This is a genomic window from Ancylobacter polymorphus (assembly GCF_030813495.1).
Classification (GTDB): Bacteria; Pseudomonadota; Alphaproteobacteria; order Rhizobiales; family Xanthobacteraceae; genus Ancylobacter; species Ancylobacter polymorphus.
Genome location: NZ_JAUSUI010000009.1, coordinates 56,144 through 113,021, shown reverse-complemented (window position 1 = coordinate 113,021; position 56,878 = coordinate 56,144). Strand labels below are relative to the sequence as shown.

The 56,878-nt window shown below is 65.8% G+C and carries 50 protein-coding genes, 1 tRNA gene and 1 pseudogene (1 of these 52 only partly in view); 26 read left to right on the top strand and 26 right to left on the bottom strand.

Going from position 1 to position 56,878, the window contains the following annotated elements; all coding sequences use genetic code 11:
* Positions 1-37 precede the first annotated feature (37 nt).
* Positions 38-889 carry a DMT family transporter gene (locus J2S75_RS18930; RefSeq protein ID WP_307022195.1) on the top strand — a complete coding sequence of 284 codons (852 nt, stop codon included), beginning with the start codon at positions 38-40 and terminating at the stop codon, positions 887-889.
* Between the two features lie 25 nt (positions 890-914).
* On the opposite strand, the gene J2S75_RS18925 is transcribed toward J2S75_RS18930, so the two are convergent.
* The gene (locus J2S75_RS18925; RefSeq protein ID WP_370874175.1) at positions 915-1,415 is read right to left on the bottom strand and encodes an SH3 domain-containing protein; all 501 of its coding nucleotides are present in this window, start codon (positions 1,413-1,415) and stop codon (positions 915-917) included.
* 297 nt (positions 1,416-1,712) lie between these two features.
* Here J2S75_RS18925 and J2S75_RS18920 point away from each other — a divergent pair, with 297 nt between their 5' ends.
* On the top strand, positions 1,713-2,714 hold the full coding sequence (locus tag J2S75_RS18920; protein WP_307022191.1) for a 2-hydroxyacid dehydrogenase: 1,002 nt from the start codon (positions 1,713-1,715) through the stop codon (positions 2,712-2,714).
* A 215-nt stretch (positions 2,715-2,929) separates the two neighbouring features.
* Here the strand turns inward: J2S75_RS18920 and J2S75_RS18915 are convergent, their stop codons facing one another.
* Positions 2,930-3,733 carry a HesA/MoeB/ThiF family protein gene (locus tag J2S75_RS18915; RefSeq protein ID WP_307022341.1) on the bottom strand — a complete coding sequence of 268 codons (804 nt, stop codon included), beginning with the start codon at positions 3,731-3,733 and terminating at the stop codon, positions 2,930-2,932.
* A 138-nt stretch (positions 3,734-3,871) separates the two neighbouring features.
* Between J2S75_RS18915 and J2S75_RS18910 the strand changes: the two genes are divergently transcribed.
* Positions 3,872-5,104, top strand: coding sequence for a glycine hydroxymethyltransferase (locus J2S75_RS18910; RefSeq protein WP_307022190.1), 1,233 nt, complete (start codon positions 3,872-3,874; stop codon positions 5,102-5,104).
* Positions 5,105-5,222: 118 nt separating this feature from the next.
* A tRNA-Arg gene (locus tag J2S75_RS18905) sits at positions 5,223-5,299 on the top strand.
* On the opposite strand, the pseudogene J2S75_RS18895 reads toward J2S75_RS18905, so the two are convergent.
* The 4 genes and pseudogenes from J2S75_RS18895 to J2S75_RS18880 all read right to left on the bottom strand — a co-directional run.
* Positions 5,270-6,928 (bottom strand): annotated as a pseudogene (locus tag J2S75_RS18895) (recombinase family protein); the annotation flags it as partial. The gene J2S75_RS18905 and the pseudogene J2S75_RS18895 sit on opposite strands and share 30 nt — an antisense overlap.
* Entirely contained in the window at positions 6,925-7,323 is a 399-nt protein-coding gene (locus J2S75_RS18890) for an HVO_A0114 family putative DNA-binding protein (protein ID WP_116652207.1), read from the bottom strand. The gene J2S75_RS18890 and the pseudogene J2S75_RS18895, both read right to left, overlap by 4 nt.
* Positions 7,320-7,673 (bottom strand): toxin-antitoxin system TumE family protein, encoded by a 354-nt coding sequence (locus J2S75_RS18885; RefSeq protein WP_307022184.1) that lies wholly within the window; start codon positions 7,671-7,673, stop codon positions 7,320-7,322. The genes J2S75_RS18890 and J2S75_RS18885 overlap by 4 nt, the downstream gene beginning before the upstream one ends.
* On the bottom strand, positions 7,670-7,987 hold the full coding sequence (locus J2S75_RS18880) for a hypothetical protein (RefSeq protein ID WP_307022182.1): 318 nt from the start codon (positions 7,985-7,987) through the stop codon (positions 7,670-7,672). Before J2S75_RS18880 ends, J2S75_RS18885 begins: the two co-directional genes overlap by 4 nt.
* Before the next feature lie 461 nt (positions 7,988-8,448).
* Here J2S75_RS18880 and J2S75_RS18875 point away from each other — a divergent pair, with 461 nt between their 5' ends.
* Complete coding sequence (locus tag J2S75_RS18875; RefSeq protein ID WP_307022180.1) at positions 8,449-8,736, top strand: DNA -binding domain-containing protein; 288 nt, start codon at positions 8,449-8,451, stop codon at positions 8,734-8,736.
* Between the two features lie 13 nt (positions 8,737-8,749).
* Here the strand turns inward: J2S75_RS18875 and J2S75_RS18870 are convergent, their stop codons facing one another.
* From J2S75_RS18870 to J2S75_RS18860, 3 genes are all read right to left on the bottom strand, one after another.
* Positions 8,750-9,118 carry a DUF2285 domain-containing protein gene (locus J2S75_RS18870; RefSeq protein ID WP_442320038.1) on the bottom strand — a complete coding sequence of 123 codons (369 nt, stop codon included), beginning with the start codon at positions 9,116-9,118 and terminating at the stop codon, positions 8,750-8,752.
* A 199-nt stretch (positions 9,119-9,317) separates the two neighbouring features.
* Positions 9,318-9,533: a transcriptional regulator domain-containing protein gene (locus J2S75_RS18865; protein WP_307022176.1), complete on the bottom strand. Its 216-nt coding sequence runs from the start codon at positions 9,531-9,533 to the stop codon at positions 9,318-9,320.
* A gap of 181 nt (positions 9,534-9,714) precedes the next feature.
* Positions 9,715-10,242: an antirestriction protein ArdA gene (locus tag J2S75_RS18860; protein ID WP_307022175.1), complete on the bottom strand. Its 528-nt coding sequence runs from the start codon at positions 10,240-10,242 to the stop codon at positions 9,715-9,717.
* Between the two features lie 403 nt (positions 10,243-10,645).
* On the opposite strand from J2S75_RS18860, the gene J2S75_RS18855 reads away from it, so the two are divergent.
* From J2S75_RS18855 to J2S75_RS18820, 8 genes are all read left to right on the top strand, one after another.
* On the top strand, positions 10,646-10,825 hold the full coding sequence (locus tag J2S75_RS18855; protein ID WP_307022173.1) for a type II toxin-antitoxin system Phd/YefM family antitoxin: 180 nt from the start codon (positions 10,646-10,648) through the stop codon (positions 10,823-10,825).
* Between the two features lie 8 nt (positions 10,826-10,833).
* On the top strand, positions 10,834-12,456 hold the full coding sequence (locus J2S75_RS18850) for a DNA cytosine methyltransferase (RefSeq protein WP_307022172.1): 1,623 nt from the start codon (positions 10,834-10,836) through the stop codon (positions 12,454-12,456).
* The gene (locus J2S75_RS18845) at positions 12,456-12,875 is read left to right on the top strand and encodes a very short patch repair endonuclease (protein ID WP_307022170.1); all 420 of its coding nucleotides are present in this window, start codon (positions 12,456-12,458) and stop codon (positions 12,873-12,875) included. Before J2S75_RS18850 ends, J2S75_RS18845 begins: the two co-directional genes overlap by 1 nt.
* Positions 12,875-14,350, top strand: a complete 1,476-nt coding sequence (locus J2S75_RS18840; RefSeq protein WP_307022168.1) for an ATP-binding protein — start codon at positions 12,875-12,877, stop codon at positions 14,348-14,350. Before J2S75_RS18845 ends, J2S75_RS18840 begins: the two co-directional genes overlap by 1 nt.
* The gene (locus J2S75_RS18835) at positions 14,347-17,028 is read left to right on the top strand and encodes a Z1 domain-containing protein (protein ID WP_307022167.1); all 2,682 of its coding nucleotides are present in this window, start codon (positions 14,347-14,349) and stop codon (positions 17,026-17,028) included. The genes J2S75_RS18840 and J2S75_RS18835 overlap by 4 nt, the downstream gene beginning before the upstream one ends.
* Positions 17,021-17,992, top strand: coding sequence for a PD-(D/E)XK motif protein (locus tag J2S75_RS18830; RefSeq protein ID WP_307022166.1), 972 nt, complete (start codon positions 17,021-17,023; stop codon positions 17,990-17,992). The genes J2S75_RS18835 and J2S75_RS18830 overlap by 8 nt, the downstream gene beginning before the upstream one ends.
* Entirely contained in the window at positions 17,993-20,059 is a 2,067-nt protein-coding gene (locus J2S75_RS18825; RefSeq protein ID WP_307022165.1) for an AIPR family protein, read from the top strand.
* A 159-nt stretch (positions 20,060-20,218) separates the two neighbouring features.
* Positions 20,219-20,890: a hypothetical protein gene (locus J2S75_RS18820; RefSeq protein ID WP_307022164.1), complete on the top strand. Its 672-nt coding sequence runs from the start codon at positions 20,219-20,221 to the stop codon at positions 20,888-20,890.
* A gap of 165 nt (positions 20,891-21,055) precedes the next feature.
* Here J2S75_RS18820 and J2S75_RS18815 read toward each other — a convergent pair whose 3' ends face one another.
* From J2S75_RS18815 to J2S75_RS18770, 10 genes are all read right to left on the bottom strand, one after another.
* The gene (locus J2S75_RS18815) at positions 21,056-21,469 is read right to left on the bottom strand and encodes a hypothetical protein (RefSeq protein WP_307022163.1); all 414 of its coding nucleotides are present in this window, start codon (positions 21,467-21,469) and stop codon (positions 21,056-21,058) included.
* Positions 21,451-24,138 carry a nitrate reductase gene (locus J2S75_RS18810; RefSeq protein ID WP_307022162.1) on the bottom strand — a complete coding sequence of 896 codons (2,688 nt, stop codon included), beginning with the start codon at positions 24,136-24,138 and terminating at the stop codon, positions 21,451-21,453. Before J2S75_RS18810 ends, J2S75_RS18815 begins: the two co-directional genes overlap by 19 nt.
* An 11-nt stretch (positions 24,139-24,149) precedes the next feature.
* On the bottom strand, positions 24,150-25,796 hold the full coding sequence (locus J2S75_RS18805) for a sulfite reductase subunit alpha (protein ID WP_307022161.1): 1,647 nt from the start codon (positions 25,794-25,796) through the stop codon (positions 24,150-24,152).
* Positions 25,796-27,589: a NirA family protein gene (locus J2S75_RS18800; RefSeq protein ID WP_307022160.1), complete on the bottom strand. Its 1,794-nt coding sequence runs from the start codon at positions 27,587-27,589 to the stop codon at positions 25,796-25,798. Before J2S75_RS18800 ends, J2S75_RS18805 begins: the two co-directional genes overlap by 1 nt.
* 21 nt (positions 27,590-27,610) lie before the next feature.
* Positions 27,611-28,831, bottom strand: coding sequence for an NAD(P)/FAD-dependent oxidoreductase (locus J2S75_RS18795; protein ID WP_307022159.1), 1,221 nt, complete (start codon positions 28,829-28,831; stop codon positions 27,611-27,613).
* An 8-nt stretch (positions 28,832-28,839) separates the two neighbouring features.
* The gene (locus J2S75_RS18790) at positions 28,840-29,637 is read right to left on the bottom strand and encodes an ABC transporter ATP-binding protein (protein WP_244378717.1); all 798 of its coding nucleotides are present in this window, start codon (positions 29,635-29,637) and stop codon (positions 28,840-28,842) included.
* A gap of 12 nt (positions 29,638-29,649) precedes the next feature.
* Positions 29,650-30,591: a nitrate ABC transporter permease gene (gene ntrB, locus J2S75_RS18785; RefSeq protein ID WP_307022158.1), complete on the bottom strand. Its 942-nt coding sequence runs from the start codon at positions 30,589-30,591 to the stop codon at positions 29,650-29,652.
* 22 nt (positions 30,592-30,613) lie between these two features.
* On the bottom strand, positions 30,614-31,933 hold the full coding sequence (locus J2S75_RS18780) for a CmpA/NrtA family ABC transporter substrate-binding protein (RefSeq protein ID WP_307022157.1): 1,320 nt from the start codon (positions 31,931-31,933) through the stop codon (positions 30,614-30,616).
* Between the two features lie 247 nt (positions 31,934-32,180).
* Positions 32,181-33,323 (bottom strand): CmpA/NrtA family ABC transporter substrate-binding protein, encoded by a 1,143-nt coding sequence (locus J2S75_RS18775; RefSeq protein WP_307022156.1) that lies wholly within the window; start codon positions 33,321-33,323, stop codon positions 32,181-32,183.
* On the bottom strand, positions 33,320-33,901 hold the full coding sequence (locus J2S75_RS18770) for an ANTAR domain-containing response regulator (protein WP_244450767.1): 582 nt from the start codon (positions 33,899-33,901) through the stop codon (positions 33,320-33,322). The genes J2S75_RS18775 and J2S75_RS18770 overlap by 4 nt, the downstream gene beginning before the upstream one ends.
* A 239-nt stretch (positions 33,902-34,140) precedes the next feature.
* On the opposite strand from J2S75_RS18770, the gene J2S75_RS18765 reads away from it, so the two are divergent.
* Entirely contained in the window at positions 34,141-35,379 is a 1,239-nt protein-coding gene (locus J2S75_RS18765) for an aminotransferase class III-fold pyridoxal phosphate-dependent enzyme (RefSeq protein ID WP_307022155.1), read from the top strand.
* 12 nt (positions 35,380-35,391) lie between these two features.
* On the opposite strand, the gene J2S75_RS18760 is transcribed toward J2S75_RS18765, so the two are convergent.
* Entirely contained in the window at positions 35,392-36,138 is a 747-nt protein-coding gene (locus tag J2S75_RS18760) for a hypothetical protein (RefSeq protein ID WP_307022154.1), read from the bottom strand.
* A 596-nt stretch (positions 36,139-36,734) separates the two neighbouring features.
* Between J2S75_RS18760 and J2S75_RS18755 the strand changes: the two genes are divergently transcribed.
* A complete protein-coding gene (locus J2S75_RS18755) occupies positions 36,735-38,966 on the top strand; it encodes a TonB-dependent hemoglobin/transferrin/lactoferrin family receptor (protein ID WP_307022153.1) in 2,232 nt (743 codons plus the stop codon).
* 38 nt (positions 38,967-39,004) lie between these two features.
* Complete coding sequence (locus J2S75_RS18750; protein ID WP_307022152.1) at positions 39,005-39,589, top strand: biliverdin-producing heme oxygenase; 585 nt, start codon at positions 39,005-39,007, stop codon at positions 39,587-39,589.
* Positions 39,590-39,685: 96 nt separating this feature from the next.
* On the opposite strand, the gene J2S75_RS18745 is transcribed toward J2S75_RS18750, so the two are convergent.
* From J2S75_RS18745 to J2S75_RS18735, 3 genes are read right to left on the bottom strand one after another with little or no spacing between them, the layout of a single operon-like run.
* Complete coding sequence (locus J2S75_RS18745) at positions 39,686-40,450, bottom strand: heme ABC transporter ATP-binding protein (protein ID WP_307022151.1); 765 nt, start codon at positions 40,448-40,450, stop codon at positions 39,686-39,688.
* Positions 40,451-40,454: 4 nt separating this feature from the next.
* Entirely contained in the window at positions 40,455-41,537 is a 1,083-nt protein-coding gene (locus J2S75_RS18740; RefSeq protein ID WP_307022150.1) for a FecCD family ABC transporter permease, read from the bottom strand.
* Between the two features lie 2 nt (positions 41,538-41,539).
* A complete protein-coding gene (locus tag J2S75_RS18735) occupies positions 41,540-42,502 on the bottom strand; it encodes a heme/hemin ABC transporter substrate-binding protein (protein ID WP_307022149.1) in 963 nt (320 codons plus the stop codon).
* A 292-nt stretch (positions 42,503-42,794) separates the two neighbouring features.
* Between J2S75_RS18735 and J2S75_RS18730 the strand changes: the two genes are divergently transcribed.
* The 6 genes from J2S75_RS18730 to J2S75_RS18705 all read left to right on the top strand — a co-directional run bounded on the left by J2S75_RS18730 (position 42,795) and on the right by J2S75_RS18705 (position 50,121).
* Complete coding sequence (locus J2S75_RS18730) at positions 42,795-45,017, top strand: polysaccharide biosynthesis tyrosine autokinase (RefSeq protein WP_307022148.1); 2,223 nt, start codon at positions 42,795-42,797, stop codon at positions 45,015-45,017.
* Positions 45,007-45,672, top strand: coding sequence for a hypothetical protein (locus J2S75_RS18725; RefSeq protein WP_307022147.1), 666 nt, complete (start codon positions 45,007-45,009; stop codon positions 45,670-45,672). The genes J2S75_RS18730 and J2S75_RS18725 overlap by 11 nt, the downstream gene beginning before the upstream one ends.
* 182 nt (positions 45,673-45,854) lie before the next feature.
* Entirely contained in the window at positions 45,855-46,466 is a 612-nt protein-coding gene (locus J2S75_RS18720; RefSeq protein WP_307022146.1) for a hypothetical protein, read from the top strand.
* On the top strand, positions 46,463-47,764 hold the full coding sequence (locus J2S75_RS18715) for a YfaZ family outer membrane protein (protein WP_307022145.1): 1,302 nt from the start codon (positions 46,463-46,465) through the stop codon (positions 47,762-47,764). The genes J2S75_RS18720 and J2S75_RS18715 overlap by 4 nt, the downstream gene beginning before the upstream one ends.
* 87 nt (positions 47,765-47,851) lie before the next feature.
* Positions 47,852-48,628 (top strand): metallophosphoesterase family protein, encoded by a 777-nt coding sequence (locus J2S75_RS18710; RefSeq protein WP_307022144.1) that lies wholly within the window; start codon positions 47,852-47,854, stop codon positions 48,626-48,628.
* Positions 48,625-50,121, top strand: coding sequence for an O-antigen ligase family protein (locus J2S75_RS18705; RefSeq protein WP_307022143.1), 1,497 nt, complete (start codon positions 48,625-48,627; stop codon positions 50,119-50,121). The genes J2S75_RS18710 and J2S75_RS18705 overlap by 4 nt, the downstream gene beginning before the upstream one ends.
* Positions 50,122-50,136: 15 nt before the next feature.
* Here J2S75_RS18705 and J2S75_RS18700 read toward each other — a convergent pair whose 3' ends face one another.
* From J2S75_RS18700 to J2S75_RS18690, 3 genes are read right to left on the bottom strand one after another with little or no spacing between them, the layout of a single operon-like run.
* Positions 50,137-50,727: a polysaccharide biosynthesis/export family protein gene (locus tag J2S75_RS18700; RefSeq protein WP_307022141.1), complete on the bottom strand. Its 591-nt coding sequence runs from the start codon at positions 50,725-50,727 to the stop codon at positions 50,137-50,139.
* Between the two features lie 37 nt (positions 50,728-50,764).
* Complete coding sequence (locus J2S75_RS18695) at positions 50,765-51,853, bottom strand: glycosyltransferase (RefSeq protein WP_307022139.1); 1,089 nt, start codon at positions 51,851-51,853, stop codon at positions 50,765-50,767.
* A gap of 42 nt (positions 51,854-51,895) precedes the next feature.
* Positions 51,896-52,864, bottom strand: coding sequence for an NAD-dependent epimerase/dehydratase family protein (locus tag J2S75_RS18690; RefSeq protein ID WP_307022137.1), 969 nt, complete (start codon positions 52,862-52,864; stop codon positions 51,896-51,898).
* Positions 52,865-53,247: 383 nt separating this feature from the next.
* Here J2S75_RS18690 and J2S75_RS18685 point away from each other — a divergent pair, with 383 nt between their 5' ends.
* From J2S75_RS18685 to J2S75_RS18670, 4 genes are all read left to right on the top strand, one after another.
* The gene (locus J2S75_RS18685; RefSeq protein ID WP_307022135.1) at positions 53,248-54,672 is read left to right on the top strand and encodes an exopolysaccharide biosynthesis polyprenyl glycosylphosphotransferase; all 1,425 of its coding nucleotides are present in this window, start codon (positions 53,248-53,250) and stop codon (positions 54,670-54,672) included.
* A 71-nt stretch (positions 54,673-54,743) separates the two neighbouring features.
* Complete coding sequence (locus J2S75_RS18680; RefSeq protein ID WP_307022133.1) at positions 54,744-55,832, top strand: glycosyltransferase; 1,089 nt, start codon at positions 54,744-54,746, stop codon at positions 55,830-55,832.
* A 58-nt stretch (positions 55,833-55,890) separates the two neighbouring features.
* Positions 55,891-56,784 carry a glycosyltransferase family 2 protein gene (locus J2S75_RS18675; protein WP_307022131.1) on the top strand — a complete coding sequence of 298 codons (894 nt, stop codon included), beginning with the start codon at positions 55,891-55,893 and terminating at the stop codon, positions 56,782-56,784.
* A 2-nt stretch (positions 56,785-56,786) separates the two neighbouring features.
* Positions 56,787-56,878, top strand: the beginning of a protein-coding gene (locus tag J2S75_RS18670) for a glycosyltransferase family 4 protein (RefSeq protein WP_307022129.1). 988 nt of this gene lie beyond the right edge of the window; the window shows 92 of its 1,080 coding nt (coding positions 1-92); it begins with the start codon at positions 56,787-56,789; the stop codon falls past the right edge of the window.

Below are 56,878 nucleotides of genomic sequence, written 5' to 3'. Positions count from 1 at the left end.
CGCTTAGGAGGAGAGCTGTCGAGAAAAGGAGCCTGATGTGGCGCGTGGATGGTGGAGCGGACTGATCGGCGTGGTCATCTTCAGCGGCTCGCTGCCGGCGACGCGCATCGCCGTCAGCGGCTTCACGCCGCTGTTCCTCACTTCCGCGCGCGCGGTCATCGCCGCATTGCTGGGCGCCGGCTTGCTGCTCCTGCTGCCGCAGAAGCGGCCCGCACGCGCCGATATCGGGCCGCTGACGGTGGTGGCGGCCGGGGTAGTGATCGGGTTTCCCCTGCTCACCGCCCTGGCACTGGAACACATCACCGCCGCGCGCTCCATCGTCTTCATCGGGCTGCTGCCGCTGGCGACGGCGCTGTTCGGCGTGCTCCGCGGCGGCGAGCGGCCGAAGCCGGCCTTCTGGCTGTTCTCCGTCGTCGGGGCGGCCACCGTCGCGGGCTTCGCGCTGGGCAATGGAGTGCCGAGCTCGGTTGTTGGCGACCTGCTCATGGTTGGCGCGGTGCTGCTGTGCGGGCTCGGCTATGCCGAAGGCGCCAAACTATCGCGCCGTCTCGGCGGCTGGCAGGTGATTTCCTGGGCGCTGCTTCTGGCGCTGCCGCTGATGCTGGCGGTGGCGGTAGCAACGCGGCCGGGCACGCTGGCGCCGGTGAGCGTGGCCGCCTGGGCGGGCCTCGCCTATGTCTCGGTGTTCAGCATGCTGGTCGGATTCGTCTTCTGGTATCGCGGGCTCGCGCTGGGCGGCATCGCGGCGGTGGGCCAGCTGCAGCTGCTTCAGCCCTTCTTCGGGCTGGCTTTGGCGGCACTCTTGGTGGGCGAGCAGGTCTCGGCAACCATGATCGCGGCGACGCTGCTCGTCGTGCTCTGCGTGGCGGGCGCGCGTCGTTTCGCCTGAGGCAGCAATGCCTAACGCCTTACCCCTACTCCAATTTCTCGCCGGGATAGACGCCCCAGAGGCGCTCCTGCTCGATGAAACCGTCGAAGCCATTGTCGAAGAAGCGGCACCATTTGCCGTCGCAATGCTCGACCTTGCCGAGCACGCCGGCTTCCAGCCGGGCGCGGACGGGCGACTTGGCGGTAGGTTCGGCATAGAGGGAGACTTCCTCGCCGGACTTCCACGGATTGACCAGCGCGGTGCGCCGGCCCGACAGCATGGAATGATACACCCAGCCCTCGGCGCCGTCGGCGTCGCGGATGCGCCGCCAGGTCTCGAATTCGGCTGTGATTTCAACGGGTAGTCCGGCGCGCGTGAACACCCAGGCGACGCCATGGTCGCGGGTGGGGCCGGAGCGCACATTCACCTTGTCGGCCTTGAGGCTGACGAAACGCGGCACGGGCAGGCCGCTGGTGCGCCCCACCGGCCCCGCCGCGTCGGCCGGCGCGGCGTCCTTCACCCCCTCCTGCGCCGCCTCCTGCGCCATGACCGGTGAGTGCAGTGAGGTGGACAGTGAGGCCAGACCGGCCAGCACGGCAATCGTCATCGGCAGCTTCGTTCGGCCTCGAAGCTTGTTGTCACGCATCGTCTCAATCATCCTTCGCCATCGGGCGGCGCTGTCGCGCAGCGCGATCGTGGAAACACGCCTGCACCGCCAATCGGTGCATTTTTGTGTTTCCCGGACCTGTCTGCTAAGGAACGGCTCGCCCGGTTTTGGCGCAAGTGTGGGGCCCGTAGCGTTAACGGGAGCTTGATCGCCACGGTGATTTGTACGGGGAGCAACATGGCCCGCAGGAAGCCGCTGGTCGTCGTGACACGAAAGCTGCCCGACAAGATCGAAACCCGCATGCGCGAATTGTTCGATGCGCGGCTCAATGTCGACGACGTGCCGATGAGCCAGGCCGCGCTCGCGGAGGCCGTCGCCACCGCCGATGTGCTGGTGCCGGCCATTTGCGACCGCATCGACGCCCGCGTCATCGAGGCGGCGGGGCCGAACCTCAAGCTGATCGCCAATTTCGGCAATGGCGTCGATCATATCGATGTCACCGCCGCCACCGAGCGCGGCATCACCATCACCAACACGCCCGGCGTCCTCACCGAGGACACCGCCGACATGACCATGGCGCTGATTCTCGCCGTGCCGCGCCGGCTCACCGAGGGGGCGGCGCTGATCACCAGCGATGACGGCGCCTGGCCCGGCTGGTCGCCGACCTGGATGCTGGGCCACCGCATCTGGGGCAAGCGGCTCGGCATCATCGGCATGGGGCGCATCGGCCAGGCGGTGGCGCGCCGCGCCCGCGCCTTCGGCCTGCAGATCCACTACCACAACCGCCGCCCCCTCCCCGCGCAGATCGAGGAAGATCTGGAAGCGACCTATTGGGACAGCCTCGACCAGATGCTGGCGCGGATGGACATTCTCTCCATCAATTGCCCGCACACGCCGGCCACCTTCCACCTGCTCTCCGCCCGCCGGCTGAAGCTGGTGCGGCGCGACGCCTATATCGTCAATACCGCGCGCGGCGAGGTGATCGACGAGCATGCGCTGATCCGCATGATCGAGCAGGGCGAGATCGCCGGAGCCGGGCTCGACGTGTTCGAGCGCGAGCCGGCGGTGAGCCCGAAGCTGCTCAAGCTCGCCCGCGCCGGCAAGGTGGTGCTGCTGCCGCATATGGGCTCGGCCACGGTGGAGGCCCGCGTCGACACCGGCGAGAAGGTGATCGTCAACATCAAGGCGTTCATGGACGGCCACCGCCCGCCCGACCGGGTGCTGCCGGCGATGCTGTAGGGCGGGACTGAGGGCGGGCGCCTGCGCGCGTCGAGGACGCCGCGCGCACCTGAGCATGCCGCGACCCCTTCGTCCGGCACGTTGTCATCCCGGACGACTGAAGGCCGATCCGGGATCGCGCCGCATGATCGCGCGCAACGATAACCCCGATCCCGGCTCTCGCTACGCTCGGCCGGGATGACGGCCCCTTGAGGCCATGCGGAGCCCGCCGCCCGTCAGCCCGCGTGCCCCGACAAATCGCGGATCGTCGGGTTCTCCCCGGTCAGCGGGTTGTCCGGGTCCCAGCCATAGCTCAGCGTCTCGAAGCGCATGGTGAGCGTGTCGATCATCAGCAGCCGCCCAACCAGCCCCTCGCCGAAGCCGACCACGGCGCGCACCGCCTCCAGTGCCACCAGCGTGCCGGCCACCCCGGCCACCGCGCCGAGAATGCCGGCCTCGGCGCAGCTGGGCACCAGCCCCGCCGGCGGCGGCTCCGGGAACAGGCAGCGATAGGTCGGGTTCGGCGTGCCGTCTGCCGCCTTCTCATGCGGGCGCAGCGTCGTCACCGTGGCGTCGAAACGGCCCAGCGCAGCGGAGACCAGCGGCACGCCGGCCAGCGCGCAGGCATCCGAGACGAGATAGCGGGTGGCGAAATTGTCCGAACCGTCGATCACCACATCGGCCGCGCCCACCAGCCCCAGCGCATTTTCCGCGGTGAGCCGGGCCGTGATCCCCTCGAACCCCACATGCGGGTTGAGCGCGGCGATGAACGCGCCCGCGCTGTCGGTCTTGCGCCGGCCGATGGCCTGGGTCGTGTGGATGACCTGACGCTGCAGATTGGACAGCGACACCTCGTCATCGTCGATGACGGTGAGATGGCCGACCCCGGCAGCGGCGAGATACATCAGCGCCGGCGCGCCGAGCCCGCCCGCGCCCACGACCAGCATTCGCGCCTTTTTCAGCATCTGCTGGCCCGGCCCGCCGATTTCAGCGAGCACGAGATGGCGGGCATAGCGCTCCACCTCCTCGGGGGAGAACAGCGGCGCGCGCGGCGGCGGGGCAGAGGCGGCGGGTGTGTCTGTCATGGCCGAGCTATATAACAACCCGCCGCCCGCCCGCCACACTCTGCGTGGCGAGGCCGCATTGGCCGCGCGGCGATTAGCGGCTATCTCCGTTCCATGACCCCGGACCATGACGCACTCTTCGCCGCCGCCGCCCGCCATGCCGAGACGCTGACCCGCGCGCGGCTGGTGCTCTATGCCGGCGCCAACCTGCCCTCCCCGGACGTGCTGGCGGCCTTTGCACCGGGCCTCGGCGCCATGCCCTCCATGGGGCCGAGCTTCGACAAGGAGCAGCCCGGCACCGAGATCGTCTCGCAATTCGAGGTGGCGGTGCGGCAGGAGGCCTGCGCCCTGTTCAACGCCGCCTGGGCCGAGCCGCGCCTGCCGAGCGCGACGCTGTGCAATCTCGCGGTGTTCCACGCCTTCGCCCGCCCGGGCGACCTGATGCTGGCGCCTGACAAGGCGCAGGGCGGGCATCTGAGCCAGCGGCGCGGCGGCACGCCGGAGCTTGCCGGGCTCGCCTGCGAGGAACTTCCCTTCGATGCCGCCGGCCTGTGCCTCGATGCGACAGGCGCGGCGGGGAGGGTGGAAGCGCGGCGCCCGCGCCTCGTCATGCTCGGGCGCAGTGTCATGCTACGCGCGGACGACATCGCGCCCGTGGTCGCGGCGGCGCGGGCGGTGGGCGCCACCACCGTGTTCGACGCCTCGCATGTCGCCGGGCTGATCGCCGGCGGCACCTATCCCAACCCGCTGGAGGCCGGCGTCGATGTGCTTGTCACCTCGACCTACAAGACCCTTCCCGGCCTGCCGCACGGGCTGATCCTCGGCCGCGATCCGGCGCAGGGCGAGGCGCTGGCGCGGCTGCTGGATGCGCGCTTTCTCGCCAATTATAACGCCGCCCTGCTGCCGCCGCTGCTGCGCCTGCTCACCGCCATGCGCACCGGGGCGGCCGATTATGCCCGCCGCATCGTCGCCAATACGGCGGCCCTCGCGCAGGCCTGCCGCGCGCGCGGCCTGCCGGTGCTCGCGCCGGAGGCGGGCCATACGCACCAGATGCTGATCCCCATCGCGCCCTCGGCCGAACCGCGCGGGCTGGTGGCGGCACTGGCGGAGAGCGGCATCATCATCGGCCTGTGCCCCGACATCACCCGGCCGGAACGCAGCGCGCTGCGGGTCGGCACACAGTTCATGGCGACGCTGGGGCTCGGCGCGTCCGACATGGCTTTGGTCGCCGACCTCCTCGCCGCCGCGCTGCGGGCGGACACGGAGGGTGTGGAGCTCAATCCCGGCGGCGCGGCGGCCCTGCCCGCGCAAATCCGGGCGCTGCTCGCCGGCGCCCGCCCGGCATAGACGGGGCTCCCGGCGTGAGGTTGCGCCCCCTCTCCCCATGAAACCTCCCGCGCCCCCGTTGCCGGGGGCCGGCGCTTCGATTATGAAGACGCGGCACAGGCGCATTCCTCGCGCCCAGGCACCCGTAGCTCAGCTGGATAGAGCGCTGCCCTCCGAAGGCAGAGGTCGCACGTTCGAATCGTGCCGGGTGCGCCATTTCAGTACAGAACTGCGAACGCCGATTGCCGCCGATTCCACGCTGGAAGCGGCGACGAGCGTTTGCAGCAGTTCCGATTTCGATCCCATGATGCGAACCTCGTCATCGGCGACCTCGACGCGCTGGGCGAAGGCGCGCAGGTGATCCCGCCGATAGCCGCCCCCTTCCATCCTCAAGCCGCTGCGCGCCGCATCGGACAGCGCGTCGATCATGTCGGTGGTGATTGCCTGATTGCCGCGGCTGTCGAGCGTCATCTGAATCCGTTCGGCATCGGCGGTGGCCTGATCCCGGATCGCCTTCAGACCGGCGATGCGATCCTTGAGGCCCACATCGTCGAGCGCGGCCACTCCTGATTCGATCGCGTCGTAGAGCCGGCCGAGCCGCTGGTCGGTTTCAGTGATGCGACGGCGCAGGTCCGCCAGATGCTCGCGGCGGCGCTCGCTGCGTTCCTGCCGGCGGTCGAGGAGGTTGGAAAGGATTGCCTCCAGCCGCTTCGGCTGAAGCAGGCGGTCTTCGAGGTGGCTCGCGACCAGATGGTCGAGCTTGTCCATTGGGATCGTTCGGCCCTTGCAGCCGGTCTCGCCCTGCCGCGCCTTGGTGGAGCAGGTGTAGTAGCGGTATGTCGCGCCCGTGCTGCCCCGGCCGGTGCGTAGCGTCATCGCGCCCCCGCACTTGGCGCAGAAGCAAATGCCGGTCAGGAGCGTGGGGCCGCTGGAGACACGCGCGGGCGTCACCATGGGATTGCGGGATTTGAGGCGGGCTTGCACCGCATCGTAAATCTCGCGCTCGATCAGGGGCGGCACCGCCATGATGGCGACCTCGCTCTCCGGCTTCTTCTCCCGGTCCTTGTGCGAGCGCGTGTTGAACCTGTGCTCGCCGATATAGGTGGTGCGGGTCAGAATGGCGTGGATTTGCGCCAGCCCCCACCGGCCGCCGTCGCGGGTAAAGAAACGACGCTCGTTGAGATAGGTGGCAATGGCCTTGACGCCCATCGCGCCGCGCGTGCCGTCGCCTTCAAGGAACAGGCGATAGATCAGCCGCACGGTGTCGGCGTGTAGCTGGTCGATCTCCAGCTTCTTCTTGATCTTCGATCCGCGCTGTTCAGCCGCGACGATGCGATAGCCGATGGGCGGCCGAGCGCCGTTCCAGAAGCCTTGCCGGGCGTTCTCGTTCATGGCGCGCAGGACGTGCTTGGCGTTCTCCTTCGACTGGTATTCGTCGAACAGCGCCATGATCTGCCGCATCATCTGGTGCATGGGATCGTCGCCCATCTCCTGCGTGATGGAGACGAGCTTGACGCCGTTCTTGGCCAGCTTCCTGACGTAGAACTCCATCTCGAAGTGGTCGCGGAAGAAACGCGAGAAGCTATGCACCACGACAATATCGAACGGTGCGGGCTTTGACGTGCCGGCCTCGATCATGCGCTGGAACTCCGGGCGCTTGTCGTTGGTGGCGGTTGCGCCGGGCTCGACATAGGTTTCAACGAGCTGGTAGCCGCGTTGCTCGCAATAGGCTTCGCCCTGCCGCTTCTGGTCGGGAATGGAAATGTCATGCTCGGCCTGCCGGGCAGTTGAGACGCGCAGGTAAAGCGCGGCGCGGGCGGTAACGGTTGGGCTGTGCATGTTCATGGCCGGTCTCCCATAGCCTTCTTCGCCTTGGGGCGGTCGATCAGGGGCAGCGCCAGCTCCACGCGGTCATGGACCACCTTGGGCGCGAGCTTGCGGCCGTGGCCCGGCTCAAGCCGCACAAGGCCGTAGCTCTCCATCGTTTTGAGGGTGCGTGACAGATTGGAACCGGCCCGGCCGGTGATTTCCGCCAGTTCTTCCAGCGATGCCGGGGCTTTCTCGGCGATGACGCGAAGCAACTCGCGGTTCCCTGCCGACAGCACCTTGGCGAAGGATTCGGTCGAGGTGAACCACACCTTCGGATCGCCGGGCGCGGGCTTTTCCTCGCCCTTGGCAATCCGCATGGTGCGGGCCTTCATTTCTTCATAGTCGGCAATCCCGACTTTCAATGTGGTCATAGGGCACCTCGCTCCTTCAACACCGCGTCCACCGCCTGCCAGAAGTCGGCCAACAGCGTGGCCGTATCCTCGTAGGCGTAAGGCTTCACGGTCTGGAGGCGATGCCTATGGTCCATCGGCTCGCCCCTCCTGCCTCGGCCGACCGGATGGGCGTTATCGAAGCCGACCAGCCGTTCGCCCGAAGGCCCGTGAAGCGTGAGCGAATAATCGAGGCCGTGCGGCTTTTCCGGCGAGGCCGGAACGCGGGTGACGACAAACTTCACCCAATAGCCGCCTTCGGGATCGACAAAGAGCATCTGTCCGTCGAGGTCCAGAAGCGTGTCGAGGCTCGGATCACGATCCGCGTTCACATCTTTTTCCTATCAGTGTGTGATAGGAAATGCAAGCTGTCATCCGGCTTTCTCGGGTTCAAGAGTTCGTCGAACACATCGCCGAACCAACGCTCGAACACGTCAATCTCGGCCTCGGTGACAGGAACATCATCGGGCAAATCGTCGGTTACGCGCATCCTCTGGCCGTCCGGGCCGAGAAGGGGCGCGTCGGCAGCTTGTGCCCGGCCGTCCGGCGTGGGATCGTCGGCGTAATCGAACAGATCGTCGGGAAGTGGTTCGGGGATCGACTGTCGCGGTCGCCCCTTGCGGGCGCGGCGGCGCTCTGTGCACATGGAACCCTCCTTGGTTCTGGTGGATTCCGGGGCGCTTTAGGCCCCGGAACTAGGCGAACCATGGCGAGGGATCGGCGGCGGGTAGCGTGCCGCATTTGCGCCTATGCGCTGGCGGCACCCCTATGAGACCGAAAAGATGAGAGTTTTCAGCGGCTCGGCGTCTGCTACACCGAATAGGGAGAGACTTTTCCGCCCGTTTCGGATAAGCGTGGGCTAGGAGCAGTGACGCGCTGTTCCGGGGGCGTAGTAACCCCTGACTAGCGGTTGGTGCCGGCCGTGACGGCACCACACTCCTTGACCCTATGGTCGGGGAGCCTGTGGCGTATGCAACAGGTTCTTCGAACTAAAGGCCATGGGGCCGTCTAGTCACGGTTACTAACTCCCCGATCACCAGGAGTCAGAGAGGATATTTGCGGGGGCGCACCGCAGACCATCCCTCTCCAAAGGTAGAGGGAGTGAAGATGAAAACACCTGTCGAACTCGATCCCGACGTGGATGACGAAGCGCCGACCGGCGATGCGATTACGCCCTATGACGAACGGCATTTCGTGACGTACATGCGGTTGCTGGACGCCAAGGCAGAGAACGCGGAATGGCAGGAAGTCGCGCAAATCGTGCTGCATCGCGATCCGGTCGCTGATGAACTGCGCACCCGCCGTTGCTGGCAAAGCCATCTCGAACGCGCGCAATGGCTATCGCGCGAAGGCTATCGGCGCATATTGGAACAGGCGGCGGCCAATAGACCCTGACGGATTGATGCCGTCAGCGCGTATCCGGCTTGATCGGATAATGCAGCAACAAGCGATAGCCGCCGCGCATCATCTTGACGCCATGCGCGACGAGGCGGCGCACCTTGTTCTTGCTCGGGTCGATCTCCCAATCCTCTTTGCTGCCGTGGAAGCCGAGCAGGACTTCGGCGATGCCGCGATAGCTCTCGCCGCGCAGCCGGGCGTCGAGCGCCCGCAGCGACAGGATATGCCATTGCCGGAGTTGGGCGGGCAGCGCCCGGAAGTCCGCGCCTGGCGGGCGTCCGGTCAGTGCGCGCCAGAGACGCCGCGCGGCGTGGGCGCGAAGCTCCAGATAGGAATCCATCGGCAGAGATGCGGCATAGAAGGCGGCGGCGTCCGGCACGGCGTCGCGCAGCCAGAATTGATGCACGACGCCATCGGCCTGTCAGATGCCGTGCCAGCCATCTTCGGCCTGACGCAGTTCAAGGCCGTCGATATGCGCGAGCACGATCATCGGTACTGCCTGGCCGCTTGGATGTTCCACGGGCGACAGCATGATGGCTCGCGGCTGCAATAGCGGCGACCAGACCGGAGGTTCCCGTTCAGGCGGTGCGTCGGGGTCGCTTGGGAAATCGTAACCCCCAGCGCCGAATGAAGTGTTCGAGTCGGTCAGCGCCGGGGCCTCCGTCCGCGCTGGCGGACTGGAAATCGTCCCGGTAGTCGTCGTTGCGACGAAGATATTCCCAAGCAAAACCGGCGGCGGAAATGGTTTTTGTGTACGCGTAGGCCGCCGGCGAGCGCCAGTCGATACTCAGCATGGCCTCACCTCCCTATCCGGGGCGGTGCAGGACAAAGCCCGGACGGAGATGGTCGCGGATGTGAAAGCGTCATTGTAGTCGCTCTATTTAGATAACTTGAGCGTGTAATGCGATCACTGCTATGCTTAATCCGTCTTCACCTTGTCTTGCCTACCAAGGCAGGCAAGACAACGGCGGTCTTTTAGCGGTGTGAAAAGACATGCACCTCGTCATGCGCGGTTTCGACGGTGAAGAAGTCCCCTCCCATCTCGGCATCACGTGCCATCACTTGCCAGTCGATATAGTAGCGCAGGGCGTCGGGGATCGTGACCGTCTCGGTGGTCAGCTCTTCCATGTAGTCGGCAAGGCTGGTGAACTGTCCATGATAGCAGTCGCGCAAGGCGGTTTCGGCTTGTTCGGTGTCCCCGCTGAACTCCTTCAGCAAGCCCGCGCCTAAAGCGCCATGCTCGGCGATGAACGCGCCGATCCGCGCCACCCTCTCGATGCCGGCATATTCCTCGATCGCGACGCCCTCGAATCCCTCGTAGTCATGGATGGCATATTCCTCCGCGCTGACGATCGGCGAGCGCGCGAGCATGGCCGCGATCTCGCTTCTGATCTCATCTGCATCCTGATCCGCGTCAATCCAGGCACCATGCAGGTAGCCGTTATTATACGCGGCAAGGCAGGCGACGTAGATGCGGGGATTACTTTCGGCTGCGTTGGTCATGTCTCTGTTCCTCGGAGCTTGGGGTTCAGAGCAGCGAAGCGCCGCTCCTGAACCCTTGCCCGTCGGCGAGACCGGGGGGTGTAAGGCGCAAGGGCGGGCGGGACGGAGGGGGATCACCCGGCCTGCACGGAACGGCGGAACGACGTGGAGGAAGGCCGGGGATACCGTTCCGACCGAGCGTCAGCGATCCCTTGCGCCGCGCCAGGGGGCAGCGCCCCCAAGCAACCCTTTGGCGGCACGGAAGTGGCATGATCGATAGATGCCCCGGCACTTCTCCTGTTGCACCAACCGCAACCGCTTCGGTCGTGGGGGGGCATCAGACAAATTGATGCGGCAGCATTGCCTATAGTTGTAAAAGCCTCCAAAGTAGCTAAAATGGCTCATTCATGATGGGGTGGAACGAATGCAGACCATGTCTGCGAAGGACGCCAAGAACAGTTTTGGACTTTTGCTCGACCGCGCTAGAGCGGGGCCAGTCCAGGTTGAAAAGCATGGGAGGCCAGTTGTCGTTGTTGTCAGCGTTGAAGAATTTCAACGGTTGCTGCTTGCGTCTGAAGCGAATGCCAAGCGATCTGGGGGATGATTGTCGGCATGCTCGCAGTTAATCCAATGGTTGAGGAACTACCCGTACGCGCTGCCCCCGGGGTAATGTGGCCTGGACAGGCGTGGCGAAACGCAGCATTCCCCGTTGTTGATGTATTTGCCGGCCCCGGCGGCCTCGGCGAAGGCTTTGCTCTGAGTTCAGATGAAAGAGGCAGGCCCTGCTTCAATAGTGTTGCGTCGATAGAGAGAGACATATTCTCACATAAGACGCTTCTTCTTCGTCATTTCATCCGCCAGTTTCCTGACGGAGAAGCGCCGGATGACTATTATACGTTCCTCAAGGGTGGCATAACGCTAGAGGAGTTGTATCGGCTGCACCCCCAGGCTCATGCCCATGCAGTTGCATCGGCCTTCTGCATCTCCCTTGGGCCGGAATCCCATGCGGAAGTGAAAAAGATCATCCGCGATCGTGTTGGCGATAGCAGGCGATGGGCGCTCGTTGGAGGACCGCCGTGCCAAGCCTATTCGTTGGTGGGCCGTTCGCGGATGATGGGTCGTACCGATTTCGCGCAGGATGAGCGGCACACCCTTTATCTGGAGTACCTCCGCATCATCGTAGATCATCGTCCGCCGGTGTTCGTAATGGAGAACGTAAAGGGATTGCTTTCCGCGACCATCGACGGCAAGTCGGCAATAACCCGGATCGTTCGCGACCTTTCACATCCCGGAACTGCCATTCCCGGAGCGCCGGATGATCTTTCCTACAGGCTGTATTCGCTCACTGAGCCGGATATGGCGGAAGGGGATGTGGACCCGCGCCTTTTCGTGGTTCGCGCAGAAGAATATGGAATCCCACAGGCACGTCACCGGATGTTTATAGTCGGCATCCGCAGTGACCTGAAGGTTCGTCCCAGATCACTGAAAAAGATGGTCGCCCCCACGGTTCAGGAAACGATAGGATCACTGCCTTCGATACGCAGTGGACTTTCGAAAGCGAAAGACAGCCCTGCTGCATGGCTCAGTGAGCTTCGGGCCATCTCAAGCATGAATGTCCGCCGTCAGCTTAATGGCGCGGTCTATGCTGGCGATGTCGCAAAAGCGCTCGATTTCCATAATTTGATTGAGGTCAGTTCGCCCCGCGCCGTATCGTCATCCCAATACAATATGCGCAAGCCTCCACATGATGTGCTGCGGAGCCTCTATGACAGCAGGCTGTCTGTGTTGACTTCGCACGAGGCACGAAGCCACATGGGATCTGACTTACGCCGCTATCTTTATGCCGCGACCTTTGCAGAAAAAACAGGTCGCAGCCCGAAGCTGGCCGATTTCCCGACAAATCTGCTTCCCGACCATAAAAATGTCGAGGAAGGTCGGACAGGCAAGATGTTTTCGGACAGATTTCGGGTGCAACTCGCAGGCCAAGTTTCAACGACAATTACATCGCATATCTCCAAGGACGGGCATTACTTCATCCATTACGATCCCGCTCAGTGCCGGAGCCTGACGGTTCGTGAAGCGGCGCGGCTCCAGACATTCCCAGACAACTATTTCTTCGCAGGCCCGCGCACTGAGCAGTATCATCAGGTCGGCAACGCTGTGCCGCCGCAACTCGCCCGACAGATCGCTGATATAGTCGCCGAGGTCCTTCATGCTGTGCCGGACGACAACTGATGGCGGACACAATTTCGGCGGAGCGGCGGAGCTGGAACATGTCGCGGATCAGAGGACGCGACACCGCCCCTGAAAAGCGACTCCGGTCGCTGCTCCATCGTGCGGGTTTCCGGTTTCGGCTTTATTCAAAAGACCTTCCGGGTAAGCCTGATATCGTTTTGCCGAAATACCGCACCGTCGTCTTTGTTCATGGCTGCTTCTGGCATCGACATGAGGGGTGCCGCAGTGCGACCACACCCTCCACCAGAATTGAGTTCTGGCAGGCAAAGTTTGATGGGAATGTGGAAAGAGATAATCGGAACAAGGTCGAACTTGAGGCGGCAGGCTGGACGGTCATCATCGTCTGGGAATGCGATCTGAAAGCCGATGCTAACCGGATCGTACGGCAGCTATCCACCGAAATTCGCGGGGCTTCCTGATGGCACGCCCCGAACGCCTGCCCCCGAGTGCGGCATGCCTCTCCGCATCATTGCGTGATTTGGGCTATTCGCTTGAAGCCGCGGTTGCAGACCTCATCGACAACAGTATTTCCGCTGATGCGTCGAAAATCAGTATCTTTTGCGAGTCGGCAGCTTTACAGCCCGCCCTCGTCATCCTTGATGACGGGCATGGAATGGATGCAGTCGAGCTTCTTGCAGCCATGCGGCACGGTGCCGCAAACCCGCGCACACAGAGATCACCAAAAGATTTGGGTCGGTTCGGTCTCGGCCTCAAAACCGCCTCTTTCTCACAATGCCGCTCCCTCACCGTCGTGAGCACGAAGGATGGCAGCCTGTCAGGGGCTGAATGGAATCTCGACGTTATCGACCAGGCGGATGACTGGATTCTCAGCATTCTCGACGAAGAGGATATCGCGGCTCTACCCTATGTGGACCACCTTGGCGCACACGGCACCGCCGTCATCTGGCGGGAAATGGATCGGCTGCTGGAAGATGAAACCTGCAACCGCCGGGATGAGATCGTAAATGAGAAGCTGGACGTGCTGGAAAAGCATCTGGCGCTCGTCTTCCACCGTTTTCTTGCCGGTGAAATCCGAGGTCGGGGCCGCATCGCGATCACGGTGAACGGGCATCCGGTCGAAGCCTTTGACCCATTCTGCCGCAAAAACACTCATACCAGGCATCTGCCGGAAGAGATTGTGCGGATCGGATCGGCAGCGGTGCATCTGCAACCGTACATCCTTCCGCACCATTCAAACCTCACGGCCCGCGAATACGATTTCTATCAGAACCGCAGCGATTTCATCTCCAATCAGGGAGCCTACATCTACCGCAACGGCAGGCTGATGGCGTGGGGTGACTGGTTCAGGCTGATACCGAAGGGGGAAGCGACCAAGCTGGCCCGTGTTCAGATCGACTTTCCAAACAGCCTCGATGAGGCGTGGACTATCGACATCAAGAAGTCGCGATCCCGTCCGCCGCTGCCGGTACGGGAACGACTCCGGCAGATTATCGCTCAGGTTTCAGGGGCAAGCACAACCGTTCACCGAGGGCGCGGGCAGAAACTCTTCCATGAAATCTCCGCGCCGCTATGGGAGCGATATGCCGACAAGACCGGCATCCGGTATGCCCTGAACAGGACGCATCCGCTGGCACAGCGCCTGCACGAGAAACTGGACGGCGAAGGTGTGCGCCACCTCGACCTTCTGCTGGAGGCCGTTGCGGCATCACTGCCCGTCGAGATGATCTACTCGGATTATTCGACGCACCCTCGCGATGTGAACCAGAGGCCGCCAGTCGATGATATGAAAGACCGCCTTGATGACCTCAAACGCGCCCTGTGGGGTGACGGGCCAGGGGATGCGGATGCATTCAGGGATATTGTCAGATCGACACGACTCTTTGACGATTACGTGGAGATCGTGGAGAATTACATTAAGGGGGGATTCGCTTGAGCGCACAGGGCGATAAGGAGAAGGTTGTTCTTGCTGCACTGATCGGCGCGTTCGACGATCTGGACGGCCTGCCGTGTCGCGACGAGATCGCAGCGAAAGCGGCTCTCCTCGCGCCGCTGCTCGGCTACTCCGGCGATCTTCAGAGCATCATCACTGAAGCCGAGACGGCAATACCGTCGCGCATGAACGCGGGCGTTTCACTGATCGATGTCGATGCCGCGCACGACGAGGACTGGATTCACAAGCGTGAGATCGGCACCACTTATGCGGATGCTTATGGTGCCTACCTTCGCGGTCAGGGCTGGAAGCCCACCGTTGTGAACACCCTCCTCAACGCTGACGGTTCAAAAATTCTCGGCCTGCTCCAGGACCCGACCAGCGAAGGCGAATGGAAACGCCGTGGTCTGGTCATCGGCCATGTCCAGTCCGGCAAGACTGCCAACTACATGGGCGTGATCGCGAAGGCTGCCGATGCCGGATACAAGTTCATCATCGTCATTGCGGGCATTCACAACAATCTGCGCAAGCAGACTCAGCAGCGTGTCGATGAAGGATTTGTCGGCCGGTCCAGCGATCCGGAAAATCGCGTCAACATCGGTGTCGGGCTGGACAGAAACTACCCGAACCCTGTCACGCTCACGAACATAAACTCAGATTTCAACAAGCAGACTGCGAATGTCAGTGGCGCACAACTGAACGATTTCAAGAATCCTGTCATTCTTGTGATCAAAAAGAATGTGAAGACGCTTGAAGCTCTGCACATCTGGTTGCGGGAGCTGAATGCGAAAGGGCGCGACCGCATTGCCGATGTCCCTATGCTGGTCATCGACGACGAAGCTGACAACGCATCAATCAACACGAACAAGCCTGATATCAATCCGACCGCAACCAACGCGTGGATAAGGAAGATTCTGCGGCTGTTCACCAAGAATTGTTACGTCGGATATACGGCCACACCGTTCGCCAACATATTCATCGACCCCGACGCTTTCGACAAAGATGCCTACGAGGAGCTGTTTCCGAGCGACTTCATTCACTCGCTGGACGCGCCGACCACATATTTCGGGCCGGACAAGGTTTTTCTGAACGACGAGAGCAGCAGTGCTATCCTCCGGCAAATCGAGGACTGCGAGGAATACCTCCCATTCATTCATAAGAACGGTTTTCCGGTCGCGGAACTCCCACCCAGCCTCTATCGTGCGCTGGATCAGTTCATTGTCGCGCGAGCCATCCGCAACCTCAGAGGTCAGGAGCGGAAACACTGCTCCATGCTGATCAATGTGTCCCGCTTCGTATCCGTTCAAAAAGAGGTGCGGAGCTTCATCGGTTTGCGCCTCGACCGGATGCGGGAGGCCGTAAAGGCCAACTACATGATGCCGGAAGCCGCATCATCGAAAAACGAACACATGGCCCGTCTGCGTGCCGCGTTCGACGTCGAGTTCACCGCCAACGAATTTGGCGGGCGACACTACACTTGGGACGAAGTGAAAGCCGCTCTCTGGGGCGTATTCGAGAACATGCGGACCTACGTCGTCAACAGCAAGAGCGACGAGGTTCTCGATTTCGCGAAGTACGACAAGGATGGCATCGGTCTGACCGCAATCGCTATTGGCGGTCTCAGCCTATCACGCGGCCTTACGATTGAAGGTCTGACAGTCAGTTACATGTACCGTAACACCAAGATGTACGACACGCTGATGCAGATGGGCCGCTGGTTCGGCTATCGACCGGGTTACGAGGATGTATGCCGCGTCTGGCTGCCGAATGACTCAATCAACTGGTATAAGCATATCGCACTGGCATCCGAGGAGCTGCGTCAGCAGATCACGCGGATGCGTCAGGCCGAAATGAGTCCGAGGGATTTCGGCCTCTACGTGAAGTCCCACCCGGACAGCCTGATGGTAACCGCCGCGAACAAGATGCGCAGTGGTGAAAAGGTTGTTCTCAACCAGAACCTCACTGGCACACTTCAGGAGAGTTGGCTGCTTCCTCTTGATACCAAAATCAACTTGGAGAACGAGGAGCTGATCGCGGAATACTGGCGCGACGGGTTTGGCGGCACAGTGCAACCGACAGAAAAGGGGTGGTTCATTCCTGACGTTGATGTCGGGAAAGTCGATGAGTTCCTGCTGCGGTTCAAGGCACATAAATCGGCGCGGAAGCGGAAAGCGGACGCAGTTGAGTACCTTCTCAAAATCGCGCCTAAATTCGCCAAGGCCGATGTGCTGCTTATCTCTAAAGGGCCTGGCGACCCGGCGGCATATCGCCTAGGCGCACAGGACCGAACGGCTGCAAAGGATGCCACGTCCGATAAATGGCAGATTTCAGGATACCGTGTCGCCAGTCGAGGCGACGAGAAGCTTGGCCTTACAGAAGATCAAATTTCAGATGCCGAAATTCTGGCGTCCGAGGACACGAAGTCCAGAAAGAAAAAGCCCTCTGACGTTCATTACCGCATGATCCGAAATAAACCGCTGCTGATGATTCATGTTCTGGAGCCGACCGATAATCCTGACTTGGCTGGATACAGAGTTCCCGCATGGGGGCTGAGCTTCCCAGACGGTCTGTACGGAACCGACTATGAGATCGAAGTGATCGCCAACAAGGTCTGGATGGAGGAGATGTACGGCTCGATGGATGACGATCCGGATGCCGACGAGGACTATGACGATGAGTAGGTCGGTGCCATGGGACGCTATTACGATACCGTCGGCTGATCTCAGTGTTCTCCGCGTCGCGGGAACCACGGGAGTTTCCATCTTCTGGGGACGGGATGCCGGAGCGCAGTGCCTGCTGATTATCGAGCTGGATGGCGATCACACCGCACAGTTCCGCCGTGATGTTGTTTCTCTGCATGGTATCGGCGTTGATCTTCGCAACGGTGATCGTGCCGGACAACAGCGTTTCGTTCTCACGCTCGCCCGTCATATCGACAGCGATCTGTTTCTTGGCCTATGCGAAACACTCATTAGCAGCCTCAAGGATGTCGCGGACCCGGCGGCGGCACTGGCCGTCGCACTTGCCCATCTGCGGCGCTGGAAGGCGTTTCTTGCTGGACGCAATGCCCGCCTGCTCTCACCAGAAGAGATTCGCGGCCTGTTCGGCGAACTGCACGTCCTGCGCCTTCTCTATAAGGATACACTGCCGCAGGTCGCCGCCGTCGATGCGTGGTGCGGTCCTGACGATTCCCATCAAGATTTCATTTTCGGCGACCGGGCCATCGAGGTGAAATCGCTTTCGGGTCGCGAACGTAGCACCGTCCGCATTTCGTCCGAGGATCAATTGGAATCGCTTGCTGACGAGCTGTTTCTCCTGACCCAGCGCCTGAGCAGTCAATCCGATGCTGACCAGGCATTGTCATTGAACGGCATTGTCGGCCTGATCGATAGTGAGCTTGCGGATGCCGATGCCATCGAGCAGTTTGCCGACAAACTCGCAGGCATGGGGTACGTGCCGCTCGCAGAATACGATGCTCCACGTTTCATTGTCGGCGGTCTTCAAGGATACCGCGTGACCGATGGGTTTCCCCGCCTGATCCGCTCGGAGCTGCCGCCCGGCATCACCAAGGTTTCCTACGACGTCATGCTGGAAGCGATAGCTCCGTTCTCCTGCGATGAAGCCGATATGTTCCGGAGGCCCTGATTGGAAACGACCGCCGAAGAGTTCTTCCATGATTTCCGTCAGGATTTGTTGGCCGGGGCCGAGGCGAATGGAAGCTTCCTGCTGGCCGAATTCATGGATGTCGTGTCCCGCGAGTTGACAGAGACGGGGTTCACGGAAGGCTTTGAGTTCGCGCACTATCGGGCGCAGCGCGGTATGCGTGTGGACGGATACTGGTTTAACGACGAAGGCGGTCTGAACCTTTTCGTGGCCGACTTCGACGGCCGCACCGAGCTGGCATCACTTACCCGCACCGATGTTGACGCCGCGTTCAAGCGTTTGGCTAATTTCTTCGACGCCAGTCTGCGGAAGAATCTGGCGGCTGGTCTGGAAATCACATCGCCGGAATATGGCCTCGCAAGGCAGATCGCTGACAGGAAATCGCTGATCCGGCATCTCAATCTTATTCTCGTTTCCGAGCGTACCTTGAGCGACCGTATTCAGGCGCTGCCGGATACCGAAATAGCCGGTATCGCAACGAGCTTTCACATCTGGGATATCTCTCGCCTCCACCGCCAGCGAAGTTCCCGCAGCCACAAAGAGGCGCTGGACCTGGACTTCGAAGCTATGTTCGGAACCGGCATATCCTGCCTCCCCGCCCATTTGGGCACAGGTGCGTATCAATCCTATCTCGTTGTCATGCCGGGACCGATCCTTTCCACAATATACGAGAAGTTCGGCGCGAGGCTGCTGGAGCAGAACGTCCGCACGTTCCTTCAGGCCAGAGCGAAGGTTAACCAAGGCATTCGCACGACTATCATCACCGAGCCGGGTATGTTCTTCGCCTACAACAACGGCATCACGGCCACGGCCCAGGGGGTCGAAACGAAGCGGACTGGCGATGGCCTCCAGATCATTAAGATAACCGACCTTCAGATTGTGAATGGCGGCCAGACCACCGCGTCGCTATTCCACACCCGCAGGAAAGACAAAGCTGACCTCACGCAGATATTCGTGCAGATGAAGTTGTCAGTGATTGACAACGAGGAGAGCGAGAAGGTCGTTCCGCGCATTTCCGAGTATGCCAATACCCAGAACCGGGTTCAGGCTGCGGATTTCTTCTCAAACCATGCGTATCATATCCGTATGGAGGAGTTTTCCCGGCGCCTATGGGCGCCTGCGGGCAAAGGTGCGCAGCGGGAAACCAAGTGGTTTTATGAACGCGCCCGTGGTCAGTATGCGGATGCGCAGGCCAAACTCACCCCTGCCGAGCAGAAGCGCTTCAAAGCGGAAAATCCGAAGCCGCAGATGCTGACCAAGACGGATCTTGCGAAGTTCGAGAACGTCTGGGATGACCATCCGCGATACGTGAACCTCGGGGCCGAAAAGAACTTCGCCCGCTACGCCTCCCGAATCGGCAAGGAATGGGACAAGTCGTCTGACAGCTTCAACGAAGCGTACTTCAAACGCGCGGTTGCGCGAGGGATCATATTTCGTGCGACCGAACGGATTGTGTCAGCGCAGCCGTGGTACAACAACGGTTATCGCGCCAACATCGTCGCCTATACGCTGGCCGTTCTCAGCGAGCTGACCAGGCGGGAGAAAAAAAGTCTCGATTTTCAGCGGATCTGGAATGCGCAGGCGATAAGTCCTGTTCTGGAAAGCACCATCGCGGTTGTGGCTTCCCGCGTGAACGATGACCTCCTGCGCCCGATGCAGGGTATTTCGAACATTTCGGAATGGGCCAAGCGTGAGACCTGCTGGGCGCGGATGCTGGAAAATATGGAAGAGTTTGCCGACCTTCTGCCGGATGAGTTCGATGGCGAATGCCTGTCCGGAGACGATCATGTGGCTGAAAAGCGGGCTGCCCGGAATACCCAGAAGGTGGATAATGGCATTGAGGCGCAGACGAAGGTCTTTGCGATCCCGGCCGCTAAGTGGGTCACTGTGCATGATACGCTTGCTGCCAAGCGTCTGCTGACGCCAAAGGAGATCGGCATATTGAACGTCGCCATGCAGATGCCGCTGAGAATTCCGACAGAAAAACAGTGCGCCGTCCTGTTGGATACTATCGAGAAAGCACGGTCAGAGGGCATCAGCCTTGATTGAGGCCCTCGCAATGGACCAATAAGGAGGCATGTCACTTGATTTTCAAGGATGATTTCACAATCGCCGATGGCGCGATCTGACTCTATGGCACGAAGAACTATTGAGAGCGCGAGTACCTCATGGACCGACGAGGAGCTTCGGCGGTCGGTCGAAGTCTACGTGCTGCTGCTTCGCCTCCAGATTCACGGCTCGGATGATCGATCCGAGCCGCTTGCGCAGACGTTGTTAAGTGGCGCTCTTGCTCAGAGGAACGACGCAGCGATTCGCTATCGGATGCGCAATATCTCAGCCGTTGTTCAGGAGCTTGGCGCACCCATCCTCAACGGTTTTTCTCCTGCCGAAAGCGTTGGGCGGCTCGTCCGTCCGAAAATCAAAGCAATGCTGCTGGAAAACACCGACTTTGCTCATATCGTAAAGCCCGGCGCTGCCGGGGAAACAGACGCGATGTCCGATGCACGCACAGCGCTTCGTGTCCTCCGAGATCATATTGACGACCTTGAGCGCGAACTCGCATGGCGGGGGCACAACGGGCCACCTGACCAAGAAGATCACAGTGCTGAACGTGATCAGCTCCGAAATGCACTGGATGATATAGGGGTGATTGAAAGGGAGCTGGAAAAATCCAGCCCCGACAAGGAGCTTGTAAGGTCGCGAACTGCAAAACTTCTCGGTTTGGCCGTCACTTTCGGAAAGTGGTTGAGCGAAAGGACAACGAAATTCGTCGATGCCGCCTTGGTTGCGGCAGCTCCAGTCGCTGTTGCAAAGGTTACTGGCCTACTCCCGGCCTTGGTGAATGCTGTCGAGGCGGTGTCAAAGGCTGTTGCGCATTAGGTGGGAAGCCCCTCCGCAAACGCTCAAAATGCGATTTTAGAGGGCTATCGCGTAGGCATAGTTATCATCTTCATCCGGCGCGGTGCGCCATTTCTTGATCCCTTGGAAGGCTCAGGTTTTGCGCCGGAAGGCCAGGCCGTCGAGACAGCCCCGAAATGCAATCCGTCACTTGCTGTGCGCAGGCGATGCCACAGCCTGCACCACGGGGGCGGATGTTGCGCTTACGGAGATCAATGGGGAGAGGCCCAGGACCCATCGGGCGTGGGTGGGCCCTCCGCCCATGGCGATCCCTGCAAGCAGGAGAGCGAAGCCGGCGCCAGCACCAAGGGCGTGAGTGAGACACGCGCGCGGCGCGTAGACGAAGCGCCCGAAGGCAAGGGCCGCGGCCAGCGCGATCGTGGCGTATGGCCAGCCCACATGGGCGCCGAGAAGCAGCAGCGAGCCCATCAGCGCCGAGGTCCCTAACGTGGCCGTCACGGCAGATACCCGCTCATTCTGTCCTCCGAGCAGAACCAGAAAGCTCGGCAAGCTGAGGGTGACGGAGAGAACAAGCACCAGGGTCAGGACAAGGAAGGGCATGGCTGCTCGCGTGTTTGGATGCCTGGCTGAAGCGCAAGGAGCTGACGCAGCTCGGGAAGACAGGAGCCGCAATTCGTGCCGCATTTCAGAACCTTGCCGAGCTCGGCCGTCGTGCGGGAACCCGCGCGGACGGCGTCGAGGATCGCGTCGGCGCCGATGCCGAAGCAGGAACAGACGATGTCCCCGGTCGCCGGCGCCGGAACGCCGCCGCGCGCGGTCAGCAGGTTTCGGCGGGTGCCCGCCTCCAGCGGGGCGTCGGAGGCGAAGGTCGCGAGAAGCCAGCCCGGATCGGGCAACGTGCCGGGCGCGCCCATCATCAGGCAATCCAGCAGCCGGCCCGTCTCATCCGTCGTCGAACAGCGAAACACGCCGCGCCTTGCATCGCGCAGTTCGGCCCGCCCGCTTCTGTCGCCGAGAAGGGCGAGCACGCGATCAAGGTCGTCCTGTGCCGATCCCGCCCCCGCCAGCCGGTAGGCGTGCCCGCCCTCGATGGGCGTGCGCGACCAATGCTCGATCGCCTCGGGCCGCAGGCGGCGGCGCGAGAGGAGCAGCCCCTCCCAGCCCAGCGCCACCGGGGCGAGCCGTACGGGCGTGTGCTTCAACTCCGGCTGGCCGGAAATCGGGTCGCAGGCCGGATTCGCCACCCGGCCGGGCGATCCGCCGGGCATGGCCTCGTCCGTCCAGTGCATCGGCATGAAGATCTGGCCGGTCGCAACGTCATCGCCGATGCTGACCCGAGCGACCGCCCTGCCCCAGGCGCTCGTGACCTCGGCCAGGGCGCCCGCCCGCAGCCCTGCCGCCGCCGCGTCCGTGGGATGGACGGCGACGAACGCCTCGGGCGCCTGCATCCTCAGGCGCGGCACGTCGCCGGTGCGGGTCATGGTGTGCCACTGGTCGCGCAGCCGCCCGGTGTTCAGCACCAGCGGCGCCCCCAGGGAGGGGGCGTTGGCGGGGGCGGCCTGCCGGACGGGAATGAGGCGCGCCCGGCCATCCGCCGTGGGGAAGCGCCCCTGGGTGAACAGCCGCGCCGTGCCGTCTTTCTGCCCGGCCGGCACCGGCCATTGCACGGGATCGAGCGCCTCATAGGCGGCGTCGGAGAGAGCGGCGAGGCCGGAGATGTCGAACAGGCGGCGCCCGGTGCGAAAGCCGGACAGCGCGGCATGCTCGCGGAAGATGTCCGCGGGGGTCTTATAGGGGAAGGCGTCGCCGTGGCCGAGCCGCCTGGCGACTTCGGTCAGCATCCACCAGTCGGGCCGCGCCTCGCCCGGCAGCGGCATGAAGGCACGCTGGCGGGAGATACGGCGCTCGGAATTGGTGACGGTGCCGGCCTTCTCGCCCCAGGCGGCGGCCGGCAGCAGCACGTCGGCATGGCGCGCCGTGTCGGTGCCGACGACGCAATCGGAGACGACGAGGAAGTCGCAGGCCGCCAGGGCCGCCCGCACCCGCCCGCCATCGGGAAGGCTCACGGCCGGGTTGGTGCCCATCACCCAGAGGGCGCGGATGCGGCCCTCGCCCAGCGCCGCGAACAGATCGATCGCCTTGAGACCGGGGCGCTCGGCAAGGCGTGGGGCGCACCAGAAATCGCGCACACGGGCGAGGTCGTCGGCATCGGCGAAGCCGGCATGGGCGGCGAGCTGATTGGCGAGACCCCCGACCTCGCGCCCGCCCATCGCATTGGGCTGGCCGGTGAAGGAGAAGGGCCCCATCCCCGGCCCGCCGATCCGCCCGGTGGCGAGATGGCAGTTGATGATGGCGTTGACCTTGTCCGTGCCCTGCGAGGACTGGTTCACGCCCTGCGAATAGACGGTGACGACGCGACGGGTCGCGGCGAAGGCGGCGTAGAACGCGTCGATCTGCGCCGGATCGAGCCCGCATCCCCGCGCCACCGTGCCGATGTCCGGTGCGTCGTCGCGTGCCGCGGCGAGTGCGGCAGTAAAGCCGGCGGTCGAACGCTCGATGTAAGCCGTATCGAGCGCGCCGACGCGGGCGAGATGGGCCAGAAGCCCGTTGAACAGCAGCACATCGGTGCCGGGGCGGAGCGGCAGGAACAGATCGCAATCGGCGGCGGTCGCGCTGCGGCGCGGATCGATCGCCACCAGCCTTGTGCCGCGCCGGGTCCGTGCATCGGTGAGGCGACGGAACAGGATCGGGTGGCACCAGGCGGCATTGGAGCCGACGAGCACGACGAGGTCGGCCTCGTCCAGATCCTCGTAGCAGCCGGGAACGATGTCCTCGCCGAAGGCGCGCACATGGCCGGCGACCGAGGAGGCCATGCAGAGCCGGGAATTGGTGTCGATGTTGGCGGCGCCGATGAAGCCTTTCATCAGCTTGTTGGCGACATAATAATCCTCGGTCAGAAGCTGACCCGAGCCGTAGAAGGCCACGGATTCCGGGCCATGAGTCTCGATCGCGGTGCGAAAGCGGGTCGCCACCAGATCGAGCGCCTCGTCCCAGCTGGCGCGGGCGCCATTCACCACCGGGTGAAGCAGCCGTCGATCCAGCGCGAGCGTTTCGCCCAGCGCCGCTCCCTTGCTGCAGACCCGCCCGTAATTGGCCGGGTGGGCCGGATCGCCCTTGGTCACGGGCGACGCTCCCCCCAGAACCCCGCATCCCGTGCCGCAATAGGGACAGGTGGTGCGAACCGGAGCGGGATGTGTGAACGCGGTCATCCGTCGCCCCGTCAATACACGTCGGCCTGGTAGCGACCGGAGGCTTTCAGCGCGGCGATATAGGCCTTGGCGCCGGCGGCATCGCGGGGGCCGTGCTGCTCGACCACGGCGTGCAGGGCCTTGTCGACATCGGCCGCCATGCGCTTGGCATCGCCGCAGATGTAGAAATGCGCCCCACGCTCGAGCCACTCGAACAGGGCCGCGCCCTCCTCCCGCATCCGGTCCTGCACATAGACCTTGGGGCCGGCGTCACGCGACCAGGCCAGAGACAGGCGCGTGAGCGTTCCCGTGGCCTGAAGGCCGCCGAGTTCCTCCTCATAGAAGAAGTCGCTGTCGCGCCGCTGATGGCCGAAGAACAGCCAGGCGCCGCCGGTGGCCCGCATCGCGAGCCGCTCCTGCAGGAAGGCGCGGAAGGGCGCGATGCCGGTGCCGGGCCCCACCATGATGATCGGCACGTCGCCGGACGCCGGCAGGGCGAAACCATGCGCCTTCTGCACATAGACCGGCAGTTCGGTGCCGGGTTCGATCCGGTCGGCAAGGAAGGTCGAGGCGACACCGAGGCGCGTGCGGGCGCCAATATCGTAGCGGACCGTGTCCACCGTCAGGCTCAGCTGGCCGGGTGACGCCTTCGGGCTGGAGGAGATGGAGTAGAGCCGCGGCTGGAGGGGGTCGAGCGCGGCGAGGAAGGCGCCCGCTTCCGGCACGGTCGCGCATTTGTCGAGCGCGGCGAGGACATCGGTGGTGTCGAGGTCGCCATCGGGATCCTCCCCTTCGGCGAGGCGGGCGAGCTTCACTTTCTCGTCCGGCGCGGCCGTCGTCTCGGCGAGCAGGGTGAAAAGCGCGTCCGGCGCGGCACCGAGCGCCTTCTCCCTCAGAAGCATGTCGCGTATCGGGCGCCCGTCGAGGCGTGAATCGCTGGCGAGCCCGAGCCGGGCCATCACCGCCTCGACCAGTTCGGGCGCGTTCACCGGCAGCAGGCCGAAACTGTCGCCGGCGGCATAGTCCAGCCCGGCGGGAAGGCGGAAGTCGAGGTGCCAGGTCTGTTTGGCCGACGCCCCGGCGTTGAGCCGGCGGCGCGACAGGAAGATCGCCTTGACCGGATGATCGCGCGAATAGCCCGGCAGGGGCGCCGCCGGTGCCGCATGCTCCGCCCGTGCCGACGCCGCTGCGCCCATGGCGGGCGGGGGCGCCTGCGCCGACCCCTCCCCTTCCGCCGCCAGCTTCTTCAGCATGCGCAGCGTGTCCTTGCCGCCGGGCTGGCAGAGATTGAGCCGCGTCTCGCTGCCGGCGGCGAGCGCGTTGGAATAGTCCTCGCAATTGTAGCCGCACTGGCCGCAATCCTGCTGGGCCATGGCCGCCATCATGCGCCGGCGCAGCGGACGGCCGGCCGCCATGTCCATGCGCTCGGCAAGCGGAAGCGAGGGGTCGTGCCAGGGGGCGGCGCCGTCATCGCCATCGCCCGGCGCGGCGGACGGGGAGGCGAGATCGACGCCGGGCATCAGCGCCTTCGCCTGTTCGGGCGCGAGCGGCGCGGCGCCTTGGCCTTCAAGCGAGAGGAGACCGGCAAAAAAGCCGTTGAGCCAGGCGCGCTGGGCGGGGCTGAAGGGCGCATTGTCCGGCAGAAGCGGCGTCAGGAAGGGCGGCGGCTGAACGCTCATCACGTCATCTCCGGGCGGAACATGGCCGCGAGCTCCGCGACCTCGTGGCGGCGGGAGAACTGGGCAAAGCTCTCATCGGCCGAGGCCCGTCGTTCGATCCACACCCCGAGCATGCGTTCGATCAGAGGGGGCATGTCCTCGGCCTTCACCTTGGCGAAGACCTCACGGCCGATGGCGGCGTCCGGGCCGAAGCCGCCGCCCACCAGCACATTGTAGCCATCCACCGTGTCGCCCTCGTCGGAGACGGACACGCGGGCACCCAGCAGCCCGATATCGCCGATGTAATGCTGGGCGCAGGAGTGGTGGCAGCCGGTCAGATGGATGTTCACGGGCTGGTCGACGCGGATGCGCCCGTCGCACCACGCCGCGATTTCCTCGGCGTTGCGCTTGGTGGGGGCGGCGGCGAACTTGCAGCCTTCGCTCCCCGTACACGCCACCAGCCCCGCCCGCACCGCGCTGGCGGAGATGCCGATGCCCAGCGCCTCCAGGGCGGCGACGGCGAGCGGCACATCCATATCCTTCACGCCCGGGATCAGCAGGTTCTGCCAGACGGTGAGACGCAGCTCGCCGTCGCCGAGGTCGCGCGCGATGCGGGCGATGCCGCGCATCTGGTCGACATTCATGCGCCCAACGGGGAGGACGATCCCGATCCAGTTGAGCCCGGCCTGCTTCTGCCGGTGCACGCCGATATGGGTCTGCCGTCCCGCGTCCGGCCGGGCGGCGATGGCGCCGGCGGGGGCACGGGTCAGCGGCGCGCCGAGCTTTGCCTCGACCTCGGCCAGGAAGGCATCGAAGCCGAGCTCATCGAGCACATATTTGAGCCGCGCCTTGTTCCGGTTGCTGCGGTCGCCCCGGTCGATGAACACGCGGACGATGGCGTCGGCGACGCGGGTGGCGTCCTGCAGCGGAACGATGACGCCGGTGTCGCGGGCGAAATCCTTGTGGCCGGTAATCCCCCCCAGGGCGAGGCGGAACCAGACGCCCGGCGCGACGCCGTGGCCCTCCGTCACCTCGACAGCCTGCAAGCCGATGTCGTTGGTGTCCTCCAGCGCGGCGATCAGGCCGGCGCCGTCGAACGCCACGTTGAACTTGCGCGGCAGGCCGTACATGGCCCGCTCATTGAGGATGTGGTGGTGCCATTCCAGCGCATAGGGGCGGGTGTCGATCAGTTCCTGCGGATCGATTCCCGCCGTCGGCGTGCCGGTGACGTTGCGGATATTGTCGGCCCCCGTCCCCTTGCAGGTGAGGCCGAGCCCGACGAGCTTTTCCAGCACGGCAATGCCATCGCTCGCCGGCACCTCGCGGATCTGGAGATTGGCGCGGGTGGTGACATGGGCATAGGGGCCGGCATGGGCCTCGGCGATATCGGCCATGCCGGCCAGCTGCCAATGCGTCAGGATCCCGTTGGGGATGCGCAGCCGCACCATATAGCTCTGCTGGGTCGGGCCGACGAAGAACAGCCCGTGATAGCGCCAGCGCAGCACGTCATCGCCCTTGGGAAAGACGCCCTCCCGGGCGGCCTTGACCATACGCGGGTAGGAATCGAGGCCCAGTTCCTCGCGCTTGGCGCGCTCGGCATCGGCCAGCTTCTTCCCGGCGGCCTCGACGCGCGCCATCGCGCGATGGCTGGCCGCGTCCGGTCCCGCCGGCTCGGGCATTGGCGTGGGCGAGGTCGCGTGGGGGCCCTTCGCCCCGCCGATCGGCGGCAGCCCGCGCGAGCTGCGCAACGCCGCGATGCCGGAGACAAACCCCCCGAGGTAGTTCTTCTGTTCGACCGTGAAATCCGCGCTCATGGGCACCCTCAGCAGGATTTGTCAGGCCGCCGCGCACAAGGCCGGGCCAAAGATCAGCGTGTCGCGCATGGCGCAAATGCTCCGCCCGCTCTGAATGAGATCGGCGAAGAAGGGCGCGTCGCCCGTGTTGCCATAGAGGACGGCGCCGACGAGGCGGTCGCCGCGGACCGTCAGCCGGGCGTAATGGCCAAGCCGGAAATCGCGCAGCACAATGTCCTCGACTTCCGGCCCTTCCGTGAAGTCGCCAGCGGAGAACACATCGATGCCGCTCACCTTCAGCCGTGTCGCCGTGGGCGAGGGGCAGTAGAGGGCTTCGGAGCCCGAAAGATGGGCGGCGAGAGAACGGGCCATCTCGTAGAGCGGCGCCACGAGCCCGTGGCAGGTGCCGCAATGCTCGGCGCACTCGCCCAGCGCATAGATGCCGGGCGCGCTGGTGCGCAGCGCGTCGTCGACGACGATACCGCGCGCCACGGCGAGACCTGCGCTGCGGGCGAGGTCCACGCGCGGCCGAACGCCGATCGCCAGCACGACGAGATCGGCCATGAGGCAGCGGCCATCGGCGAGGCGCACGCCCGAGACGTGGTCGGTGCCCAGAATTTCCTGCGCCGTCATGCCGGTGCATATGGACAGGCCCCGGCTTTCCAGGGCGCCCCGGAGCAGGCCGGCGGCCTCGGCGTCGAGCTGACGCTCCATCAGATGCGGCATGAGATGCAGCACGGTCACCGCCATGCCTCGTTGGGCGAGGCCATGCGCCGCCTCAAGACCGAGCAGGCCACCGCCAATCACCACGGCGTGCCGACCCTCGCCGGCCCTGTCGAGCATGGCGGCGACATCCTCGACATCGCGGAAGCTGACGACACCCGGCAGACCGGCGCCGGGCAGCGCAGGCATCAGGGGGCTGGACCCCGTGGCGATCACCAGCCGGTCATAATCGAACGACCGGCCGTCAGAGGTCGCGACGCGGCGCGCGCCGGCGTCGATGGCGGTTGCCGGGATGCCGCAGTGCAGGGCGACGCCATGGCGGGCATACCAGTCGGCCGGATGGATGAGGATATCGTCCGGCGCCCGCTCGCCCGCCAGAACCGGCGAGAGCAGGATGCGGTTATAGGCCGGGCGCGGCTCGGCACCGAGAAGCGTGATTTTGAAGCGGCCGGGAACACGCTCCACCAGTTCCTCGACGAGGCGCGTGCTCGCCATTCCATGGCCGATGATGAGGAGGCGCTCGGGCGCGGCGGCGTGCATGACCGACCTCACGCCGCCTCGACCAGGCGATGACGCTCGTAGAGGAACTTCAGCACCGCTGCCCGGCAGCGCAGATAGGTCGGGTCCGCCACGAGATCGAGGCGCTCGCGCGGGCGCGCCAATGGCACGTCGAGAATCTCGCCGATACGCGCAGCGGGCCCATTGGTCATCATCACGATGCGGTCGGAGAGCAGCACGGCCTCGTCGACATCATGGGTGATCATCATCACCGTGTTGCCGAGGCTGGCGTGGATCTGCATCACCGAGTCCTGGAGATGGGCGCGGGTGAGCGCATCGAGCGCGCCGAAGGGTTCGTCGAGCAGCAGCACCTTGGGTTCCATGGCGAGGGCGCGGGCGATGCCGACACGCTGCTTCATGCCGCCGGAAATCTCCGACGGGCGCCGGGTGCGGGCATGGGCCATCTGCACCAGATCGAGATTGTGCATCGTCCAGTCGTGGCGCTCGGCCGCGCTCTTGCGACCGCGAAACACCTTGTCGACCGCGAGGCGCACATTGTCGTAGACGGTGAGCCAGGGCAGCAGCGAGTGGTTCTGGAACACCACGGCGCGGTCCGGGCCCGGCGCGTTCACCTCGCTATTGTCGAGGAGAACCGCACCGGTGCTCACCGGGGTGAGCCCGGCCACGATGTTGAGCAAGGTGGATTTGCCGCAGCCGGAATGGCCGATGATCGAGATGTACTCGCCGCGGCCGACCTTCAGGTCGATGTCGGCAAGCACCTGCGTCGTGCTTCCCCCGCGCGTGAACGACTTGCCGACCTGTTCGATGGAGAGATAGGCGCTGGCCATGCTTCGGTCTCCTCAGGAGGTGGCGGTGCCGCGGGTGACGAGCACCCCGACCAGCGCAACGGAACGATCCAGGAAGAAGCCGATGATCCCGACATAGATCAGCGCGACGATGATGTCGCTGATCAGCGAGGAGTTCCAGGCATCCCAGATGAAGAAGCCGATGCCGACGCCGCCGATCAGCATCTCCGCCGCGACGATGGCCAGCCAGGACAGGCCGATGCCGATGCGCAGCCCCGTGAAAATATACGGGGCGGCGGCAGGGATCATGATCTTGACGGCGTATTCCAGCGGATTGAGCTGAAGCACCCGCGCCACATTTCGGTAGTCTTCGGGAATATTGCGGATACCGACGGCGGTGTTGATGACGATCGGCCACACCGCGGTAATGAAGATCACGAAGATGGCGGACGGCTCGCCGCTCTTGAACGCCGCGAGCGCCAGCGGCAGCCAGGCGAGAGGCGGTACGGTGCGCAGCACCTGGAACAGCGGATCGAGGCTGCGCATCGCCCATTGCGACTGGCCGATGAGCGTGCCCACCGCCACCCCGCCGACCGCCGCCAGCGAATAGCCGAGAAGCACACGCTGGAGGCTTGCGAGCAGATGCCAGAACAGGCCCTTGTCGAGCCCGCCCCGGTCATAGAAGGGGTCGGTAATCAGTTCCCACGTATCGGCCAGCACGCGCGAGGGCGGCGGCAGTGCCGCATCGGGGCCCGCGCACAGCAATTCCCACACGCCGAGCAGGACAAGGAGCGGGATGAGTGGCGGCACGACCTCGCCCGCGACGGTGCGGGCGAGCTTTAGAAGACGCGCACCCCGAGGTCGCGTGCGGGTCGTGGCGACCGACAGAGCCTGGACTTTGGGGAACGGGGCAACCTTGGTGCCGCCGAGAGGAAGGCTCTCCCGCACGGCAGCGCTGTCGAGAGTCGGGACATTGTCTCGGGCCGGAACGCTCATGCGGTTCTCCTGCGGCTCGCGGTCACGCGGTGACGCGCTTGATCGTGAGGCTGGCGAGATAGTCACCGGGCTTGTCGGGATCGAAGACCTTGCCGTCGAAGAAGGTTTCGACGCCCCGCGAGGTGGAGGCGGGAATGTCCTTCACGCCCAGCTGGGTCGCGGCGTCCTTCCAAAGGTCCTGCCGGTTCACCTTCGCGACCATAGCCTTGACGTCGGTCTCGGGCGGCAGCTTGCCCCAGCGAATATCTTCGGTGAGGAACCACACTTCATGGCTCTGGAAGGGATAGGAGGCGTGGTCGCGCCAGAACTTCATGAAATACGGGCTGTTGGGTTCGACGCGGCCATTGCCGTAGTCGTAATTGCCCTTGATGCGGTCGATGATGTCCTTCTTGGGCACGTTGAACCAGGCGCGCTTGCCGATGATCTCGGCCATCTGCTCCTTGTTCGCCATGTCGTCGCACCATTGCTGGGCTTCCAGCACGGCCATCATCAGCGCCTGGGTCGCCTTCGGATTGGCATCCACCCAGTCCGCGCGCATGGCGAGGCTCTTTTCGGGGTGGAGGTTCCACAGTTCGGCGGTGTTGCAGGCGGTGAAGCCGATGCCCTGGTTGACCAGCTGCTCGTTCCAGGGCTCGCCGACGCAGAACGCGTCCATGGTGCCGACCTTCATGTTCGCCACCATCTGCGGGGGCGGCACGACGATGGTCTCGACATCCCGGTCGGGGTCGATGCCGGCGGCGGCGAGCCAGTAGCGCATCCAGAGATCATGCGTGCCGCCGGGAAAGGTCACGGCGACCTTGGCGGCCTGGCCGGCGGCCTTCTTCTTGGCGAACGCGTCCTTGAGCGGGCCCGCATCGACGCCGACCCCGAGGCTCGCATACTCCTTCGCGACCGAGATGGCCTGCGCATCGAGATTGAGCCGGGCGAGGATGTACATTGGCAGCGGGACGTTGTTCTGCGTCACCTTGCCGGCCGAGATGAGATAGGGCATCGGCGTCAGGATATGCGCGCCGTCAATGCCCGACCCTTGAGAGCCGAGCACGAGATTGTCGCGCGTGGTGCCCCAGCTCGCCTGCTTGTTCACCTCGACATCCGGCATGCCGTATTTGGCGAAGAGGCCCATCTCCTTGGCGATGATGAGGGGCGACGCATCGGTGAGCGCGATATAGCCGAGCACGGCCCGCGTGGTCTCCGGGCCGGCGGCCTCGGCCACATGCGCCCCGAACGGGAAGGCGGTTTTCGCGGCGGCCAGCACGGCGGTCGCGGACGCGGCCCGCAGGATGCCCCGCCGCGTGAACCCGCCGCGCGTGGTGGTGCCGTTCGACTTCGTAGGACCTGTCATGTCGCTCCCCCTGGGCGAAAAACAAAAACGCCGCTGCGCATCCGGGTCAGACGACCAGGCTCGCAGCGGCGATGCTTATGAAAGCGCCCTTCGTTGGGCGCGATAGATGCCCGCCCACATCATGGGGCGGCGAATACTCTGGGTCAGACGGCCAGCACTTGGCAGGGCCGCAACCTGATCATCAGTTTCGAAGCAGTCTTAACTCTGCGCAAGAGTGTTTATTAGGCGGATGCTGCCCACCAATTGGTCAGCTGCCGATTTCTGCGAGATAAGTCGACAGATCGTGCGGGTCGAAGACCGGGCCGGCGAACGCGCCGATGCCGTCGCCGCGGTCGACCCCGGACATGCTTTCGAGCGCGAGATCATGTATTTCCGGCGAATAACACCTTTCCACGGCGATGCGCCCGGCCTCATCGAGCTTGGCCTGGCCCCAGCGAACCATCTGCGCATAAAGCCAGAGCGCCTGACGCACATCCGGCCGCGCTGCCGCACTTTCGAGCACCATGTAGCGCGAATACTCCCGTACCGTGCCCTGCAGGTCGATCCGCAGGCGCCCTTCGAGCGAGCGCAGGACCAGATCCGCCCCGACATTGAGCCGTTCCGGTGCGGCCAGAAGATGGGCAAGGGCCAGCCGATTCTCCGGCGCACCGCACCAGGCGGTGGCGCGGATGAGCGCGCGGGTGAGCGCCAGCGCCGCCTCGCGATGTTCCGCGACGAAGCTGGCGCGCGTGGCCAGAACCTTCTCCGGACTGTTCGCGACGATGTCCGAGCCGAAATGCAGGATGCGGCCCATGCCGACTTCCACCGCAACGCTCGGCCAGGGCGCGCCCACGCAGAAGCCGTGGACATGCCCGCTCAACAGGGCGTCGACCATGTAGGGCGGGGGCATGACGATGAGGCGGACATCGCGATCCGGGTCGATGCCGGCCGCTCCCATCCAGTAGCGCAGCAGATAGTTGTGCGGGGAGAACGGAAAGGTCATGGCGAAGACGAGCTGTCCTTCGCCCCGCGCGGCGCGGGCCGCCACCAGCCGCTTCAGTGCGGCACCGGAGACGTGGGGATCGCCAATGGGCTCGCCCCGCGCCTCCTCTTCCAGCGCCCGGAAGGTCTCGTTGCCCAGGAGGAAGGAGCTGCCGTTCTGGTTCAGCGACACCAGGGTCGAGAGCGGTACGCGGGCATAGTCGAGACCGAGGCTGATGGCGATCGCCAAGGGCGCGAGGATATGGGCCGCCTCGAAATGGCCGAGCGTCAGCTTGTCACGGACATTCGACCAGGACACCTCGCGCACGAGTTCAAGCTCGATGCCCTCGGCGGCGGCGAAGCCCTGATCGGCTGCCGCCACCAGCACCGCCGCATCAACCAGAGGAATGAAGCCGGCGCGGATCCTCATTTCAGCAGCTCCGACGCCGTGATGACGGACTGGGCGATCTCCGCCACTTTCTTCTGGTCCTTCATCGCCTTGGAGCGCAGCAGATTATAGGCGTCCTCCTCGTTCATGCCGCGCGCCCGCATCAATATGCCCTTGGCCCGGTCGATCAGCTTGCGCTCGGCAAGGCTGGTCCGCGCGAGATCGAGTTCGCGGCGCAGACGTTCAAATTCCTGGAAGCGCGCGACGGCAACCTCCAGCACGGCCTTGACCCGGCGCGGCTGCAGCCCATCCACCACATAGGCGCTGACCCCCGCGCTGACCGCCGTTCGCATCGCCTCCGTGTCGCTCTCATCGACGAACAGCACCACCGGCCGGGCAAACTCCCGGTTGGCGATGCGCAATTGTTCGATTGTGTCGCGATCGGGCAGATCGAGGTCGACGATCAGGACATCCGGCGCGGCCTGCCGCAGCAAGGGCAGCAATTGGCCTGAGCTGACGGCGGCAATCTGCACGTCCACATCGGGGTCTGCCCGCAACGCGGCCTCGACGATCTCGGCCCGTTTTCGATTCTGGTCGATCACCAATACGCGCAGCACCAGCCACCCTCATTTTGCCACGTATCAGCAATTTGCAGGCCAGCGGGGCGTCGAGCCGTGCCCAGGCGGCGCAAATGTCGCTTTCCTGCGGGCGGCACACGGTCGCACACAGCGGGTGCCGCCGTGATGGCCATTGTCGCAACGGCCTGCCAAAGCGTCGTGACGCCGTTGCGTTTCTCATTGAGAAGGCACACGCCCGGCGCTGCTAGACTGCCGAAGGCCGCCGCCCACCGAGACGCGCCATGACCGAGACCGACGATCTGCTTGCCCGCGACAGCGCGGCCTTCTTCCACCAGCACGGCTCCACGCCGAGCCTCGGCGCGCTCAGAGCCGCCCGAGGTATCTGGCTGGAAGATACGGACGGCCGACGCTTCGTCGACCTGCACGGCAACACCGTGCACCATCTCGGCCATGGAAACCCGGAAATCGTGGCGGCGCTGAAGGCGCAGCTGGACGACCTCGCCTTCGCCCCGCGCCGCTACACCAATCCGCCCGCCGTGGCGCTGGCGGAAGCGCTGCGCGCGCGCTGGCCCGCTCCGCCAGCGCGGGTGCTGTTCGCCACCGGCGGCTCGGACGCGATCGAGATCGCCATCAAGCTGGCGCGGGTCGCCACCGGCCGATCGGAGACGGTGTCGCTCGAAGGCGCCTATCACGGCCATGGCTTCGGCGCCTTCGGGCTCTCTTCGGCGGCGCCGGACCCGCGCCTCGGCGCCTTTCTGCCGGGCCGCCACCATGTCACGCCCTATTGGGCGGGCGAGGATGGGCCGGCGCGGATGCTGGAGGAGATCGCCCGTCATCTCGCCACCGGGCGCATCGCGGCGGTCATCGCCGAGCCGATGCGGGCGAACTGCCATGTGCCCCCGGCCGATCTGTGGCCGCAGATCCGCGCCCTGTGCGACGCGCAGGGGACCAAGCTGATCTTCGACGAGATTCCCTCCGGCCTCGGCAAGACCGGCCGCTTCTTCGCCTTCGAGCATTTCGGCGCGGTGCCGGACCTCGCCGTGCTCGGCAAGGCGCTGGGCGGCGGCATGGTGCCGCTCGCGGCGGTGATCGGCGATGCCCGGCTCGATGTCGCGCCCGAACTGGAACTCGGCCATTACACCCATGAGAAGAACCCGCTCACCACACGGGCGGCGCTGACCGCGCTGGAGATCATCGCCCGCGACGCTCTGGTCGCCCGCGCCGAGGCGGCCGGGCAGACGCTGCGCGAGGGGATCGCCGCCATCGCCACGCGCCGGCCCTGCGTCAGCGGGATACGCGGGCTCGGGCTGCTGCGGGCGGTCGCGTTCGCTCCCGACCGCGCCGGCCATCCGCCGGGCCCGGCCTTTGCCGAGCGCCTGGTCGCCTGCGCCTTCGCCGAGGGGCTGTCGACCACCGCCAAGGACGATGCCTCCATCGGCCTCTCGCTGCCGCTCACCGTCACCGACGCGGAGATCGCCGAGGTGCTGGCGCGGATCGAGGCGATGGCCGTGAGGCTCTGAGGCGGCCGACGCCTAGGAGCGGCTGGCCATCGAGATGGGGGCTTCCGGCACGGCGGCCGGCGCCTCGCCGGGTTCGACATAGACCCAGGCCTTCTTGGCCGCGAGTTCGTCCGTCTGCCCGCTGGAGAGCGCCTTGATATAGGGTTCGGGCGTGAGGAACCTGGTGCCCTGCACCTTGCGCAGCGGGGTGCCCTCCTCCAGCAGCCGCTTGCGGACGGTCAGGGCCCGGGTGACATCCTCGAAGATGAACAGGACGATGGCCATCGCATTGTGCTGATGCGGATGGCCGTTGGTCAGCGCGACGCGCAGCGTGTTGCAGAACACGAAGACCGGAACCTGGTCCTCCTGCAAGATCGAATCATACAGCGCGACGGTGACTTCCGGCCGGACGAGTTCGCTCTGCAGGGTGTGGACCTTGAGCGGGCGGCTGGGGTCCGTCTCCGGCATGTCCTTCAGTTCGAGCCAGCTGGCATAGAGGTTGCGCAGGCCGGCGAGATAGCCGGTGATGCGGTGCACGGCATCGTCGCGCGTGCTGGCGGAATGGCTGTAGAGCACGCCGAGATAGGCGAGCGCGCCTGCGGTGACAGTGGCGAGGGCGGCGAGGATCGCCCCGGTGAAGCCGAGCCAGTTCGAGATGTTGGCGTCGTTGATGCCCACCAGCAGCCGGTCCCAGAAACTGGCGGCCAGCGCAAAGCCGATGCAGATGCCGAGCAGCACATTGGCAAGGGCGAAGATCACGATCCGCACGCTGTCTTTCATCCCGCATCCTCTCCCACGGCCGGAGCGTGACCCCGCTGTCGCCGTCTTCCGCAAGCCGCCCACCCTTTGGTGATACCATAAGCTGGCGAGTGGCATGGCGCGCTGCTGCCCCCCCCCCCCGCTTCGCTGGCGGCGAGTGATTCGCGGACGCGGCTGGCCGGCTCGCCCCCTTGTCCATTGATCGCGGGACGTGAGCGCCGGGCGCGGCCCCTCAGCCGGGGCGGCGGATGCCGTCGCCCGGGCGCGCCGCCGCCTTCGCCGTCGCGGCGGGGCGCGCCACTCCTTGCATTTCCTCACTCTGCCGCCCTTCTGCCCTATCGAACGGCAGACTTTCTTTAATTCCTCTAATGCGAATCGATTACTGACATTAAAACCATCCAAAACTCGCACTCTTTAGAAATATTATACGCTCCGGATCAGTTTTTAAGTTCTAAAAATCAAATTAATACGTGATTTGACTCAACTATTTACTTCCATTAACCGTCCCGCCTCGACATTAACTCTGCGTTCGGCGCCACCGAACAGGGATGCGGGCTCCCGGCGTCCGCTGGGGAAGTCGTGTCGTCCGGCGGACGCTCGATTGGGGATGGACAGAGATGCGCAAGACGAACCGGGGGCACCGCCCCCTCTCGGCAATGGCACGGACGGCAGGTTGGGGCGTTTCCTGGCTCGCTCTGCTGGCGGCCGCGCCGGCCATGGCGCAGCAGGCGAGCGCGCAGGCCCCGGCCTCCACCGCCGCCGTGGTCGAGACGGAGGAGTTCGTCGAGCTCGATCCCATCACCGTCGTCGCCACCCGCACCGCCGAGAGCTGGATCGACACGCTGGCCGGCGTCACCGTGCGGCGCTCGGAGCAGCTTGAAGCGCTGATGCCGGAGCGCACGGCGGACCTGTTCCAGGGCATGCCCGGCACGACGGCGATCCAGAACGCCAATACCAGCCAGACGCAGATCAATATTCGCGGCCTGCAGGATTTCGGCCGCGTGGCGGTGATCGTCGACGGCGCGCGGCAGAACTTCAACCAGCTCGGCCATGCCGGTGCCGGCGGCTTCTTCGTCGAACCCGGCCTCATCGCCGATGTCGATGTGGTGCGCGGCCCGGTGTCGAACATCTACGGCTCCGGTGCCATTGGCGGCGTCGTCACCATGCGGACCAAGGACGCCGAGGACATCATCGCTCCCGGCAAGAGCTGGGGCGTGGAAGCCACCGGCGAGGCCGCCGGCAACGGCTTCATGGGCTATGGCTCGGTGCTCGGCGCGGCGAAGGTCGGCCAGAATGTCGACCTGTTCATCGGCGGCACCTATCGCGACGCCGACAACTACCATGACGGCAATGGCGACGTGGTGCCGGACAGCGGCTTCGAGACCTGGACCGGCATCGCCAAGGCGACCTTCCGCCCGGCCGACTTCCACGAGATCAAGCTCTCCGCGCTGAACTACGACACCCAGTTCACCACCAGCGCCGATGCCAATGCCGCGACGGAATACTCGACGCAGGCGACCAACCGCACGGTGACGGCCGCCTGGAACTACCAGAACCCCGGCGACAACCTGTTTGACTGGCGCAGCTCGGTCTACTGGAACCAGGTCGACCAGGATCAGGTGAAGGTTTCCGGCTCCTCCAACCCGATCACCGGCGCCGTGGGCGATCCGCGCAGCTTCGTCATCGACACGGTGGGCTTCGACGCCAACAATACCAGCCGCTTTGATGCCGCCGGCTGGAACAACGCCATCACCTTCGGTGGCGACTATTTCCAGGACCAGATCGACAACACCGACGATTACGGTTTCGGCGAGGGCTACAACCCCTCGGGCGATCGCGGCGTCGGCGGCGCCTTCGTGCAGTGGAAGGGCAATTATTCCACCTGGCTGGAAGCGATCGCGGCCCTGCGTTACGATGCCTATTCGCTCAATTCCGACGATGGTGGCACCAGCGGCGAGCGTCTCTCGCCCAAATTCACCCTCGGCGTCACCCCCTGGTCGTGGCTGACCCTCTACGGCACCTATGCCGAGGGTTACCGCGCCCCGACCGTGACCGAAGCGCTGGTCTCCGGCCCGCATCCGCTGCCGTTCAACACCGGCGGCACGATGTTCTACTTCCTGCCCAATCCCGGCCTGCAGGCTGAAATCGGCAAGAACAAGGAAGTCGGCATCAACATCAAGAAGGACGACCTGTTCGTCGCCGGCGACAAGCTGCGGGCCAAGCTGAACTACTACCAGAACGATGTGGAAAACTATATCGAACTGGTCGAGTTCGGCGATTCCACCGGCACCATCTGCCCGATTCCCGGCCGCCCGACCACCTGCTTCCCCTATAATTGGGGCGTGCCGGGCTATGCGCAGTATCAGAACGTGCAGGAAGCGCGGCTGAAGGGCTTCGAGTTCGAGGGCACCTATGATGCCCGCAAATGGTTCCTCGGCCTGGCCGGCCAGATCTCGGAAGGCGAGGTCACGTCCGGCATCTATGCCGGGCAGCCGCTCTCCAGCATCCAGCCCGATCAGGTCACCGCGACACTCGGCTTCCGCTTCCTGGAAGAAAAGCTCACCGTCGCCGTGCGCTGGACCGCCGTGGCCGCCGTCACCGCTTCCGACCTGCCGGTCAATTCGGTGTTCGAGCCGACCGACAGCTTCAATCTGGTCAGCGTCTATGCCGGCTATCAGCCCAACGAGAACATGCTGTGGCGTCTGTCGGTCGAGAACCTGCTCAACGAGCAATACACCCAATATGAGAACTTCCTGCCAAGCGCCGGCCTGACGGTGAAGGGAGCGCTGACGGTGCGGTTCGGCGGCGGCGAAGTCGCTTCCGTCGCCGACCCGCTCTATGTGAAGTGAAACGGTCCCGTCGCCGGGCGGGATGAGAGGAGCAGTTGATGTCCATTGCCACCGATGTGGAAGCGCCGAGCCGGGCCAAGCGGCTCAAGGCCGTGTCCAATGCCGCGCATGAGCGGGTGGATAACGGGGTGATGCAGGCGGCGCCCTTCGCCAGCGCCGAAAACTATGCCCGCTTCCTGAAGTTCCAGTACCACCTGCACCGCCGGGTGGAGACGCTCTATGCCGATGCCGCGCTGCAGGAATTGCTGCCGGACCTCGCCGAGCGCTCCCGCCTTGAGGCGCTGGAACAGGACTTCGTCGATCTCGGAATGACGCCGCCCGAAGCCGATCTCGGCCCGGCGCTCAGCCTCGCCGAGGCGCTCGGCTGGCTCTATGTGGTCGAAGGCTCCAATATGGGCGCCGCCATCCTTGCCAAGGAAGCGGCGAAGCTCGGCTTCACCGCCGAGCATGGCGCGCGCCATCTCGCCGGCCACCCGGAAGGGCGGGCGCTGCACTGGCGCCGCTTCACCGCCGCGCTCAATGAGGTGGAACTGACACCGGAAGAAGAAGCGCGGATCGAGGCCGCCGCCACCGAAGCCTTCCTGCATGTGGAGACGCTGGTCGGGCGCGAACTCGCCGCCTGACACTCATTCGCACCGCCCAATCCCAGCCCCGCCCGGTCCCCGGGCGGGGCTTTTTCATGCGCGCGAATTCATCTGCACCAATTCAAGCGCGCCAATTCAAGCGCGCGAGGCCGCCTGCGGCAGCAGGAAGGGGGTCGGCGGCGCCCAGCCGACCCGTACATCCACGCCATAGAGGTCGGCGATGCACGCCTGCGTCAGCACCTGTTCCGGCGTGCCGCGCACGGCGACGCGGCCCTGCTTCAGCGCGACGATCTCGTCCGCCACCATGGCGGCGAGGTTGAGATCGTGCAGCACGGCGAGGATGCCGGCGCCCTCGGCCGCGAGATCGCGCATCAGCCGCAGCACCAGCAATTGCTGGGCGAGGTCGAGGCTGGCGGTCGGCTCGTCGAGCAGCAGATAGCCCGGCCCCTCGCTGGCCTCCAATTGCACCAGCGCGCGGGCGAGCTGCACACGCTGCTTTTCGCCGCCGGAGAGAAGCTCATAGTTCTGGCTGGCGAGAGCGCCGAGCTCGACCCGCGCCAGCGCCCGGCCGATGCGCGCCGGCAGGTCGCGGCCACGGGCGGCGCCGATGCCGACCACTTCCGCGACGGTGAAGGGAAAAGCCACATGCACGCTCTGCGGCAGTACCGCGCGCAGCCGGGCGAGCTGCGCCGGCCGCAGCCCGGCGAGATCGATGCCGTCCAGCGTCACCTGCCCGCGCTGCGGGCGCCGCTCGCCCGCCATCAGCTTGAACAGGGTCGACTTGCCGGCGCCATTCGGGCCGATCAGCACCGTGACCGTGCCGGGCCGCACCGCGACCGAGGCCGCCTCAAGCAGGTGCCGCCCGCCGGCGGAAAAGCCGATGTCGTGGGCACAATACATCTTCTCACCCCATCAGCGCCGCGCGCTTGCGCAGCAGCAGCCAGAGGAAGAACGGCGCGCCGAAGCCGGCGGTGACGACGCCGAGCGGCAGTTCGGCGGGGCTGACCACGGTGCGCGCCACCACATCCGCCCCCAGCAGCAGCGCCCCGCCGAGCAGCCCGGCGCAGGGCAGCAGCAGGCGGTGGCCGGGGCCGACCATCAGCCGGATGAGATGGGGAACGACGAGGCCGATGAAGCCGATCACCCCCGCCACCGCCACCGAGGCCCCCGCCCCGGCGGCGATGCCGAGAATGGCCAGCCATTTCGCCCGCTGCACATCGATGCCGACATGGAACGCCTCCGCCTCGCCGAGCGCCAGCGCGTCCAGCGCCCTGGGAAGACGGGTGGAGATCAGCACCAGCAGCGCCATGAAGGGCAGCAGCGCCGCCACTTTCGCCCAGGTCGCGCCGCCGAGCGAACCGAAGGACCAGAAGGTGAAATCGCGCAATTGCTGATCGGAGGCGGCGAAGACGAGGAGGCCGGTGCCGGCGGCGGCCAGCGCCGCAATGGCGATGCCGGCGAACAGCATGGTGACCACCGAGGTGCGGCCCTCATGCGTCGAAATCGCGTAAAGCGCCACCGTGGCGACGAGCGCGCCGCAAAAGGCCATCACCGGCAGGCCGAGATCGGCCAGCGCCAGCGGCAGATAGCCGGCGACATGGCTACCGGCGACGATCCACGCCGCGGCCGCCAGCGCGGCGCCGTTGGAAATGCCGATAAGCCCCGGATCGGCGAGCGGGTTGCGGAAAATGCCCTGCGTCACCGCGCCTGCGAGCGCGATGCCGCCGCCGACCAGCAGGCCGAGCAAGGTGCGCGGCAGGCGCACGTCGAGCACGATCACCGCCTCGCGCAGCGCCGCGCCGCTCGCCCGCTCGCCGGCCAGCGCGGCGGCGAGAATGTCGAGGATGCGGCCGGGGGCGATGGTGACCGGTCCGATGGCCAGTGAGGCCAGGAAGGCCAGTGCGACCAGACCGGCGCACAGGCCGAGGACGACGGACGCGCGGCGCGGCCGGAACGCCAGGGCTCCGGCGGCAGGAGAGACGGCCATGCTCACGGTGTGCCGGACGCGCTGGGGGCGGAGGCCGCGTTGGCGGCATGGGCCGGCAGCGGCGGCAGCGCCAGCTCAGGATAGATCAGCGCGGCGAGATCGCGCGCCGCCTGCGGCGTGCGCGGCCCGAAGCTGAGGAGATAGCCGCCATCCATGCGGTAGAGACGGCCGGCCTCGATCGCCGAGGTGCCGGCAAAAGCCGGCATCGCCTTCACCGCGTCGTCGGAGACCGCGTGGTTCTGATCCTTCATCAGCACGATGGCATAGGGATCGGCGCCCAGCACCGCCTCGCCGACCGCCGGCTTGTAGCCATTGAGCCCGGTCATGGCGTTGGTGACGCCGGCGAGGGCGAACATCGCCTGCGCGCCCGTGCCGGCCCCGCCGACGACCGGCGCCGTCCCCGATGCCGAAAGCACGAAGACGGCGCTGCGCGGCGCGGGGATGCGGGCGCGAAGCGCCGCCAGCGCGGCGAAATCCGCCGCCACCTCGCCCGCCAGCACCTCGCCGCGCTCCGGCACGCCGGCCAGCGCGGCGACACGGCGGATGGTGGCGAGCACGCCGGCCTCGTCCCGCGCTTCCGGCAACGTCTCGAAGGGGATGGCGGCGCTCTTCAGCACCTTCACCGCATCCGGCGGGCCGGCCCCGTCGAGCGCGATGATGAGATCGGGCCCGACGGACAGCACACCTTCGGGCGAGAGCGCGCGCATGTAGCCGACATTGGGCTTCTCGGCGAGGGCGCGCGGGGGATAGGTGCTCGACGTGTCGACGGCGACCACCCGGTCCTCGAGCCCCAGCGCATACAGCGTCTCGGTAACAGCGCCGCCAATGGCGAGGATGCGCTGGGGCGAGGAAGCGGAGGCGGCGTGCGCCGCCGGCCCCTGGCCGATGACGGTCAACGCCAGCAGGCCCATAGCCAGCAGCACCCTCGCAGGGACACTCGTGATCGGTACGCGCCGTAGCATCATGCGTCTCTCTTCTGTTCGTCGCCGGCACAATAGGCAGGCACCCCCCTCAATTCCACAGCAACGCGGCACAAAAGAGAGTTCTGACAAAGATTATAAATGTAATAAATTGAAGAGGCGCAGATGAGACGGATCCGCCGCAGCGCCCTCGGTCCGCTGCGGTGCGGAGGGCACGGGCCGCGTCTCTCTAGGCATACCCCACCGCTTTCATATAGTTGTTGCGGGCGGCAGCCTGCGCCGCCCGCCGCGCGGGCCTCGCAGGCCGCGATTGTTCGCCGTCTCTGGATGGGACCTGATGCACGGACAGATTAACCGAGCCCCGGCGGCGGAGGATGACGATCGCATCGATCTTCATCAGGTCGTGGACTTCCTTGTCCGCCGCCGCCTGCTGATCGGCTTCATCGCCGTGCTGACGATGGCGCTGGCGCTGGGCACGGCCTTGCTGCTCACCCCCCGCTACACCAGCACCGCCGAAATCCTGCTGGACCCCTCCTCGCGCTCGGTGCTGGGCGATCAGCTCAGCGGCATGGATGCCGCGTCGGTGGCGGCGGCCTCGAATATCGAGAACCAGATTTCCATCATCGAATCGCTCAACCTGCTGCGGCGGGTGGTGGAGAAGGAAAATCTGGTCGCCGATCCGGAATTCGGCAGCCAGGCGCCGGGGCGCTCCTGGCGCTCGGTGCTTTCCGGCCTGTTCGGCGGCAGCCGCGCGACCACCGAGCCGGAACGCCCCGCCGAGCCGGGCGCCGCCGCCATTCCCGACGATATACGCGCTTCCATCTACCGGCTGCGCGGCGCGCTGCTGGTCGAGCGCGTGGGGCGCTCCTACATCCTGCAGATCTCGGTCACCTCGACCGACCCCAATCGCGCGGCCCGTCTCGCCAATGCCGTTGCCGACGCCTTCATCGTCGACCAGCTGGAAACCCGCTTCGATGCCGCCCGCCGCGCCTCGGACTGGCTGAACGACCGGCTGCAGAAGCTGCGCGAGGCGCTGCGCCGCTCGGAAGAGGCGGTGTCGCAGTTCCGCACGGAGCATAATCTCGTCTCGGTCGGTGCCCGCTCGCTCAATGAGCAGCAGCTCTCCGAGATCAGCGCCGAACTGGTGCAGGTGGAGACGGAAGCGGCAGAGAAACAGGCCAAATACGAGCAGGCCAAGAAAATTCTCGACGAAGGCGGCAATCTCGCCACGCTGCCCGATGTCATCCGCTCCGGCGTGGTGACCAATCTGCGCGGACGCCACGCCGAGGTGAGCGGACGCGAGGCCGACCTCGTCACCCGCTATGGCGAGCGCCACCCGCTGGTGGTGAATGTCCGCGCGGAACGGCGGGAGATCGAGCGCCAGATCAGCGCCGAGATCAACCGCATCGTCGCCAATCTCGAAAACGACTACGATGTGGCCCGCACGCGTGCGGCGGCGATGGCGGCCAATGTCGCCGCCGCCTCGGGGCAGAACACCAGCGACAACGCGCTCGCGGTGAAGCTGCGCGAACTGGAGCGCGACGCCGCCGCCAACCGCACGCTCTACGAGACTTTCCTGAACCAGTCGAAGGTCACCTCCGAGCAATCGGAAATGGATATTCGCGACGCGCGGATCATCACCCCGGCGCTGGCGTCGGGCAGCCCCTCCTTCCCGCGCAAATCGCTGTTCCTCGCCGCCGGCACGGCGCTGGGACTGGTGCTCGGCATCGGGCTCGCCGCGCTGCTCGATCTGCTCAATGCCGGCTTCAGCAGCCCGCGCCAGCTGGAGGAGGCCACCGGCCTGCCGGTGCTGAGTTCGGTCGAGTGGGTGAACCTTGCCGAAGGCGAGAAGACCAGGGGCACCATCCCGGTGGTGGATTTCCTCGCCGCCAAGCCGCTCTCGCGCTTCAGCGAGTCCATCCGCAGCCTGCGGGCGGGGGTGCAGATGTCGGATGTCGACAACCCGCCCCGCGTCGTCGAGATCACCTCCGCCTCGCCCTCCGAAGGCAAGACCTCGATCGCGCTGGCCATGGCGGCCTCCGCCGCCAGCTCCGGCAAGCGGGTGGTGCTCGTCGACTGCGATCTGCGGCGGCCTTCCCTCACCCAGCAATTCGGCCTCGACGACAAGCCGGGCCTGGTGGAATGGCTGGCGCAGACCGCCGCGCCGGACGGGCTGCTGTACCGCCACGACGCCTCCGGCATCTTTGTGCTGGGCGCCGGCGGCAAGTCGCAGAACCCGCCCGACCTGCTGGGCTCGGCGCGGATGCAGCACCTCATCGAGCAGCTGCGGCAGAGCTTCGACCTCGTGGTGATGGACGCCCCGCCCATCGGCCCGGTGGTGGACGCCGCCGTCCTCGCGCCGGTGGTGGACAAGGTGCTGTTCGTCGTGCGCTGGAACGCCACGTCGCGCGAATTCGTGCGGGACGCGATCGAGCGCATTCCGGGCGAGCGCAAGATCTGCGGCATCGCGCTCAACATGATCGACCTGCGCGGGGCGCCGAAATATGGGCGCTATTCCTATCATTCCTCCGCCTATTACAAGAAATACTATGTCGGCTGAGGCGGAGCGGCGCCACGGCGGCGCAAGGGTGGGGCGCGCCGCGTTCTCGCTGGTGCTGATCGCCCTCGCCGGCGCCGTGCTGGTGAAAGGCGTCGCCTTCGCCCGGCTGGGTGCGATCGAGTGGGGCATCGAGCGCGATGCGGCCGCCGGCACCGCGGCGCCTGCTGCGCCCGCCCGCGCCGAGGAAGCGGCGCAGCTGCGCGCGGCCGTGGCGCCCTTCCTGGACGAAGCGGGGCTGCGCGACAAAGCGCGCCTTCTCAGCTTCCGCGCCGGGCGCCGCCTCGACCCGCCGGCGGCGAACGGAGTGGAGGAAATCGCGGCGGCGCTCGCGGTCGATCCCGTCGAGCCGGCCGCCTGGATGGACCTTGCCGAGCTGACCTGGCCCGCCCTCGCCCTTCGCCCGACGTCCATGGCCGCCTGGGACCTCTCGCGGCTCACCGGGCCCTACGAATATGCCGAGATGATGCGCCGGGCCCGGTTCCTCGCCCGGCGGTGGATGTTCGCCAGCCCCGAGAGCAAGCGCGCCCTCGCCTATGACATCGCCTTCCTGAGGCGCTTTCCGGACCCGTTCCTGCACTCCTGGCAGCAGCTGCTGGCCCCGCTTCCCGCCGCCCAGCGCCGGGTCTTCCTGGAGGAGGTGGGAGCCGCTCCCTGACGCCGCACCGCACCATCTCCCCTCCCCCCACACCACAGCACCGCACAGACGCTAGGTAAGCCGGCAACTATCGGATTCTCCAGCCGAAAAGGGCCTGGAATCGTCCGAAACCGTCTCGGGACGGGTGGCAGTGCAGCATGGGCTCTGGTATTTTGACCATGGGCAGCTGAGGCGGACGGGGCATGATCGGCAAAGCGGCGCGCATCCTGGCGGTGATGGCGACAGCGGGTGCTTTTGTGCCCGCCGCCGGCCTTTTGCTGCCCGGTCCCGCCCAGGCCGCGCTGTCTGCCGCCGAGCAGGCGGTTCTCAACGTGGTGGTCTCAGCCGAGGGAACATCGAGCGCGGCCGATCAGGTCAAGGCGATCATGAGCTCCGGCCTCAGCGGCCCGCAAAAGGCGCTGGCGCTGCAATGGCTGGCCGAAGGCGCCGCGACCGACACGCAGGTGGCCGCCATCGCCGCAGCGATCATCTCGGCCGCGGTCGAAGCTGGCGCCGCCGGCAATACCGGCGCGGTCGCCGTTCTCGGCACCGGCCTCGGCCAGGCCTATTCCGCTCTCAAGGGCGACGGGCGCAGCGGGGCGGCCGGCGCCATCCAGACGGCGGTGCAGGCCGCAACGGCGCAGCCGGGCGGCCAGGGCGGGCTTTCCAGCCAGATGGCGGCAGTGCTGACGGGCGCGTTCAACGCCGCGGCGGCCGGCACGCCGCGCAGCGCCGCCGGCTCGTCCGGCAGCGACACGCCGACCCCGGGGCAGACGGACAATCCCGTGACCCCAGCGACGCCGAGCCCCTCATGAGGATTCATCTCATAAGGGCTCTCTCCCGTGCCGCAGGCGTGCTCGGCCTCGCCGCCCTTGCCGTGCCCGGCGCGGCACCGGCCCAGGACGCGCCGCCAAGCACCCGCCAGGCCGTGGAAGTCGATCCGGCGCGGGCGGCGGTTCTCGACCGCCAGCCGGTGAACTATCTCCCGCTCGGCGTGCCCGTGGGCTCCTTCGTGCTGTTTCCGACGCTGAAGCTGGAAACCGGCTATGACACCAACATCACCGCCGCCAACAGCAACGAGAAGGAAAGCTGGCTCTTTACCGTCCGCCCGGCCTTCGACCTGCAGTCGGACTGGGCGCGCCATTTCCTCGCTTTCGACGGTTATTTCGAGAGCACGAGCTACGCCCGCTACAGCAGTGCGGACTATGAGAATTACGCCGCCGGTGCGCGCGGGCGCATCGATGTCAGCAGCGATTTCACCATTGGCGGCTATGCCCGCTACGCCCATCTCAACGAATTGCCGGGCGACGACGAGACCAATGTGAACAAGCTTGGCGACCCGCTTCCCTATGAACAGGTGACGGCCGGCGTCAATTTCGACAAACAGTTCAACCGCATGTGGGCGACGGGCGGCTTCGACTACCGCTACCGCGACTACGATGCCTGGCTGAACGGCCAGCCCTCCGACCAGGCCTATCGCAACGGCAGCGATTATAATCTCGCAGGTCGCCTCGGCTATGAGCTCAGCCCGCTCACCAGCCTGTTCGTCGGCGGGTCCTATCACTGGTACGAGATGCAGGACTCGGACTATAACGCCGCCGAGTACAGGGTCATCACCGGCATCAAGATCGAGCCGTCGCGCCTGACGCGCGGCGAGGCCTTCGTCGGCTACTACAACTGGGCCTCCGACAATGGCGACCTCTCCGGCAGTTCCGGCCTGACCTTCGGCGCCAATCTGCAATGGTTCGTGTCGCCGCTGCTCACCGCGACCTTCACCGCCGGCCAGCAGGTGATCACCTCGAACTATGAATTTGCCGGCATCAGCGGCTCGGCGGTGGTGAGTTCGTCCGCCGGGGTACGGCTCGACTACGAGTTCCGCCGCAACATCGTCATGTCAGGCTGGATCGACTATCTCAACCAGGATTATGACGAGTTCCCCCGCGTCGACAACCAGTATGTCATCGGCGCAGAACTGCGCTATTCCATCAACCGCTTCGCCACAGCGAAGGTCAATTATACCTATACGAACTTCGACACCAATTTCAACAACATCAACGGTGCCGAAGATTACGTCCGCAACCTCGTTCTCGCGGGCGTTACCCTGGCTTATTGAGGCCGGCCCGCCGCTTCCGGGCCGGCGCTTGTGCGCGCGCCGGCGGCTGGTAGGGTGCGCGGCGCGGCGCCGCCCACGGGCGGCCAGATGAGTCTCGGCCTCGGCATGTTGTTCTCCCGCTTCCGCGCGGCCTCGCGCCCACCCGCCCCGGCACGCGTTCCTGACGGGGCGCGTGTCTACGCCATTGGCGACATTCACGGGCGGGACGATCTGCTGCGCGCCCTGCTCGCCGCCATTGCCGCCGACAGAGCCAGCCATCCCGGCCCGTGCCATATCGTGTTTCTCGGCGACTATATCGACCGGGGGGAAGCCAGCGCGGCGGTGGTCGACCGGCTCGCCACGGGCAGGGACGACAGCCGCGACGGGTCATGGACCTGTTTGCGGGGCAATCATGAAGCCACCTTTCTGGCCGCCCTGGCGGGCGAGGCAGACTGGGAGCCCTGGCTGCGGATGGGCGGGGTGGAGACGCTGTTTTCCTATGGCGTCTCCGTGCGCGACATCACCGGCCCGGAGCGCGACGCGCAGCTGCGCGAGGCCGCGCTCGCCGCCATCCCGCCTGCGCATCTCGATTTTCTCCGCCAGCTGCCGGTCAGCCGCGCGATCGGCGACTATTTCTTCTGCCATGCCGGTATCCGGCCCGGCGTGCCGCTCGACCGGCAGACGCAAGAGGACCTGATCTGGATCCGCGACCCGTTTCTCCACTCCACGCGTGACCACGGCAAGCGTATCGTCCACGGCCATACGCCGGTCATGGCGGTGGAGATGCATGCCAACCGCATCAATGTCGACACCGGGGCCTATCTCACCCACCGCCTGTCCTGCATCGTGCTGGAAGGCGAGACGGCGCGGGTAATCCACACATGAGCCCGCCCGCCGCCTCCCGCAGCGCGCCCAGCATGTCGGGGCCCGGCGCATCCGGCGGGGCGCGCGGCTCGGGCTTTCTCGCCCGCCGCACCCGGGCGGAAACCTATAATGACCTCGTCTTTGCCGGCCTCGTTCTCGCCCTCGCCTGGGTGCCGTTTCTGCTCGGCAGCAACCGCCTCGTCGCCTGGGGCGCGAATTCCGCGCTGTTCGCCCTGCTGCTCATTGTGTTCGAAGCGGGGCGGCTGGTCAGCGGCGCCCGCCACCCCGTGGCGCCCCGGCGCCTGTGGTGGATGCTGCTTGGCGGAAGCGTGCTCGTCGGCTGGATCCTGTTCCAGCTCTCCCCCGTTGCGCCGCCGGGCTGGCAGAACCCGTTCTGGCAGATGACGGCGGACACCCTGCAGCCCCTGCCCGGCGCCGGTCCGGTGGCGGGTCGCATCTCGGTCACGCCGGATGCCGGGCTGCGCGGGCTGGTCGTGCTGCTCACCCATGGAATCGCGTTCTATCTCGCGCTCCAGCTTTGCCGCGACGGGCGGCGGGCAGACCTTTTCCTGCGCGCGCTGGTGGTGATCGCGGTCTTCTATGCCCTTTTCGGCCTGCTCCAGCACGCGCTGACACCGGACCTGCTGCTGTGGTTCGAAAAGAAGGCCTATGGCGGGCAGCTGACCTCCAGCTTCGTCAACAAGAACAGCTACGCCACCTATGCCGGCATCGGGCTGATCGCCACGATCGGCCTGCTGATCGATGTCTATCGCCGCGCGGGCGGGCGGCGCAGCCTGCCGCTGGCGGTGCGGGCGACGGCCTTCGTCGAGACCACGCTGCGCTCCGCCCTGCCGATCCTTGCCGGGGCCGCCCTCATCGGCGTCGCCCTCGTGCTCACCGTGTCGCGCGCGGGGTTCATTGCCGGCATGGGCGGGATTCTAACGCTCATGCTGCTGGCCTTGGCCTCCAGCCGCCGGCGCTGGCTGGTGCTGGTGCTCGCCACCCCGGTGCTGGCCGTGCTGTTCGCCACATTGGCACTGTTCGGCGACGATCTCGGCGAACGCTTCGCCTTGCCCGGCGCCCGCGATCCCCGCTGGGCGGTGGCGGCCCGCACGCTCGACGCGGTGCGCGACGCGCCGCTGACCGGCTTCGGCTATGGCAGTTTCGACCGCATGTTCGCGGTCTATCGCGGGGCGGAAGCCTTCTCGCCCTGGCATCACTGGGACAAGGCGCACAACACCTATATCGAACTGCTGTTCGAGCTCGGCATTCCCGCCACGCTCCTGCTCGCCGCCCTTGTAGCCACCCTGCTGGCGGTGACGCTCGCCAACATGCTGCGGCGCGAGAGCCCGCATCCGATCAGCCTCGTCGCGCTCGCGGCCAGCGTCACCGTGCTCTCGCATGCGGCGTTCGATTTCAGCCTGCAGATACAGGCGGTGGCGCTGACCTATTGGGCGATACTGGGTGCCGGGCTCGCCCAGAGCTGGAGCCGGCGCTTCGACACCGCCGAGTGAGCGGGCAAGACCCCGTCAGAACAGCCTCTCGCCCACCCGCACGATATCGCCGGGCAGCACCATGGTCGTCGTGGTGACGGGATAGGAATAGTCCTGCGTCTGGCCCGCCCGGCGAATGGTGACCGTGGTATCATTCGCCCGGTAGGTGAAGCCGCCCGCCACGGCGACGGCGCTCATGATGTTCATGCCGTTGCGATAGGGATATTCGCCGGGCTTGGCGACCTCGCCGATGATGTAGAACGGCCGGTACTGCAGGACCTCGATATTGACCCGGGGATCGCGCATGTAACCGCCGGCCAGCTTCTGCGTGATGGCGGTCTCCAGCCCATGCGCCGTCTCACCCTGCGCCTTGATGTTGCCGATCAGCGGCACGGAGATGAAGCCGCCGGAATTCACCTCGAACTCGCCCGACAGCGTCGGTTCGTTGAACACGGTGAGGCGCAGCTTGTCGCCGGTGCCGAGGACATATTCGGTGGCGGTGGCGGCGTCCGCCGCCGGCGGAGGCGCGCTCGGCGCCGTCGCGCAGCCCGCCAGCGACAGAAACAGCGGCACGACAAGGAGCATCAGCCCTGCGGGGCTCATGCGCTTCCAACGACCCACGCTCATCGCGTTCTCGCACTCCGTCTTCGCGACCGGGCCCACCCTATCGTGTCCCGGCAAGGCGTTCGTCAATGAAGGACTTGATCCGGCTCTCGAACCGCTCGCGGCCGAAACCGGCGACATGGGCGCGGTAATCCTCCGGCGCGCCATCCACCGCGCCCGCCTCGAAGCGCTGCACCGCATCAATGATGGCGTCGGCGGTCTGCTGGTGGAACAGCAGGCCGGTCTTGCCCTCGATCACCGTCTCCGTGGCCCCGCCGCGCCCGAAGGCCAGTACCGGGCGCCCGCTCGCCATCGCTTCCAGGGGGACGATGCCGAAATCCTCGACGCCGGGAAACACCAGCGCCCGGCAGCGCGCGAGATGGTGCGCCATCGCCGCGTCGCTGACCGGGCCGAGAAAGCGGATGCTGGGGCCCGCCCGGCGCCTCAGCGCCGCGTCGGCGCCCTCGCCGATGATATCGAGGCGACGCCCCATGCGGGTGAACGCCTCGATGGCCAGCTCGATCTTCTTGTAGGGGGTGATCTGACCGGCGCAAAGATAGGCCTCGCCGATGGCCTCCACCGGAGCGAAGCGGGCGAGATCGACCGGGGGATGGATGACCGTGGCCTCGCGCCGGTAGAACTTGGCGATGCGCTGCGCGACATAGGCGGAATTGGCGATGAAAGCGTCCACCCGCGCCGCCGTGGTCGCGTCCCATTGGCGCAGTCCCGGCCCGAACAGCGACATGGCGAGCCGGGTGAGCGGGCCGGAGGCGGCGCGGTATTGCGGCTCCAGGTCCCAGAGATAGCGCAAAGGCGAGTGGCAATAGCAGACATGCAGGCTGTCGGGGCGCGTCACCACGCCCTTGGCCGGGCCGGCCTCGCTGGAGATCACGAGGTCGTAGCCGGTGAGGTCGAGGCTCTCCAGCGCGTAGGGCATCAGCGGCAGCATCTTCTGGTAGTGCCGCCGCCCGCCAATGTGCTGCAGGAAGGAGGTGGTGATGCGGTGCCGCCGCAGCGTGTCGGAAAGCTGAGCCGGCTCGGCAACCAGGGTGAAGATGTCGGCTTCGGGATAGAGGCGGCAGAAGGATTCCAGCACCTTCTCCCCGCCCCGCATCCCGACCAGCCAATAATGAACCAGGGCGACCTTCATTATGTGTCGTCTTTCGCAGGGTACGGTGTCGGGGCGAGGCGGTCAGTTGAAGGCGCCGGCGGTCTCGTCCTTCCAGCGTTGCAGCGCCAGTGGAAGCTGCCCGCGCCGGGCGAGGCCGTGCGCGTCCAGCCAGCCCGGCACCACATCGGTCGAGCGCACCAGCTTCATGACACGCTCCGGGTGAATGCCGATGCCCGCGCCGGCCAGCGGCCTGAGGGCGCTCGCGGCGGCGAGCATCAGGGAACGGGGCATGGTCAACGTCCTCGCCCGCGGAAAATGCTGGGCGCGGAAGGTTTCGACGATGGTCTCCAGCGTGTAGCGGTCGGGATAGCAGCCATTGAACAGCAGCACGCGCTCATTCCGCGCGGCGGCGTGCAGCAGCGAGTCCACGAGGTCCTCGACATAGTAGCAGGCTTTGATCGTGTCCCGCCGCCCCGGATAGACAAAGAGCCCGCGCCGCAGCAAACCGGCCAGACGGGTGAAATTGCCCCCCTCGCCGGGACCGAAAATCACCGCCGGCCGGCAGATCACCAGACGCCGCTCCGCCGCTTCCGCCTGCCAGGCGCGGTGAACATCCTCCGCCATCGCTTTCGAGCGTCCATAGGCGGATTCAGGCGCGCGCCGCGAGGCTTCCGACTTCGTGTCCTCGCCAGGGCCATAGACCGAGATCGAACTGGTGAAAACGATCGTCCGCACCTTCCGGCGCCGGGCAAAGGCGCAGACTTCCAGCGCCCCGCTTATGTTGGTTTCGTAATATTCATGGTCGGCATGGCCCGGCGTGGTGTGGACCGCCGCGAGATTGAAGATCGTCGCCACCTCGCCATCGACGGAGAAGGCAGCGAGATCACGGACATCGCCCGTCAGATAGTCGACGCCGGGGACCGGGACTGTCGGCGGGCGAATATCGACGCTGATCAGCCGCGCGGGGCACGCCCGCGCCAGCCGCCGCAACAGGTGCGAGCCAATGAAGCCGGCCCCGCCGAAAACAATCGCCACCTCTCCTTGCGTCATGTCCTTCCCAGGCACCCCTTCACTATCCAGGGACTATCGAATTAAAAACGTTCTAAAATCGCATCAGTACGCATTAACCGTTTTGTTTGACAATGCCTCGTCCGACAGGCGCAAATTGCACCCAAAATGTTGCACGCCGACAACTCTATCTGCTATGCAAATACCATAGCAATAGAAGCGGCATAAGAAGCCTGACAGGTTGATCGCGCATAGGCTGGTCGGGCGCCACCGGCCTCTTGGCGAGGATGAGCGGTACGCGTTCCGGAACACCGTCGTTCAGCGGTCATGCCCGGCCGCGACAAAGCATGTGAACGGTTTATTTGCCGGCTGATGAGCGGTGATCGCCGCCCCATCGCGGCAAGCATTGCAGGGAAGGCAGCCGCATGGAGGTCCTCGGCGCTTATGGCGGCATCCGCGAGGCGGCCGCCAGCGTACCGCCGACGGAACCCGCGCCCGATCGGTTGACGCGCTACCGCGACTCCCTTCGCGTCTGCCTCACCGCCGGGCTCGCCGCCACCGACCTGCTCGCCCTCGCCGGCAGTTGCCTGGCCGGCGCGGCGCTGCGCCATGGCTCGCCCTTTGACGGCAATTGGCAGATCTTCTTCTTTCTGGCCCCTACCTATTTTCTGGCCGCGGTGAGCCTGCGGGCCTATGCGGTCCAAGCGGCGACCTCGCTCAGCCGCGCCCTCTCCGCCAGCTTCACTGCCCTGCTGATTACCGCCGGGCTGTTCCTCACCGCTCTTTTCGCGCTGAAAGTGGGCAGCCGGCTCTCGCGCCTCGAAATCGGCTACAGCTTCCTGCTGGCTTTCGCGCTGATCGGCATGGGCCGGATGATGGCCACCCTGCTGACGCGCAGCTGGCTTCTCCCCTTCGTAGCGCCGCGCCTGGTGGTCCTGACCGATCGACGCGACACAGAGGCGCCCGGAGGCGATGACCTGACGACCTATGTGGAGGTGGGCGGCGCCGGCCTGACGCCGCGCCGCGACGATCCCGCCTTCTTCGCCGCCCTCAGCGAGAGAATCGGCTATGCCGACCGCGTGGTCCTCGCCTTCTCGGACGCGCGCGAGCGGCTCGAATGGACCGAGGCGATGCGGCTGAGCGGCTTTGAAAGCGAGGTCGTGGTCGATCTCGGCGGGTTCGAGCCTCTGTCGCTGTCACGCTGGAACGAGCAGACGACCCTGCTGGTGTCGCGTGGCCCGCTCTCGCTCACCGAGCGTCTGACCAAGCGGGTGTTCGATCTCGCCGTGACCCTGCCTCTCCTCGTGGCGGCTGCCCCGACCATTGTCGCGGCCGCCCTGCTGGTGAAGCTCGACAGCCCTGGCCCGGCCTTCTTCGTGCAGGAACGGGTGGGGCGCAACAACCGTCCCTATCGCTGCTTCAAATTGCGGACGATGCGGCGCGAGGCGACCGACGCCACCGGTCAGGTTTCGGCCTCGCGCGGCGACGGCCGCGTCACCCGCGTCGGGCGTTTCCTGCGGCGTACCAGCATCGACGAGCTGCCGCAGCTTCTCAACGTGCTGATCGGCAATATGAGCCTGGTCGGGCCGCGTCCACATGCGCTGGGCTCCCGCGCGGAAGGCGCGCTGTTCTGGGAACTGGTTCCCGATTACTGGAGCCGCCATGCGGTGAAACCGGGCCTGACCGGCCTCGCCCAGATCCGCGGTCTGCGCGGTGCGACGCAGAGCCGCCGGGACATTGAGGCCCGCGTGGCCGCAGACCTCGAATACATCAATAACTGGTCGCTCTGGATGGATGTTAAGGTGCTGCTGCTTACCGTCCGCGTCATCATCCACCGCAATGCCCATTGAGCCGATGCCCCCGCCTGTTCCGTCCCCGCCCGGCCACGCCGCCGTGATCGCCAGCGAGGCGCGCGGGCCTCATGCCTCTTGATGTCGACTTCTCCCTCGCCTTCAACGACCGGACGGGGAAGCTGTTTCTCGGCCGGGAAATCATCGCCACGCTCGGCGCGCGGGTCGCCTCGGTGCGCTATGGCCGGCTGAGGCAGTTCCCCCGCAGCGATCTCGGTCGTCGCCTCGCCGGGCGGCTGACGCATTGGGAAACCATCGCGCGTGCCTTCGAACCTCAGCTCGCCGCGCCGCTGCCGCGGCTGCGGACACCTTATCCCACGCTCCATCTCGATCCGCTCAGCGTGCTGCGCCACCGGCTGCAAGAGCGGGACATCGTCCTTTGCCACGATGTCGGTCCGCTTACCCATCCCGATGAGTTCGCCCCCCGCGTCGACGAACTCTACGCCGGTGCCTATGCGGCGATCCGCGCGGCACGGCCGCATATGGTGTTCGTCAGCCGCACCTCGCAGCAGGCATTCCACGCGCTTTTCGGCGAGGACTATCCTTCCTCCACCGTCATCTACATTCCCGTGCGGCAGGAAATGTCCGCGACGTCGGTGTCACCGCCCGCCGATCACGGCACCCCGTTTCTGCTCACCGTCGGCAGCCTCGGCCGGCGCAAGAACCAGGCGCTCTGCATCGAGGCCTTCGCCCGCAGCGGCCTCGCCGCCCAGGGCTGGCATTATGTGCTGGCGGGCGGGCACGAGCCCGGTGCGGATGAGGCCATTGCGCTGGGCATGAAGACCGAGGGCGTCATCCTGCGCGGCTATGCCGGCGAACCCGAACTGCGCTGGCTCTATCGCCATGCCAGCGGATTCGTGCTGATGAGCCGGCTGGAGGGCTTCGGCATGCCGGTGATCGAGGCGATCGAGCACGATTTGCCCTGCCTGGTGACGGAAAGCAGCGTTCTCGCCGAAGTCGGCGGGCCGTCGACGCTGCGCGCGGACGCCACGGATGTGGAGGCGATCGCGGCGGGCATGCGCGCCCTGGCGCGGATGCCTCCCGCAGAAAGGGCCGAACGTGTGGCCCGCAGCCGGGCCCATCTCGCCCAGTTCGATCGCGAGCGGGTTCTCGGCCAGTGGCGCCAGCTCGCCGACCGCCTCACGGGAGATGCGCGGTGATCATCGACCTGCCGGCGCCGACCTTCCGCCTCGTCCACAGCCGCAGGGGCCGGCGCTGATGAAGGCGAGCGGGGAACTCTCCGTCGGCATCGTCGTCGCCTCGCTCGGGCGGGCGAGGAACGTCGAGACGCTGCTGGACCGCCTGGCGCTGCAGAGCCGGCTCCCCGCCTGCGTGCTGTTGTCGCTGGAAACACCGACCGACGCGCCGCCGGAACGCCCCTACCCTTTCCCGCTGATCGCGCTCTTCGGGCCGCGCGGCTCCTGCCAGCAGCGCAACCGGGCGCTCGATCACCTGCCGGCCGATATCGATATCGTGCTGTTCCTAGATGACGACTACGTTCCCTCGCGGCGGCTGGTGGCCGGCGTGGCGCGCTTCTTCGCCACACATGGCGACATAGACGGGGCCAGCGGCCGCCTGCTGGCCGACGGCATCAACGGCCCCGGCATAGCGCCCCGCACGGCGGTGCAACTGGTGGAGGCGGAGGACGCGCGCGGGGAGGAACCGCAACTCAGCGTGTCGGCACCGCATCCCGGCCTCTATGGCTGCAACATGGCGTACCGACGCGCGTCGATCGGCGCCACACGCTTCGACGAGAACCTGCCGCTTTATGGCTGGCAGGAGGATATCGACTTCGGCGGGCGGCTCGCAGGCCGGCTCGTCTATACCGATGCGTTCTATGGCGTGCATTGCGGCGAGAAGGCCGGACGGGAGCGCAATGGCCGGCGGCTGGGTTACAGCCAGATCGCCAATCCCTGGTATCTCTGGCGCAAGGGCTCCATGCCGACCCGCTTCGCCTATCGGCTGATGCTGCGCAGCCTGGCGGCCAATACGGCGCGGGTTCTGCGCCCCGAACCGTGGATTGACCGGAAGGGACGCTTGACGGGAAACTGGCTGGCGGTGCGTGATATTCTCGTCGGACGTGCCGATCCGCGCCGCATTCTGGAGCTGTAGGCATGGCCCGCAAGGCCCCGCTGTTCATCAACGGCAAGTTCATCTCTGCCGGGCCGACGGCCGTGCATCGGGTGGCGCTGGAGCTGGTGAAAGC

Excerpts from the sequence above, each read along its gene's own strand:
- J2S75_RS18790 (WP_244378717.1), bottom strand. The coding sequence starts at position 29,637 with ATGGCCAGCGCCTATCTCTCCATCGAACAGGTCGGCAAGTCGTTCACG.
- J2S75_RS18735 (WP_307022149.1), bottom strand. The coding sequence starts at position 42,502 with ATGATGCTACGGCGCGTACCGATCACGAGTGTCCCTGCGAGGGTGCTG.
- J2S75_RS18805 (WP_307022161.1), bottom strand. The coding sequence starts at position 25,796 with ATGAGCGTTCAGCCGCCGCCCTTCCTGACGCCGCTTCTGCCGGACAAT.
- J2S75_RS18920 (WP_307022191.1), top strand. The coding sequence starts at position 1,713 with ATGGCCCGCAGGAAGCCGCTGGTCGTCGTGACACGAAAGCTGCCCGAC.
- J2S75_RS18675 (WP_307022131.1), top strand. The coding sequence starts at position 55,891 with ATGAAGGCGAGCGGGGAACTCTCCGTCGGCATCGTCGTCGCCTCGCTC.
- J2S75_RS18865 (WP_307022176.1), bottom strand. The coding sequence starts at position 9,533 with ATGCTGAGTATCGACTGGCGCTCGCCGGCGGCCTACGCGTACACAAAA.
- J2S75_RS18910 (WP_307022190.1), top strand. The coding sequence starts at position 3,872 with ATGACCCCGGACCATGACGCACTCTTCGCCGCCGCCGCCCGCCATGCC.
- J2S75_RS18765 (WP_307022155.1), top strand. The coding sequence starts at position 34,141 with ATGACCGAGACCGACGATCTGCTTGCCCGCGACAGCGCGGCCTTCTTC.
- J2S75_RS18725 (WP_307022147.1), top strand. The coding sequence starts at position 45,007 with ATGTCGGCTGAGGCGGAGCGGCGCCACGGCGGCGCAAGGGTGGGGCGC.
- J2S75_RS18760 (WP_307022154.1), bottom strand. The coding sequence starts at position 36,138 with ATGAAAGACAGCGTGCGGATCGTGATCTTCGCCCTTGCCAATGTGCTG.
- J2S75_RS18715 (WP_307022145.1), top strand. The coding sequence starts at position 46,463 with ATGAGGATTCATCTCATAAGGGCTCTCTCCCGTGCCGCAGGCGTGCTC.
- J2S75_RS18730 (WP_307022148.1), top strand. The coding sequence starts at position 42,795 with ATGCACGGACAGATTAACCGAGCCCCGGCGGCGGAGGATGACGATCGC.
- J2S75_RS18720 (WP_307022146.1), top strand. The coding sequence starts at position 45,855 with ATGATCGGCAAAGCGGCGCGCATCCTGGCGGTGATGGCGACAGCGGGT.
- J2S75_RS18710 (WP_307022144.1), top strand. The coding sequence starts at position 47,852 with ATGAGTCTCGGCCTCGGCATGTTGTTCTCCCGCTTCCGCGCGGCCTCG.
- J2S75_RS18780 (WP_307022157.1), bottom strand. The coding sequence starts at position 31,933 with ATGACAGGTCCTACGAAGTCGAACGGCACCACCACGCGCGGCGGGTTC.
- J2S75_RS18815 (WP_307022163.1), bottom strand. The coding sequence starts at position 21,469 with ATGCCCTTCCTTGTCCTGACCCTGGTGCTTGTTCTCTCCGTCACCCTC.
- J2S75_RS18810 (WP_307022162.1), bottom strand. The coding sequence starts at position 24,138 with ATGACCGCGTTCACACATCCCGCTCCGGTTCGCACCACCTGTCCCTAT.
- J2S75_RS18750 (WP_307022152.1), top strand. The coding sequence starts at position 39,005 with ATGTCCATTGCCACCGATGTGGAAGCGCCGAGCCGGGCCAAGCGGCTC.
- J2S75_RS18700 (WP_307022141.1), bottom strand. The coding sequence starts at position 50,727 with ATGAGCGTGGGTCGTTGGAAGCGCATGAGCCCCGCAGGGCTGATGCTC.
- J2S75_RS18850 (WP_307022172.1), top strand. The coding sequence starts at position 10,834 with ATGCTCGCAGTTAATCCAATGGTTGAGGAACTACCCGTACGCGCTGCC.
- J2S75_RS18685 (WP_307022135.1), top strand. The coding sequence starts at position 53,248 with ATGGAGGTCCTCGGCGCTTATGGCGGCATCCGCGAGGCGGCCGCCAGC.
- J2S75_RS18800 (WP_307022160.1), bottom strand. The coding sequence starts at position 27,589 with ATGAGCGCGGATTTCACGGTCGAACAGAAGAACTACCTCGGGGGGTTT.
- J2S75_RS18705 (WP_307022143.1), top strand. The coding sequence starts at position 48,625 with ATGAGCCCGCCCGCCGCCTCCCGCAGCGCGCCCAGCATGTCGGGGCCC.
- J2S75_RS18875 (WP_307022180.1), top strand. The coding sequence starts at position 8,449 with ATGAAAACACCTGTCGAACTCGATCCCGACGTGGATGACGAAGCGCCG.
- J2S75_RS18775 (WP_307022156.1), bottom strand. The coding sequence starts at position 33,323 with ATGAGGATCCGCGCCGGCTTCATTCCTCTGGTTGATGCGGCGGTGCTG.
- J2S75_RS18880 (WP_307022182.1), bottom strand. The coding sequence starts at position 7,987 with ATGTGCACAGAGCGCCGCCGCGCCCGCAAGGGGCGACCGCGACAGTCG.
- J2S75_RS18830 (WP_307022166.1), top strand. The coding sequence starts at position 17,021 with ATGAGTAGGTCGGTGCCATGGGACGCTATTACGATACCGTCGGCTGAT.
- J2S75_RS18695 (WP_307022139.1), bottom strand. The coding sequence starts at position 51,853 with ATGAAGGTCGCCCTGGTTCATTATTGGCTGGTCGGGATGCGGGGCGGG.
- J2S75_RS18745 (WP_307022151.1), bottom strand. The coding sequence starts at position 40,450 with ATGTATTGTGCCCACGACATCGGCTTTTCCGCCGGCGGGCGGCACCTG.
- J2S75_RS18740 (WP_307022150.1), bottom strand. The coding sequence starts at position 41,537 with ATGGCCGTCTCTCCTGCCGCCGGAGCCCTGGCGTTCCGGCCGCGCCGC.
- J2S75_RS18755 (WP_307022153.1), top strand. The coding sequence starts at position 36,735 with ATGCGCAAGACGAACCGGGGGCACCGCCCCCTCTCGGCAATGGCACGG.
- J2S75_RS18890 (WP_116652207.1), bottom strand. The coding sequence starts at position 7,323 with ATGACCACATTGAAAGTCGGGATTGCCGACTATGAAGAAATGAAGGCC.
- J2S75_RS18795 (WP_307022159.1), bottom strand. The coding sequence starts at position 28,831 with ATGCACGCCGCCGCGCCCGAGCGCCTCCTCATCATCGGCCATGGAATG.
- J2S75_RS18860 (WP_307022175.1), bottom strand. The coding sequence starts at position 10,242 with ATGACCAACGCAGCCGAAAGTAATCCCCGCATCTACGTCGCCTGCCTT.
- J2S75_RS18680 (WP_307022133.1), top strand. The coding sequence starts at position 54,744 with ATGCCTCTTGATGTCGACTTCTCCCTCGCCTTCAACGACCGGACGGGG.
- J2S75_RS18840 (WP_307022168.1), top strand. The coding sequence starts at position 12,875 with ATGGCACGCCCCGAACGCCTGCCCCCGAGTGCGGCATGCCTCTCCGCA.
- J2S75_RS18690 (WP_307022137.1), bottom strand. The coding sequence starts at position 52,864 with ATGACGCAAGGAGAGGTGGCGATTGTTTTCGGCGGGGCCGGCTTCATT.
- J2S75_RS18845 (WP_307022170.1), top strand. The coding sequence starts at position 12,456 with ATGGCGGACACAATTTCGGCGGAGCGGCGGAGCTGGAACATGTCGCGG.
- J2S75_RS18855 (WP_307022173.1), top strand. The coding sequence starts at position 10,646 with ATGCAGACCATGTCTGCGAAGGACGCCAAGAACAGTTTTGGACTTTTG.
- ntrB (WP_307022158.1), bottom strand. The coding sequence starts at position 30,591 with ATGAGCGTTCCGGCCCGAGACAATGTCCCGACTCTCGACAGCGCTGCC.
- J2S75_RS18925 (WP_370874175.1), bottom strand. The coding sequence starts at position 1,415 with ATGGCGCAGGAGGCGGCGCAGGAGGGGGTGAAGGACGCCGCGCCGGCC.